At 38.8% G+C, this 57,384-nt stretch carries 64 protein-coding genes, 2 pseudogenes and 1 riboswitch (2 of these 67 cut by a window edge); of the genes and pseudogenes, 10 read left to right on the forward strand and 56 right to left on the reverse strand.

The features are described 5' to 3' along the window. The 6 genes from LJC66_RS22530 to LJC66_RS22555 all read right to left on the reverse strand — a co-directional run. Window positions 1-628, reverse strand: partial view of a thiamine pyrophosphate-dependent dehydrogenase E1 component subunit alpha gene (locus tag LJC66_RS22530; RefSeq protein WP_230933570.1) — the 5' portion only. Its footprint begins 365 nt before the window's first position; the window shows 628 of its 993 coding nt (coding positions 1-628); its start codon is at window positions 626-628; its stop codon lies beyond the left edge, outside the window. A 20-nt stretch (window positions 629-648) separates the two neighbouring features. Beyond that, entirely contained in the window at window positions 649-2,070 is a 1,422-nt protein-coding gene (lpdA, locus tag LJC66_RS22535) for a dihydrolipoyl dehydrogenase (protein ID WP_028410669.1), read from the reverse strand. 28 nt (window positions 2,071-2,098) lie between these two features. Further along, window positions 2,099-3,178 carry a butyrate kinase gene (gene buk, locus LJC66_RS22540; RefSeq protein WP_374199261.1) on the reverse strand — a complete coding sequence of 360 codons (1,080 nt, stop codon included), beginning with the start codon at window positions 3,176-3,178 and terminating at the stop codon, window positions 2,099-2,101. Between the two features lie 96 nt (window positions 3,179-3,274). Then, window positions 3,275-4,378 carry a branched-chain amino acid dehydrogenase gene (gene bcd / locus LJC66_RS22545; protein WP_013059125.1) on the reverse strand — a complete coding sequence of 368 codons (1,104 nt, stop codon included), beginning with the start codon at window positions 4,376-4,378 and terminating at the stop codon, window positions 3,275-3,277. A 12-nt stretch (window positions 4,379-4,390) separates the two neighbouring features. After that, complete coding sequence (gene yqiS, locus LJC66_RS22550; protein WP_028410667.1) at window positions 4,391-5,302, reverse strand: phosphate butyryltransferase; 912 nt, start codon at window positions 5,300-5,302, stop codon at window positions 4,391-4,393. 237 nt (window positions 5,303-5,539) lie between these two features. Next, window positions 5,540-7,609 (reverse strand): sigma-54 interaction domain-containing protein, encoded by a 2,070-nt coding sequence (locus LJC66_RS22555; RefSeq protein ID WP_230933572.1) that lies wholly within the window; start codon window positions 7,607-7,609, stop codon window positions 5,540-5,542. Between the two features lie 175 nt (window positions 7,610-7,784). On the opposite strand from LJC66_RS22555, the gene LJC66_RS22560 reads away from it, so the two are divergent. After that, the gene (locus LJC66_RS22560; protein WP_230933573.1) at window positions 7,785-8,036 is read left to right on the forward strand and encodes a DUF2627 domain-containing protein; all 252 of its coding nucleotides are present in this window, start codon (window positions 7,785-7,787) and stop codon (window positions 8,034-8,036) included. A 12-nt stretch (window positions 8,037-8,048) separates the two neighbouring features. Here the strand turns inward: LJC66_RS22560 and LJC66_RS22565 are convergent, their stop codons facing one another. Further along, a complete protein-coding gene (locus LJC66_RS22565) occupies window positions 8,049-8,777 on the reverse strand; it encodes a glycerophosphodiester phosphodiesterase (protein ID WP_050688163.1) in 729 nt (242 codons plus the stop codon). Between the two features lie 124 nt (window positions 8,778-8,901). Here LJC66_RS22565 and LJC66_RS22570 point away from each other — a divergent pair, with 124 nt between their 5' ends. Beyond that, on the forward strand, window positions 8,902-9,054 hold the full coding sequence (locus LJC66_RS22570; protein WP_013059130.1) for a YycC family protein: 153 nt from the start codon (window positions 8,902-8,904) through the stop codon (window positions 9,052-9,054). A 312-nt stretch (window positions 9,055-9,366) separates the two neighbouring features. Further along, window positions 9,367-10,698 (forward strand): peptide MFS transporter, encoded by a 1,332-nt coding sequence (locus LJC66_RS22575; protein WP_013084983.1) that lies wholly within the window; start codon window positions 9,367-9,369, stop codon window positions 10,696-10,698. Window positions 10,699-10,735: 37 nt separating this feature from the next. Here the strand turns inward: LJC66_RS22575 and LJC66_RS22580 are convergent, their stop codons facing one another. The 29 genes from LJC66_RS22580 to LJC66_RS22720 all read right to left on the reverse strand — a co-directional run bounded on the left by LJC66_RS22580 (window position 10,736) and on the right by LJC66_RS22720 (window position 34,577). After that, a complete protein-coding gene (locus tag LJC66_RS22580; protein ID WP_230933574.1) occupies window positions 10,736-11,059 on the reverse strand; it encodes an Imm8 family immunity protein in 324 nt (107 codons plus the stop codon). Between the two features lie 44 nt (window positions 11,060-11,103). Further along, on the reverse strand, window positions 11,104-11,478 hold the full coding sequence (locus LJC66_RS22585; protein WP_230933575.1) for a hypothetical protein: 375 nt from the start codon (window positions 11,476-11,478) through the stop codon (window positions 11,104-11,106). A 24-nt stretch (window positions 11,479-11,502) separates the two neighbouring features. Continuing rightward, window positions 11,503-12,036 carry a DUF2247 family protein gene (locus tag LJC66_RS22590; protein WP_230933576.1) on the reverse strand — a complete coding sequence of 178 codons (534 nt, stop codon included), beginning with the start codon at window positions 12,034-12,036 and terminating at the stop codon, window positions 11,503-11,505. Window positions 12,037-12,403: 367 nt separating this feature from the next. Beyond that, complete coding sequence (spo0A, locus tag LJC66_RS22595) at window positions 12,404-13,192, reverse strand: sporulation transcription factor Spo0A (protein WP_013084985.1); 789 nt, start codon at window positions 13,190-13,192, stop codon at window positions 12,404-12,406. Between the two features lie 227 nt (window positions 13,193-13,419). Continuing rightward, a complete protein-coding gene (spoIVB, locus tag LJC66_RS22600) occupies window positions 13,420-14,700 on the reverse strand; it encodes a SpoIVB peptidase (RefSeq protein ID WP_230933577.1) in 1,281 nt (426 codons plus the stop codon). Window positions 14,701-14,882: 182 nt separating this feature from the next. Beyond that, window positions 14,883-16,610, reverse strand: coding sequence for a DNA repair protein RecN (gene recN, locus LJC66_RS22605; RefSeq protein ID WP_230933578.1), 1,728 nt, complete (start codon window positions 16,608-16,610; stop codon window positions 14,883-14,885). Between the two features lie 16 nt (window positions 16,611-16,626). Further along, window positions 16,627-17,076, reverse strand: a complete 450-nt coding sequence (gene ahrC / locus LJC66_RS22610) for a transcriptional regulator AhrC/ArgR (protein ID WP_013059136.1) — start codon at window positions 17,074-17,076, stop codon at window positions 16,627-16,629. A 161-nt stretch (window positions 17,077-17,237) separates the two neighbouring features. Next, window positions 17,238-18,065 carry a TlyA family RNA methyltransferase gene (locus LJC66_RS22615; RefSeq protein ID WP_014458249.1) on the reverse strand — a complete coding sequence of 276 codons (828 nt, stop codon included), beginning with the start codon at window positions 18,063-18,065 and terminating at the stop codon, window positions 17,238-17,240. Further along, window positions 18,062-19,963: a 1-deoxy-D-xylulose-5-phosphate synthase gene (gene dxs, locus LJC66_RS22620; RefSeq protein ID WP_028410662.1), complete on the reverse strand. Its 1,902-nt coding sequence runs from the start codon at window positions 19,961-19,963 to the stop codon at window positions 18,062-18,064. The genes LJC66_RS22615 and dxs overlap by 4 nt, the downstream gene beginning before the upstream one ends. Window positions 19,964-20,283: 320 nt before the next feature. Then, window positions 20,284-21,180 carry a polyprenyl synthetase family protein gene (locus tag LJC66_RS22625; RefSeq protein WP_230933579.1) on the reverse strand — a complete coding sequence of 299 codons (897 nt, stop codon included), beginning with the start codon at window positions 21,178-21,180 and terminating at the stop codon, window positions 20,284-20,286. Beyond that, window positions 21,180-21,413 (reverse strand): exodeoxyribonuclease VII small subunit, encoded by a 234-nt coding sequence (locus LJC66_RS22630; protein WP_013059140.1) that lies wholly within the window; start codon window positions 21,411-21,413, stop codon window positions 21,180-21,182. The genes LJC66_RS22625 and LJC66_RS22630 overlap by 1 nt, the downstream gene beginning before the upstream one ends. A gap of 3 nt (window positions 21,414-21,416) precedes the next feature. Further along, window positions 21,417-22,757, reverse strand: a complete 1,341-nt coding sequence (gene xseA / locus LJC66_RS22635) for an exodeoxyribonuclease VII large subunit (RefSeq protein WP_230933580.1) — start codon at window positions 22,755-22,757, stop codon at window positions 21,417-21,419. Window positions 22,758-22,841: 84 nt separating this feature from the next. Continuing rightward, a complete protein-coding gene (gene nusB, locus LJC66_RS22640) occupies window positions 22,842-23,234 on the reverse strand; it encodes a transcription antitermination factor NusB (RefSeq protein ID WP_013059142.1) in 393 nt (130 codons plus the stop codon). Window positions 23,235-23,455: 221 nt separating this feature from the next. Continuing rightward, entirely contained in the window at window positions 23,456-23,857 is a 402-nt protein-coding gene (locus LJC66_RS22645) for an Asp23/Gls24 family envelope stress response protein (protein ID WP_013059143.1), read from the reverse strand. A gap of 29 nt (window positions 23,858-23,886) precedes the next feature. Beyond that, window positions 23,887-25,239, reverse strand: a complete 1,353-nt coding sequence (gene accC, locus LJC66_RS22650) for an acetyl-CoA carboxylase biotin carboxylase subunit (RefSeq protein ID WP_013084993.1) — start codon at window positions 25,237-25,239, stop codon at window positions 23,887-23,889. A gap of 12 nt (window positions 25,240-25,251) precedes the next feature. Continuing rightward, on the reverse strand, window positions 25,252-25,758 hold the full coding sequence (gene accB / locus LJC66_RS22655; RefSeq protein WP_028410660.1) for an acetyl-CoA carboxylase biotin carboxyl carrier protein: 507 nt from the start codon (window positions 25,756-25,758) through the stop codon (window positions 25,252-25,254). Between the two features lie 352 nt (window positions 25,759-26,110). Beyond that, on the reverse strand, window positions 26,111-26,761 hold the full coding sequence (locus LJC66_RS22660; protein ID WP_285852898.1) for a SpoIIIAH-like family protein: 651 nt from the start codon (window positions 26,759-26,761) through the stop codon (window positions 26,111-26,113). Window positions 26,762-26,768: 7 nt separating this feature from the next. Further along, window positions 26,769-27,431: a stage III sporulation protein AG gene (gene spoIIIAG / locus LJC66_RS22665; protein WP_230933581.1), complete on the reverse strand. Its 663-nt coding sequence runs from the start codon at window positions 27,429-27,431 to the stop codon at window positions 26,769-26,771. Continuing rightward, the gene (spoIIIAF, locus tag LJC66_RS22670) at window positions 27,428-28,048 is read right to left on the reverse strand and encodes a stage III sporulation protein AF (RefSeq protein ID WP_230933582.1); all 621 of its coding nucleotides are present in this window, start codon (window positions 28,046-28,048) and stop codon (window positions 27,428-27,430) included. The genes spoIIIAG and spoIIIAF overlap by 4 nt, the downstream gene beginning before the upstream one ends. Before the next feature lie 5 nt (window positions 28,049-28,053). After that, complete coding sequence (gene spoIIIAE, locus LJC66_RS22675; protein ID WP_230933583.1) at window positions 28,054-29,238, reverse strand: stage III sporulation protein AE; 1,185 nt, start codon at window positions 29,236-29,238, stop codon at window positions 28,054-28,056. Between the two features lie 24 nt (window positions 29,239-29,262). Beyond that, on the reverse strand, window positions 29,263-29,646 hold the full coding sequence (gene spoIIIAD, locus LJC66_RS22680) for a stage III sporulation protein AD (RefSeq protein WP_013059150.1): 384 nt from the start codon (window positions 29,644-29,646) through the stop codon (window positions 29,263-29,265). A 20-nt stretch (window positions 29,647-29,666) separates the two neighbouring features. Further along, window positions 29,667-29,873 (reverse strand): stage III sporulation protein AC, encoded by a 207-nt coding sequence (gene spoIIIAC / locus LJC66_RS22685; protein WP_013059151.1) that lies wholly within the window; start codon window positions 29,871-29,873, stop codon window positions 29,667-29,669. 19 nt (window positions 29,874-29,892) lie between these two features. Continuing rightward, entirely contained in the window at window positions 29,893-30,405 is a 513-nt protein-coding gene (gene spoIIIAB / locus LJC66_RS22690; protein ID WP_230933584.1) for a stage III sporulation protein SpoIIIAB, read from the reverse strand. 6 nt (window positions 30,406-30,411) lie between these two features. Continuing rightward, window positions 30,412-31,359 carry a stage III sporulation protein AA gene (gene spoIIIAA, locus LJC66_RS22695; protein WP_230933585.1) on the reverse strand — a complete coding sequence of 316 codons (948 nt, stop codon included), beginning with the start codon at window positions 31,357-31,359 and terminating at the stop codon, window positions 30,412-30,414. Between the two features lie 65 nt (window positions 31,360-31,424). Then, window positions 31,425-31,706, reverse strand: a complete 282-nt coding sequence (locus LJC66_RS22700; RefSeq protein ID WP_013059154.1) for a YqhV family protein — start codon at window positions 31,704-31,706, stop codon at window positions 31,425-31,427. 138 nt (window positions 31,707-31,844) lie between these two features. Beyond that, a complete protein-coding gene (gene efp / locus LJC66_RS22705) occupies window positions 31,845-32,402 on the reverse strand; it encodes an elongation factor P (protein ID WP_013059155.1) in 558 nt (185 codons plus the stop codon). A 19-nt stretch (window positions 32,403-32,421) separates the two neighbouring features. Further along, entirely contained in the window at window positions 32,422-33,480 is a 1,059-nt protein-coding gene (locus LJC66_RS22710; protein WP_028410654.1) for a M24 family metallopeptidase, read from the reverse strand. Between the two features lies 1 nt (window position 33,481). After that, entirely contained in the window at window positions 33,482-33,919 is a 438-nt protein-coding gene (aroQ, locus tag LJC66_RS22715) for a type II 3-dehydroquinate dehydratase (RefSeq protein ID WP_013059157.1), read from the reverse strand. Window positions 33,920-34,040: 121 nt separating this feature from the next. Then, window positions 34,041-34,577 (reverse strand): YqhR family membrane protein, encoded by a 537-nt coding sequence (locus tag LJC66_RS22720; protein WP_230933586.1) that lies wholly within the window; start codon window positions 34,575-34,577, stop codon window positions 34,041-34,043. 298 nt (window positions 34,578-34,875) lie between these two features. On the opposite strand from LJC66_RS22720, the gene LJC66_RS22725 reads away from it, so the two are divergent. After that, window positions 34,876-35,832: a DUF1385 domain-containing protein gene (locus LJC66_RS22725; protein WP_230933587.1), complete on the forward strand. Its 957-nt coding sequence runs from the start codon at window positions 34,876-34,878 to the stop codon at window positions 35,830-35,832. A gap of 48 nt (window positions 35,833-35,880) precedes the next feature. Further along, window positions 35,881-36,279, forward strand: coding sequence for an SA1362 family protein (locus LJC66_RS22730; RefSeq protein WP_013059160.1), 399 nt, complete (start codon window positions 35,881-35,883; stop codon window positions 36,277-36,279). Between the two features lie 30 nt (window positions 36,280-36,309). Here the strand turns inward: LJC66_RS22730 and LJC66_RS22735 are convergent, their stop codons facing one another. The 6 genes and pseudogenes from LJC66_RS22735 to LJC66_RS22760 all read right to left on the reverse strand — a co-directional run bounded on the left by LJC66_RS22735 (window position 36,310) and on the right by LJC66_RS22760 (window position 42,881). Further along, window positions 36,310-37,191 carry a patatin-like phospholipase family protein gene (locus LJC66_RS22735; RefSeq protein ID WP_016765549.1) on the reverse strand — a complete coding sequence of 294 codons (882 nt, stop codon included), beginning with the start codon at window positions 37,189-37,191 and terminating at the stop codon, window positions 36,310-36,312. Window positions 37,192-37,293: 102 nt separating this feature from the next. Then, window positions 37,294-37,725, reverse strand: a complete 432-nt coding sequence (mntR, locus tag LJC66_RS22740) for a transcriptional regulator MntR (RefSeq protein WP_230933588.1) — start codon at window positions 37,723-37,725, stop codon at window positions 37,294-37,296. Between the two features lie 284 nt (window positions 37,726-38,009). Beyond that, window positions 38,010-39,788: pseudogene (locus LJC66_RS22745) on the reverse strand (vitamin B12-dependent ribonucleotide reductase); the annotation flags it as partial. Window positions 39,789-39,851: 63 nt separating this feature from the next. Continuing rightward, complete coding sequence (locus tag LJC66_RS22750; protein WP_230933589.1) at window positions 39,852-40,727, reverse strand: LAGLIDADG family homing endonuclease; 876 nt, start codon at window positions 40,725-40,727, stop codon at window positions 39,852-39,854. A gap of 218 nt (window positions 40,728-40,945) precedes the next feature. Then, window positions 40,946-41,734, reverse strand: a pseudogene (locus LJC66_RS22755) (ribonucleotide reductase N-terminal alpha domain-containing protein); the annotation flags it as partial. Window positions 41,735-42,047: 313 nt separating this feature from the next. Then, complete coding sequence (locus LJC66_RS22760) at window positions 42,048-42,881, reverse strand: lipoate--protein ligase family protein (RefSeq protein ID WP_013085005.1); 834 nt, start codon at window positions 42,879-42,881, stop codon at window positions 42,048-42,050. A gap of 230 nt (window positions 42,882-43,111) precedes the next feature. On the opposite strand from LJC66_RS22760, the gene LJC66_RS22765 reads away from it, so the two are divergent. Next, on the forward strand, window positions 43,112-43,495 hold the full coding sequence (locus tag LJC66_RS22765) for a rhodanese-like domain-containing protein (protein ID WP_013085006.1): 384 nt from the start codon (window positions 43,112-43,114) through the stop codon (window positions 43,493-43,495). A gap of 44 nt (window positions 43,496-43,539) precedes the next feature. Here the strand turns inward: LJC66_RS22765 and gcvPB are convergent, their stop codons facing one another. The 3 genes from gcvPB to gcvT are packed head-to-tail and all read right to left on the reverse strand — an operon-like array spanning window position 43,540 to window position 47,478. Continuing rightward, complete coding sequence (gcvPB, locus tag LJC66_RS22770) at window positions 43,540-45,018, reverse strand: aminomethyl-transferring glycine dehydrogenase subunit GcvPB (protein ID WP_230933590.1); 1,479 nt, start codon at window positions 45,016-45,018, stop codon at window positions 43,540-43,542. Beyond that, on the reverse strand, window positions 45,011-46,357 hold the full coding sequence (gene gcvPA / locus LJC66_RS22775) for an aminomethyl-transferring glycine dehydrogenase subunit GcvPA (protein WP_230933591.1): 1,347 nt from the start codon (window positions 46,355-46,357) through the stop codon (window positions 45,011-45,013). The genes gcvPB and gcvPA overlap by 8 nt, the downstream gene beginning before the upstream one ends. 20 nt (window positions 46,358-46,377) lie before the next feature. Next, window positions 46,378-47,478, reverse strand: coding sequence for a glycine cleavage system aminomethyltransferase GcvT (gene gcvT, locus LJC66_RS22780; RefSeq protein WP_050689210.1), 1,101 nt, complete (start codon window positions 47,476-47,478; stop codon window positions 46,378-46,380). 212 nt (window positions 47,479-47,690) lie between these two features. Beyond that, a riboswitch (glycine riboswitch) is annotated at window positions 47,691-47,783 on the reverse strand. A gap of 180 nt (window positions 47,784-47,963) precedes the next feature. On the opposite strand from gcvT, the gene LJC66_RS22785 reads away from it, so the two are divergent. Both LJC66_RS22785 and LJC66_RS22790 read left to right on the forward strand, forming a co-directional pair. Further along, window positions 47,964-49,637 carry a DEAD/DEAH box helicase gene (locus LJC66_RS22785; RefSeq protein ID WP_195695908.1) on the forward strand — a complete coding sequence of 558 codons (1,674 nt, stop codon included), beginning with the start codon at window positions 47,964-47,966 and terminating at the stop codon, window positions 49,635-49,637. Then, complete coding sequence (locus LJC66_RS22790; protein WP_195695907.1) at window positions 49,624-50,448, forward strand: YqhG family protein; 825 nt, start codon at window positions 49,624-49,626, stop codon at window positions 50,446-50,448. The genes LJC66_RS22785 and LJC66_RS22790 overlap by 14 nt, the downstream gene beginning before the upstream one ends. Window positions 50,449-50,472: 24 nt before the next feature. Here LJC66_RS22790 and LJC66_RS22795 read toward each other — a convergent pair whose 3' ends face one another. The 9 genes from LJC66_RS22795 to LJC66_RS22835 form a co-directional block, all read right to left on the reverse strand. Further along, window positions 50,473-50,658, reverse strand: a complete 186-nt coding sequence (locus LJC66_RS22795) for a YqzE family protein (RefSeq protein ID WP_013059170.1) — start codon at window positions 50,656-50,658, stop codon at window positions 50,473-50,475. A gap of 43 nt (window positions 50,659-50,701) precedes the next feature. Next, window positions 50,702-51,076: a competence type IV pilus minor pilin ComGG gene (gene comGG, locus LJC66_RS22800; RefSeq protein WP_195695906.1), complete on the reverse strand. Its 375-nt coding sequence runs from the start codon at window positions 51,074-51,076 to the stop codon at window positions 50,702-50,704. Beyond that, a complete protein-coding gene (comGF, locus tag LJC66_RS22805; protein WP_230933592.1) occupies window positions 51,066-51,503 on the reverse strand; it encodes a competence type IV pilus minor pilin ComGF in 438 nt (145 codons plus the stop codon). Before comGF ends, comGG begins: the two co-directional genes overlap by 11 nt. Then, window positions 51,500-51,838 (reverse strand): type II secretion system protein, encoded by a 339-nt coding sequence (locus LJC66_RS22810; RefSeq protein WP_116514861.1) that lies wholly within the window; start codon window positions 51,836-51,838, stop codon window positions 51,500-51,502. The genes comGF and LJC66_RS22810 overlap by 4 nt, the downstream gene beginning before the upstream one ends. Beyond that, window positions 51,822-52,304 (reverse strand): competence type IV pilus minor pilin ComGD, encoded by a 483-nt coding sequence (comGD, locus tag LJC66_RS22815; protein WP_230933593.1) that lies wholly within the window; start codon window positions 52,302-52,304, stop codon window positions 51,822-51,824. The genes LJC66_RS22810 and comGD overlap by 17 nt, the downstream gene beginning before the upstream one ends. Continuing rightward, window positions 52,246-52,557, reverse strand: coding sequence for a competence type IV pilus major pilin ComGC (gene comGC, locus LJC66_RS22820; RefSeq protein WP_013059175.1), 312 nt, complete (start codon window positions 52,555-52,557; stop codon window positions 52,246-52,248). The genes comGD and comGC overlap by 59 nt, the downstream gene beginning before the upstream one ends. Window positions 52,558-52,571: 14 nt before the next feature. Then, window positions 52,572-53,618, reverse strand: coding sequence for a competence type IV pilus assembly protein ComGB (comGB, locus tag LJC66_RS22825; RefSeq protein WP_269067683.1), 1,047 nt, complete (start codon window positions 53,616-53,618; stop codon window positions 52,572-52,574). Then, a complete protein-coding gene (gene comGA, locus LJC66_RS22830; RefSeq protein ID WP_230933595.1) occupies window positions 53,609-54,661 on the reverse strand; it encodes a competence type IV pilus ATPase ComGA in 1,053 nt (350 codons plus the stop codon). The genes comGB and comGA overlap by 10 nt, the downstream gene beginning before the upstream one ends. A 269-nt stretch (window positions 54,662-54,930) precedes the next feature. After that, window positions 54,931-55,314, reverse strand: a complete 384-nt coding sequence (locus LJC66_RS22835) for a Spx/MgsR family RNA polymerase-binding regulatory protein (protein WP_013059178.1) — start codon at window positions 55,312-55,314, stop codon at window positions 54,931-54,933. Between the two features lie 261 nt (window positions 55,315-55,575). Between LJC66_RS22835 and LJC66_RS22840 the strand changes: the two genes are divergently transcribed. Continuing rightward, window positions 55,576-55,812 (forward strand): DUF2626 domain-containing protein, encoded by a 237-nt coding sequence (locus LJC66_RS22840; RefSeq protein ID WP_013059179.1) that lies wholly within the window; start codon window positions 55,576-55,578, stop codon window positions 55,810-55,812. A gap of 37 nt (window positions 55,813-55,849) precedes the next feature. Here the strand turns inward: LJC66_RS22840 and LJC66_RS22845 are convergent, their stop codons facing one another. Next, the gene (locus LJC66_RS22845) at window positions 55,850-56,482 is read right to left on the reverse strand and encodes an MBL fold metallo-hydrolase (RefSeq protein ID WP_195695903.1); all 633 of its coding nucleotides are present in this window, start codon (window positions 56,480-56,482) and stop codon (window positions 55,850-55,852) included. 208 nt (window positions 56,483-56,690) lie between these two features. Between LJC66_RS22845 and LJC66_RS22850 the strand changes: the two genes are divergently transcribed. Continuing rightward, window positions 56,691-56,867, forward strand: a complete 177-nt coding sequence (locus LJC66_RS22850; protein WP_013059181.1) for a DUF2759 domain-containing protein — start codon at window positions 56,691-56,693, stop codon at window positions 56,865-56,867. 35 nt (window positions 56,868-56,902) lie between these two features. On the opposite strand, the gene LJC66_RS22855 is transcribed toward LJC66_RS22850, so the two are convergent. After that, a protein-coding gene (locus LJC66_RS22855; protein WP_230933596.1) for a M14 family metallopeptidase crosses the window boundary here: on the reverse strand, window positions 56,903-57,384 show its 3' portion. Its footprint extends 421 nt past the window's final position; the window shows 482 of its 903 coding nt (coding positions 422-903); its start codon lies beyond the right edge, outside the window — the gene reads right to left on this strand; its stop codon occupies window positions 56,903-56,905.

The raw sequence follows: 57,384 nt of genomic DNA on the forward strand, positions 1-57,384 counted from the left end.
GCATACCATATCCAATCGCACGATCAGATACTTTTGCGCATCCTAGCTGCTTTTCAACCGGAACAGAAATCGCATACTTGTTATTTTCACACATAAAGATAACAGGAAGCTTATGAACACCTGCAAAGTTCGCGCCTTCGTGGAAATCTCCTTGGTTAGAAGATCCTTCTCCAAACGTAACAAACGTTACTAAGTCTTTTTTCTCCAATCGTCCTGCTAAAGCGATTCCTACTGCATGAGGCACCTGTGTTGTAACTGGAGAAGATCCTGTTACAATTCGCTTTTCCTTATAGCCAAAGTGACCTGGCATTTGACGACCTCCTGAGTTTGGATCTTCTGCTTTAGCAAACCCAGAAAGCATTAAATCGCGCGCAGTCATTCCAAATGCCAGCACAACACCCAGATCGCGGTAATAAGGTAATATGTAATCATTCTCTCTGTTTAAGGCAAAAGCTGCCCCAACTTGAGCGGCTTCTTGACCTTGACATGAAATAACAAAAGGCACCTTCCCTGCACGGTTTAATAGCCACATACGCTCATCAATTTTTCGTGCAAGCAGCATAGTTCGGTACATTTCAAGTACTTGTTCATCAGTTAATCCTAATGATTCATGACGGTTTTTTGTCATGTTTAAACCTCCTTTAATCATCAAAAATGAATCGCTTTTCCATCTACAGCTAATGAAGCTTCTCCCATCGCTTCTGAAAGGCTAGGATGAGGATGAATGGTATGAGCAATTTCCCATGGTGTAGCATCTAATACCTTTGCAAGACCCGCTTCAGAAATCATATCCGTCACATGAGGTCCAATCATATGCACACCAAGAACATCATTTGTGTCGGCATCGGCAATAATTTTAACAAATCCCTCTGCCTCTCCATATACAAGAGCTTTTCCAACGGCCTTAAACGGAAACTTTCCAACCTTCAGCTGAAATCCTTGCTGTTTTGCTTCTTGTTCTGTTAATCCTACACTTGCTGCCTCAGGGCTGCTGTATACGCATTTAGAGATTGTTGTATAATCAATCTTCAAAGGCTTGTCACCATGTAAATGCTCCACAGCTACAATTCCTTCGTGAGAAGCTACATGTGCAAGCTGCAGTCCGCCAATCACATCTCCAATTGCGTAGATATGAGATTCTTTCGTTTGATAAAAATCATTCGTGGCAATCACACCGTTTTCTACTACAATATCAGTATTCTCGAGACCAATTCCTTCGACATTCGCTTGACGCCCTACAGATACAAGCAGCTTTTCTGCTTCATATTCTTGCATATCGTCTCCTACTTGAGCGGAAATTTTCACCTGACCATCAATAGACAGTGTATCAGCCATTACTTTAGCAGAAGTAATAATGGTAACTCCTTTTGCTTTTAAAAGCTTCGTCATTTCACGGGAGATATCTTGATCTTCTGTTGGTAAAATTCGATCGCTGTATTCCACAACCGTTACATCAACATCAAAATCTGTGAGCATTGACGCCCATTCAATTCCAATGACGCCGCCTCCCACAATAATAATAGAAGCAGGAAGTGTTTCCATCTTTAATGCTTCATCTGAAGTGATTACTTTCTCTCCGTCAATCGTTAAACCAGGTAATGTTCTAGGACGAGACCCGGTTGCGACAATTACATTCTTTGGAATAAGCATTTCGTTTTCTTCACCGCTTTTTAATTCGACGGAGATAGTTCCTGGCATAGGAGAAAAAATAGAAGGTCCTAAAATACGTCCAATTCCTTCATATACGTCAATTTTACCTTTTTTCATTAGCTGTTTAACACCATTATGTAACTGTGAAACAATTTCTGACTTTCGCTCTTGTACACGTGCATAGTTCAATAGTACATTGGACGTTTCTACGCCAAATTCACTGCTTTTCTTAGCCGTTTGGTAGACTTCTGCACTTCTTAGTAAAGCTTTGCTTGGGATACACCCTGCGTGCAGGCATGTGCCGCCTAACTTGTTTTTTTCCACAACCGCTACCGATAGACCTAACTGAGAGGCACGAATAGCTGCTACGTACCCTCCGGTTCCACCGCCGAGAATGACCAAATCATATTCTTTTGCCACACTGCTTCACACCTTTCTGCAAACGCTATTAAGCGCCTTTATATTCCTTTACTTCTTCTTCACCTGTAAGCACTCGGAGAGCCCCTTCAGCTAGCGCTTGAAGCTCATTTTCTCCAGGATAAACAATGACATCTGCAATCCACTTTACATGATTAATAATCAGCTCAACAAACGTTTTTGAATAAGCAATGCCTCCCGTTAAAATAATGGCATCTACTTTTCCATGCAATACCGTACTGGCAGCTCCAATTTCCTTCGAAATTTGATAAGCCATTGCTTCGTAGATAAGCTTAGCTTTTTCGTTTCCATTTTTCACTAGCGCTTCGACTTTCTGCACGTCAGATGTGCCCAAATAACCGACAAGCCCGCCTTTTCCTACAAGCATTTTCATAATCTCATCGCGGTAATACTGACCTGAAAAGCAAAGACGAACTAATTCACCAACCGGTACACCGCCAGCGCGCTCTGGACTAAAAGGACCGTCACCGTGCAGGCCATTGTTCACATCAATTACTTTTCCGCGTTGATGAACTCCGACTGTAATGCCTCCACCCATATGGGTAACAATAACGTTCATTTGTTCATATGTGCTATTCATTTCTTTAGCCACTTTTCGAGCAACCGATTTTTGATTCAACGCGTGAAAGATGCTTTTCCTTTCCATAAAAGGAGTTCCTGAGATACGAGCGATGTCACTTAGCTCATCTACCACCACTGGATCAACAATGTATGCTGGAATATTTAATCCAGATGCAATCTCAAACGCTAAAATCCCGCCTAAATTTGAAGCATGATGGCCGGCATAACCGTCTTTTAAATCTTTGAGCATGGCTTGATTTACTTCGTATGTGCCGCCTTCAATCGGGCGTAAAAGCCCTCCTCTTCCACATACTGCACTTAATTTAGATAAATTAATCCCTTCTTCATCAAGTGCCTCTAAAATCGAGTTTTTACGGAACTCATACTGTGCATATATCGTCTCAAACTGATTCATTTGCTGTGAATCGTAGCGGATTGTTCGATCAAAAATTGGTTTATCGTTGTGAAATACGCCAATTTTCGTGGACGTTGAACCCGGATTTATTATCAGCATTCGATATTCGTGCATATCCAACAAATGTCCTCCTACCTTATCATTCTCATAAACGAAGGCTAGGTCGAAAGGATTTCATTTATTCCTTTTGCCTAGCCTTCAGCTCAAACATTAGCGCGTATGACGTCTACTTAAAATATGCTGTCCATTTTGTAAAAATTGACTGCGTGAACGACGCAGCTTTTCAATTCTTTCTTCAGCTAAGCGATCTGCTGCTAGATAGGTTGGAATGCCATCTCGTTTTGAGATTTCAACTACCTTTTCAATATTATCATAAATACCTTCAACTTTTTTCAGCGCACGCTCACGGTTATATCCAACTAGCTCATCAGCTACGTTAATAACGCCTCCTGCATTAATAACATAGTCCGGTGCATATACAATGCCTAATTCATGGATTAAATCACCATGACGCGTTTCTTTTAATTGATTATTAGCTGCCCCTGCAATAACTTTTGCTTTTATTTGAGGGATCGTTTCGTCGTTAATCGTTGCTCCGAGTGCACAAGGAGCATAGATATCACATTCTACACCATAAATATCATTCGGGTCTACTGCTTGCGCACCAAATTCTTCTACCGCACGCTGAACAGCTTCTTTATTAATATCCGTCACAATAAGTTTCGCTCCTTCTTCGTGAAGGTGGCGGCATAAATTATATGCTACGTTTCCTACGCCTTGGACAGCTACTACTTTTCCTTCAAGCATATCTGTTCCAAATGCTTCTTTTGCTGCTGCTTTAATTCCTCGGTATACACCGTAGGCTGTGACCGGTGATGGATTGCCTGATGAACCAAAAGCAGGAGATACACCCGTTACATAATCCGTTTCCTCATATACAATATCCATATCCTCTACCGTTGTGCCCACATCTTCTGCTGTAATATATCGACCATTTAATCCTTGAATAAAGCGACCAAATGCACGGAACATCGCTTCATTTTTGTCTTTGCGAGGATCTCCGATAATAACCGTTTTCCCTCCGCCTAAATTCAAGCCTGCTGCTGCATTTTTATAAGTCATTCCGCGTGATAGACGAAGCGCATCTTCAATTGCAGCCTCTTCTGATTCATATGTCCACATTCTCGTACCGCCTAGGGCTGGTCCAATTGTTGTATCGTGAATCGCAATAATGGCTTTTAAGCCTGAATCTTTATCTTGGCAAAATAATAACTGCTCATAATCGTATGTTTCCATATAGTCAAAAATTTTCATTGTTAGTGCCTCCTAAGAATTCTGTTGAGCGACGCTGATAGCAAGCGCCAGTGAGTATAATTTACTTTCTGATGAATCTGCTCTGGATGTTAAGACGACCGGAGCTTTTGCTCCCGCTAGAATAGCTCCAACTTTTGCTTTAGCAAAATAAATGAGGGATTTATATAAGACGTTCCCTGTTTCAATTGCTGGAACGAGTAATATATCTGCTTGACCGGCAACTTCACTTTGAATGCCTTTTTGCTTGGCTGCTTCTATATTAATGGCATTGTCGAGTGCTAAAGGTCCATCAATAACGCAGCCTTTAATTTGTCCTCTGCGGTTCATCTGTGTAAGAAGTGCAGCCTCTACTGTTGCAGGCATCAAAGGGTTCACAACTTCAACCGCTGCAATAGGAGCTACCTTTGGCATCTCGATCCCAATCGAGTGGGCAACGTTCACCGCATTTTGAATGATTTGAACTTTCTCTTCCAGAGACGGCGTAATATTCATAGCTGCATCTGTTACAAGAATCGGACGGTCATAGTGAGGAACGTCAAACACAGCTACATGTGATAAAACATTTCCCGTACGCAAACCATGCTCTTTATTTAACACAGCTTTTAAAATAAGCGATGTGGATAAATTCCCTTTCATTACGATATGAGCTTGACCTTGCTGAACTGAACGCACAGCCAATTGAGCCGCTTCTAAAACGGACTCCGTATGTACGACCGTCACAGCCTTATGAGTGAGTAAGGATGGGCGGTACTGCCTGAATAATTCATTAATTGTCGTTTCGTTGCCAAACAAAATAAATTCAGAAACTTCCCTTGACACAGCTTCATACACTGCCTCAATTGTTTCTAAGTCTTCAGCTGCAGCAACAGCAACAGTCAAAGAAGACTGCTTAGCAACCCGAGATAAGATGGTAGCAAGAGTCATGGAATGTTCGACCTCTCCTTTTTCATTCTTTCTTTTGCTCCGTTTTAAAGAGCATACTGCGCGTTTATGCAGTCACCTAAAATACATGCAAGATTTGTGCCATCCACTGCATATATTACATAATATAGCTGCTTATATCCGTTCTTACGCACAAAAAATTTTTTTATTGATTCTAACACCAAATAGAAAAAAAGAATACCTCTCTATTTATATGCAATAAATTGCACACCATGCATTTTATTGCATGCTGTTATTTGCAAGATTGTATTTTTCCAACTTATAATACAAAGAACGCAGGGAAATATTGAGCTGTTTTGCTGTTTTCGTTCGGTTATATTCGTTTGCAAGCAGCACTTTTTGAATAAGTTCCGCTTCGTAATTTTCCATCATGTGCGCTAAAGTCTTCCCTTCGAATACTACCTCTTCCTTCACCTGATTTTTTTCTTTTTTGCCCTTGCCTTCAAGTGAAGGGAGATGAACAGAATCAATCATTGTTTCTGTATAGTGCATATAAATAATCGCTCTGCCTAATATGTTTTCAAGCTCTCTGACGTTTCCTGGCCAGTCGTATGATCTTAATGACTGTAAAGCCCGCTCTGTTACTCCTTCAACATGCCGGCCGTAATCTTGATTAATTTTTGTAATTAAGTGTGTAACAAGCGCACCAATATCCTCTTTTCTCTTCCGAAGAGGAGGTATGTGAATCGGAATTTTGTTTAGCCGATAATACAAGTCCTGTCTGATGCTTCCATCAGCCATTCCTTTTTCTAAATTCACATTCGTAGCTGCAATAACGCGAACATTCACCGGAATAGGAGTCGTTCCTCCAACGCGAATAAGCTCTTTTTCTTGAAGCACCCGAAGCAGCTTAGCCTGCATATGAGCTGAGAGCTCCCCGATTTCATCTAAAAAGATGCTACCGTTATTGGCTTCTTCAAAAACGCCGCGTTTCCCGCCTCTTTTTGCCCCGGAAAAAGCTCCTTCTTCGTACCCAAAAAGTTCGCTTTCAAGCAAAGACTCGGAAAGCGCAGCACAGTTAATCCGGACGAATTTATTAAACTTTCGGCTGCTCGCATTATGAATCGCATGTGCAAACAACTCTTTACCCGTCCCAGATTCACCTCTCAGCAAAACAGTAGCTGGTGTTTTAGCAGCAAGTCTAGCCTGCTCAATTGCTAACTGAAACTCTTCAGATTGACCAATGATATCAGCAAATGAATATTTCGCTTCCAGCGTTCGGATAATTTGACGCGCTCTCTTGAGTTCATTTGTAAGCTCTTGAATTTCAGACATATCATGAATAACGCCAACGCTTCCTTTTAATTTCCCGTCGACAATAACGGGTGCAACATTGACAACCACGTCTCTTTTACTCGGACCGAGCCTCATTCTTACACCTCGAACAGGACGCCTTGTTTGCAGCACCTTCATGTGCATACTGTCTCCTTCAGAGATATCGGCAGTCGCGGGCTGACCAATAATATCCGTCTTTTTTAAACCCGTAATTCTCGTATAAGCAGGATTAATTAAAATCCCTCTTCCTTCTTCATCGACAACTGAAATAGCTTCTTCAGAAGATTGAATAATTGCTTGAAGCATAGTTTGTACTTCTTTTAAGTTCGTAACTTCTTCTGCCAATCCGACAACGTCCGTAATATCTTTAAAAATCGAAAAGGCCCCAAACAGCTCTCCATTCTCGTCGAGTATTGGTATTCTAGTCGTAATTACCTTCCGTCCGCTATCTAACACAAATTCACTATTTTGATCAATCGTTTTTGTATGAAGAACATCAACAAGTTTACTATTTGGAATAACTTCATGAAGATGCTTACCAATTACATCTCTGTGTGAAAAGTTCGTCAAGCGCTCGGCACTTTGATTAAATAGCGTAATATATCCATTCCTATCAATCACGACCATCGCATCATGAGCTGCGTTAAAAATAAGATCATATTTATACGATTCTTGCTTTAACCGTTGAATTAACTCTTCTTTTTCCTCCATCAGATTGGCCATAATTTCAGCAACCAATCCCGGCACTACCAGTGCATCAGCGGGTTTGCTTCTTTGTAATTGTTGAAAGACGCCTTGTTTACCTGTTGTTTCAACAATGACATCGAGCTGCTTTGTCATATAAGGCTCCCAATTCATTCCGGTTGAAATATCTTGTTCTTGCGCATGCAAAACAGCCGGCGCGTTAGCTCGTACGTCTACTACACCAATCACTTTCATAAATTCTGTTTCCAACAAGATTTTCAGAATAGCTAATCCGCCTTTTCCTCCTCCAACGATCAACACATTTTGCATATTTTTTCACCTTTTCTACTTAATATGTACATATCCCGTGCAAAATATTGCATATACCTATCATATAAAAAAAGAAACGCTCTTGACAATTTATTTAGTTCTTTTATGATTCAAGTATAACGGTTTCATAATGTAAACGCATTCATTTTAAAAAAGAGAAGCGAAAGGAGCAATTATGGTTCGAATTATCGCACTGCTAATCTTACTTATTCCCGGTATACTCGCTGGCTATGGCATTAAACTTATGAGAGATATGATTTTTGGCATCCTGCAATCCCCGTTCCCTTCTTTATTTTCGCAATTTTCAGTCGGGCTTCTATTATTTTTAATCGGCCTTGGATTTGTTGCTGGCTTTATTCTGCACAGAGACCGCAAGCGAAACAAAGTTCAAAACCGATTTCAAAAAGATAAAAAAACATCGCATTAATGCGATGTTTTTTTACGAAAAGCGCCCTCCAAATTGCTTCACCATTTTTTCTGGATAATCAGTAATAACGGATTCACATCCATATTTCCGAAGCTGCTCAGCTACTTTTACATCATTTACTGTGTAAGGTCGCACTGGAATTTGACAATCTTTTGAAGCGGCTACATTTACTTCATTAACGGTACGCTGATTAGGGTGAAGAGCTTTTGCGCCAAGATGCTGCGCATATACCCAAGGCTCATACATCGGATAAGAGTATAAAATAGCTGTTTCAATCGTAGAATCCAGGGAACTAATTCGGGCTAAGCTGTTATGATTAAAAGACGAAATCATCGTTCGATCCTTCATCTTGTATAAATAAATTAAATCCAAGACTTTCATTTCCAAGTATGGATAGTCAAATATATTGTTTTTCAACTCGATGTTTACGCTAATTCCTTCACTTGAAGCCCACTCCATTACTTCATTTAACGTGGGGATTTTACATACTCCATACTTTTTTTTGAACTTATAGCTCGCATCTAATTTTTGTAAATCTTGATACGTAAAATCTTTTACATACCCTTTTCCATTCGTCGTTCGATCTACTTTTTCATCATGAATTACAGCAAGTTCTCCATCCTTTGTCATATGCACATCAAGTTCAATTCCGTGTGCTCCGACTCTCGCTGCTTCTTTGAAGGAAATCATCGTATTTTCAGGAAACGTTCCAGCTGCGCCGCGATGACCTATTACAAACATACTTGCTCAACTCCTCTATTATCACTTATTATTAACTTTAGCATTACTTAATAGTGAAAGCACGAATTTACTGTTTATACTTTTTCACTTTCATTACTTTATATGCAAAAGGAGGTCGTTGTGTATGAGACCACTGCAAATTTCACCGGATACAGCCGTAAAATTAGCGGAACAATTGAATATCCCCCTCGAGCAATTAATGCATATGCCTCAGCATATTTTGCTGCAGAAACTTGCTGAATTAAATGCGAGCGAAGATAAAAAAGGATCTGAATAACAGATCCTTTTTTCTTTTGAATTTTCATTTCAAAAAATAGTATTACCTTCTCATTTCATTCCCTATAACATATATTAGAATATTTAATAATATAAATGTATTTTTAAAAATGCTTTTAAATAAGTAATTTAATACTTTTTTGTGTATATTTAATTATTTTTTGATTTTTCCATATAACTTCATTGACGAAATTATTATTTTTCTACTAAAATAAAAAGACATTATATTTATTCCAGTACTTATATTCTGATTTTTTGATCAATTCAAACAAAAGGATTAAATAGTATGAGAAAAATTTAGGGGGACTTCATTATGCAAGCAGCTGTACAACACGAAAATCAGCAGCCAAATGGGTCTAGGAAAAAACACCCTCCTGGACTGTACTTATTATTCGCTACTGAGGCATGGGAAAGATTTAGTTATTATGGAATGAGAGCCATTCTGGTTCTTTATTTAACTGCTACCGCTGCTCAAGGTGGACTCGGGGTAGATAAAGCAACAGCACTGAGCTTATATGGAACATTCACTAGTGCTGTTTACATTACGCCGATGATTGGCGGATATTTAACAGACCGCTTCCTCGGAAGAAGGCTAGCCATCACTATCGGTGGTGTGATTATGGCACTCGGGAATTTTTCCATCTTCATTCATCAAAGTGTAGCCGCTTTGTATATCGGACTTGCTTTATTAATTATCGGAAACGGATTTTTCAAACCAAATATCTCCACATTGGTCGGAGATCTTTATGAAGAAAATGATCCTCGCCGTGACGGTGCTTTTACCATTTTTTATATGGGTATTAACTTTGGTGCATTCTTCGCACCGTTAGTTGTTGGATTAATGAGTTACAAATACGGATTTTTAACAGCAGCTATCGGAATGGTTGTTGGACAAATTTTATTTAACCTACTGGCTAATCGCTACTTAGGTGATATCGGGAAAGAGCCTACAGGAAAAGTTCACGCAGCGGCATCTCAAACATCAACTGCTCCGCTGTCAGCACGAGAAAAGAAAAGAACGGTTGCTATCGTTATTCTAGCCTTCGTTGTTATTGCTTTCTGGACAGCTTTTGAACAGGCCGGAAGTTCTTTAACGCTATATGCTCAAGATCAAATTAATCGTCAAATAGGTAGTTTCACGGTTCCAACAGAGTGGTTCCAATCATTGAATCCGCTGTTTATCATGATTTTAGCACCAATTATGTCACTAGTTTGGTACAAGCTCGGAAATTCAAAACGCGGTGATTTCAAAACACCAACAAAAATGGGTATGGGACTTGTAACAGTGGGATTAGGATTCTTAATTTTAATTCCAGCCGTTATGTATACTGGTAATGATCCAGCTTTAAAAGTAAATATCCTGTTCATGATTTTCACTTACTTCCTGCACACGCTAGCTGAGCTTATGATTTCACCAGTAGGGCTGTCTATGGTAAGTAGACTGGCTCCATTAAAGCTTGCTTCTCTTTTAATGGGGGTATGGATGGCAAGCTCTGCTGTTGCTAATAAGCTAGCGGGTGTTCTTGCATCTTATACACAGTCTTTAGGTTATTTCGATATCTTCAGCTTAATCGGAGCTGTAACAATTGTACTAGGAATTATTGTTCTGTTCCTTTCAAAACCGATTGCTAAATTAATGGATTAAAAAAAGCAGCCTTTTCTGAAGGCTGCTTTTTTATAATTCACTTATCCATATCCCATCTAAAATATGTAGATAAATTTTTTAATGCATCTTTAAAATCTTCCTCTCTGTTCATTTCTACAAGTCTTTTCACCCTTTGTTCTACTTTATTTTGGTCATAGTCTTTCATGATCAGATATCCACGACCAATTTCAATATCTTCAATTGTACTGTAAAGCCTTGTAGGACTTATAACTTCAAATGAAAACATATCTGAAGCGCCTTCAACACCTTTTAAGCCAACATCTAATTGATAATAAATACAAAAATCTTCGAAGGTTTCTCCCCAATCTTCATGAATGATAGTAAGGGCTTTGACAATCATTATGTTATTCAACTCCTAAGTCGCACATAATACACGGCTGTTCGTTATAAAAACTCCACGCTAAGTCGATCTACTATAATTTCTGCATATTTACCCATGACCTCTGGATAATCATCTAAATAACCGTCTTCATCTATCACATGTAAACCCGCATCAATAAAACCGTCCCAAACAATTCCTCGAACCACATACGCATATGCTTCCCCAATTCTCTCTAGCTCTTTGAGTCTTTTTTCAATCAAGCAGACAAGTAAATCATTGATCATTGTAAAACTTATACGCACTGGATAACGCTGCCCTTCCTTAATTTCATACGAACAAATATCAATAAACGCTGTAAATACTATACCATTTATATCTAACGTAACTTCTCTTTCCAACTTTTTATTTAGGTTCGTTACTTTAGCAAAATAGTTCATTTAATCACCTCATGAGCTCAAAACTTAAGAGTTTTTAAAATACTCCTTTTCATTATCCAAAAAGTGTTTTAAATCAGATACTAATCTGTTACTATTTTCTTCTGCAGAGTGCTCTTCTGGACGATATTTATCATCACTTGAAGGAAGATAGTAGATAAAACTTTCCAGCTCACGAGGGTATTGAAAATCAGCATATACTTCAGCAACAGCTTCAAGGAATGCCGACCCATCATCTCTATAGGCTTTTTTCAATGACTCTAATATCCCATATCTCCATTTTCTTGTTTCGTATTCAAATTTGTCTCCTTCTTCTAAAAGCTCTTCCATATTAAATTCTTCTAGTATTTCGATTAATACTCTTTTATAATTTATTTCTTCAGATCCCCATGCAAGCTCAAGAATGTTAGCATCTTCTACATCGGGAAACATCTCTAAGTATTCAATTGCATAATGAGTTAGATGGCTATGATCTATTACCCCTAGTTCCAAACCTACATACAAAGTACCCCAACTATAAGCTATGTTTTGTTGTTTTAATACATCAATATTATATTTCATGTAATCACCTTCAGGAGCTTTATCAGTTAATTGATTTGGTTAATGTGTATGAAACGCTATAAATTTTTATCTTATTGCAAACCTTAGACCATCATACCATTTATATAAATTATTTTAACGTCCTACAGTCCTACAGTGAATATGAAGGGAAACAAGAAGGAGGATCCACTCCCCTCAATATTTCCCCCTCTTAAAACAAAATAAAAGGACCAATGAATTCTTAAAATCCATCGGCCCTGCCGTAAAAAGTTTATTGGTTTTCAGTTTACTATCTAGTGTAAATTCCAAAAGTTTATCGGCATGTACTCTGTATTACAAAAGGTATAAACTCACTCAAAACCCCGTAATTCCAGCAGTCCTATCCCTTTCAACTCGCTTTATGCTCAAGGCGTAATTTATCCGCAACCATTGCAATAAACTCCGAATTCGTCGGCTTCGCTTTTGACATGCTGACAGTATATCCGAATAATGAAGAAATGGAATCAATGTTTCCTCGGCTCCATGCTACTTCAATGGCATGACGAATGGCGCGCTCAACGCGGCTTGCCGTTGTATTATATTTTTTTGCAATATCAGGATACAGTACTTTTGTAATTGACCCAAGCAGCTCAATATCCTTGTATACCATTGAAATGGCTTCTCTCAAATATAAATAGCCTTTGATGTGAGCAGGTACACCAATTTCGTGAATGATGCTCGTAATGCTTGCATCTAAATTTGCTGGTTTGCTGTCGCGATGTGAACGCATGGAAGAAGATGAACGTTGCATAAATGAAGATGTTTGTCCGCTAACTTGACGAATATGATTCACTAAGTTTTCCATATCAAACGGCTTTAGAATAAAATAAGCAGCTCCTAAATCGACCGCTTTTTTCGTTACGTCTTCTTGACCAAATGCCGTTAGCATAATGACATTTGGATAATTTTCTTTTTTCATTTCTTTTAACTGACCTAAAACTGCTAATCCATCTAGATGCGGCATAATAATGTCTAATACAAGAACATCCGGATCTTTATCTTTTAAAATGGATAAACACTCTTGTCCATTGTAAGCTACTCCGATTACTTCCATGTCTTCTTGCTCTGAAATATAATCTTCAAGCAAACCAATTAGTTCCCGATTATCATCAACCAAGCATACTTTAATTTTTTTCAATGCAGCTTCCTCCTCAGTCCTTTATGTTATACGTCGTTTCCTACGTGTCTCTATTCTTTATTCTAAAGGACAAATTCGACAATGCAACATTATTTCCTTTATTTTTTTAGAAAAAAGTCTTTTAAATGGAATTTATTCGATTTTCTCTTATTTTCTTTGTTTTTCGACGTTTTTCTCGTACATTTACGACAATAATTTTTATCAAAAAAAGCGAACTAATGACAACATTAGCTCGCTTTTTTTCGATTATTTTTATAAATATCAATTCCTGCTTCGTTAAGCATCCATTCAATATGGACACCATAACCCGAGGTAGGATCATTTACAAAAACATGGGTAACCGCTCCAACGACTTTACCGTTTTGAATAATCGGGCTCCCGCTCATTCCTTGAACAATTCCACCTGTTTTCTTTAACAATTTAGGATCTGTAATTTTAATAACCATTCCTTTAGTAGCCGGAAACTTTTGAGGTATAGTACTCATAATTTCAATATCAAATTCTTCCACTTGATCATCATCTACTACCGTTAGAATTTTAGCCGGTCCTTCTTTTACTTGATGAGATAGGGCAATTGGCATTGCTTTATCCATTATTCCGTTTTCCATCGTTGAAGACAATTTTCCAAAAATACCAAAAGGACTATTTCGTGTAATATTTCCAATGATTTGTCTATCTTCAGAAAACCTTGCTAGCTTTTCACCGGGAACGCCGTTAGAACCTTTCTCAATTGATGTAACGGTCGAACGGACAATTTGTCCATCTTCTACTACGATTGGCTTTTTTGTATCCATATCCGAAATAACGTGGCCTAAAGCGCCGTATTTTTTAGATTTTGGATCATAAAAAGTCATTGTGCCAATTCCTGCAGCTGAATCACGGATGTATAAACCAATTCTGTACGCATAATCTTGCTTATCTTTTAACGGATACAGCTTAGTATCAAACTGCTTTTTTTCTCTTAAAATATGCAGATTTAATGGTTCACCCGTTTTTCCTGCCTGCTGAATAAACGGTGTAATATCACTCATTTTTTCAATGGTTTTACCATTAATCTTCGTAATCATATCTCCAACTTGAATACCCGCAATTTCGCCAGGAGATTTTTTACCTTTTGCTGTATCTACCTGATGATAGCCTACAACAAGAACACCTTTTGAATTTAATTTCACACCGATTGACTGTCCACCTGGAATGACTTTAAAATCAGATAATACCTGCACGTCTACACGCTTTACAGGAATACCGGCCAAATGAAGCATCAACTCTTCTTTGCCTACCTGTTTGCCTGCTATGGTCAGCTTCGCCTTGTTACTTGTTACATCGTAAACAGGTGATGAAGCTTCTACGCTAAGCGGTAATGTCGTATTAATTTTTTCTTTTTGCTGTTCAAATAAGACGATTTGTTTTGGAATGTGTATATATTGTTGCACAACTGGAATAAATCCTACAAAAATGAACGAAACAAGGAGAATCGCACCAATTATATGTCTGTATCGATTTTGCATGTTTTCACTCTCCTCGCTTCCTCGCCTAAATGGCTACACATTTAATTTAGCCTTCTTAGAGCGCATTTATAACAGAAGTTCAGAGAAAAATGAAAAGAAGTGCAAGGAAACATTTTCAGTTCCTCCATTTTGTATAAAAAAACACCTTTAACACATACTGTTACGTGTTAAAAGGTGTTTTATTAAATGGTGTGCTTCATCTTATCCGCTAAATCTAAAAGCTCTTTGGCATGCTCCTTTGTTAAGCTTGTAATTTCAGCTCCTGCAATCATTCGACCAATTTCTTTTACTTTTTCATCAAGAGTTAATGGAAGAACAGACGTCGTTGTACGATCACCTTTTATCTCTTTAGCAATAAAGAGATGAGTATCTGCCATTGCTGCTACCTGAGGCAGATGAGATATACAGAGAACTTGTGAATCAACAGAAATAGCATGTATTTTTTCACCGATCGATTGAGCTACTCTTCCACTTACGCCTGTATCAACTTCATCAAAGATAATGGACGTCACGCCTTGATGCTTAGAGAAGATGCTTTTTAACGCCAGCATAATTCTTGACAGTTCTCCTCCTGATGCTACTTTTGCAAGAGGTTTTAACGGTTCACCAGGGTTGGTAGAAATATAAAACTCTACGTTGTCAATGCCGTCTTTGGTGAATTTTATTCTTTCTCCATTTACTTCAACGTCATTTTTACCTGCATTTACAACAGAGAATTTAATTTGAAATACAGTCTTAGCCATATACAGTTCTTGAAGCTCATGATGGATGCTGTCCGTTAACTCTTGAGCAAGTTTTTTTCGAATAGCTGAAACATTATTAGCTTCTACTAATAAATCCTGCGCTACGCTGTTTAACTGTTCTTTGATCTTGCTCACATGCGTATCTCGATTTTCAATACGATCAATTTCATCTTCAATTTGTGCAGCATATTCTAGAATTTCATCTACACTTTGACCGTATTTACGCTTTAAGTGATTAATTTCATTTAAACGCGCTTCAATAAAATCTAAGCGTTTGGGATCAAATTCTAATAAATCAAGCTGCTGACGAATTTTATAAGATGCGTCTTCTAGCTGATAGAAGCTCGATGAAATGATCTCAGAAATTTCGGCATAGTTTTTTTCCAGTGACGAAATATCCTCCGTATGATTCATGGCTACGCCTACCCAATCTAAACCTTGGTGTTCACCGTGCAGCGCATTGTACGCATCGTTTAGCGACGTATAGATCTTTTCAAAGTTAGAAATCTTCAAACGCTCTTCATTTAGTTCCTCGTCTTCGTTCAGCTGCAAATTTGCCGCTTTGATTTCATCTAATTGAAATTGAATAAGATCGAGGCGATGTGCCATCTGCTGTTCATTTTCAGTTAATTGATCGAGCTGCTTTTTTAGCGATGTATACCTAGAAAATACCTCACGATACTCCGTCAAAGCCTCTTCTACTTTTTCTCCTCCATATTGATCAAGAAGAGTTAAGTGACGATCTTGGTTCATTAAATCTTGGTGCTCGTGCTGTCCATGTATATCAATTAAAGTCTGTCCAACTTCACGTAGGATAGCTAACGTTACGAGCTTACCGTTGATCCGGCAAATACTTTTCCCATTTGTAGTGATATCTCGGCGAAGCACAATCATTCCATCTTCCACTTCTAAACCGACTTGTTTAGCTTTTTCATGACTTGGATGCTGTTCTTCATCAAATAAGAAAAGTCCTTCAATTTCGGCCCTGTCTGTTCCGTGGCGGACAAACTCCGAAGAGCCTCTTCCACCTACTAACAATGAAATGGCATCAATAATAATCGATTTCCCCGCTCCTGTTTCGCCTGTTAATACCGTTAAGCCTTTTTCAAATGAAACAGAAAGTTCATCAATAATCGCAAAGTTTTTAATGGATAATTCAGCTAACAACCTGCTTCACTCACCTTTATAACATTTCTAAGAATCGGTCTGATATAATTTGCGTATCTTCAGGAGTACGGCAAATAATCAAACATGTATCGTCTCCACAAATTGTTCCTAATATTTCATCCCAGTCCAAATGATCAATTAATGCGCCAATCGCATTTGCGTTTCCCGGTAATGTTTTCATCACCAACATATGCCCAGCTGAATCAATTTTTACAAATGCGTCCATAAGAGAGCGCTTTAACTTTTGTAAGGGATTAAAACGCTGATCTGCAGGCAAGCTGTATTTGTATCGACCGTCCATCAAAGGCACTTTGACTAAGTGCAATTCTTTAATATCACGAGAGATTGTTGCCTGTGTTACATTAAAACCTTGGTTTTTTAAAATATCTACCAATTCATCCTGTGTTTCAATATCATTATTCGTGATAATATCACGAATTTTAATATGTCTTTGCCCTTTATTCATGTTGGCACCTCACATTAATATGTAATCTTCTTTTTGTTTTGTTGTTTATAAGTCTTTCACTAATTAAGTAGCATAATGTGTTCAACTTGATTATGCACCTTTTGTATAAAGAGTCATAATCAAATCGCCAATGCTAAGTCTTTGCTTAACATTGGCCATTATTACTTTTTCTCTTTTAACGTCTTATGTGCTTCTTCGACTACTTCATGCACAGTAAGCGGAGCTTGATTTTCACCAAGTTCACGCTCGCCTTTCCAGCGCAGGTGGAGAAGAAATTCGATATTTCCATCTCCTCCCGTTATCGGTGAATACGACATGTTATATACATCGTATCCTTGACGAAGCGAGAAATCCACCATGCCTTGAAGGACTTCTTCATGCACTTTTGAATCACGCACGATTCCTTTTTTCCCAACTTGCTCTCTTCCAGCCTCAAACTGTGGCTTAACGAGCGCAACAACATCGCTGTGTGGAACAAGAAGTGTTTTTAACACAGGAAGAATGAGTCTTAAGGAAATAAATGATACATCAATAGAAGCGAATTCAGGCAAGCCTCTTGATAAATCAGCTGGCGTCACGTAACGGAAATTTGTTCGTTCCATTACTTCTACTCGCTCATCTTGACGAAGCTTCCAAGCTAGCTGATTATAGCCTACGTCTAGCGCATAGGACATCTTCGCTCCATTTTGAAGCGCACAATCGGTAAAGCCTCCAGTAGAAGAACCAATATCAATCATGATTTTATCCGCTACATGGACATTAAATTCTTTAATTGCTTTTTCAAGCTTAAAGCCGCCTCTGCTGACGTAAGGCATTACTGCACCTTTAATTGTCAGCGGCGTATCGCGTTCAATTTTCTCTCCCGGCTTATCCAAACGGACTTCATTCGCATAAACAAGTCCTGCCATCACTGTACGCTTTGCTTTTTCTCTTGTTTCAATCAAACCTCGTTCTACTAATAATACATCTACTCGTTCTTTTTTTGTCACTTAACTTCAAGCCTCTTTTGTGTTGGTGTTACGAGTTTTTTAACTCGATTTATAATCTCTTCTTTGGTTAAGCCAATTTCTTCTAAAAGTTTTGTTACGCTGCCGTGCTCGATAAAGCGATCTGGAATCCCCATACGTTCAACGCGCGTATCATAATAGCCGTGCTCTGATGCAAACTCTAACACCGCACTTCCAAAACCGCCTTGAAGTACCGCTTCTTCTACCGTAATCACAGGCTTATTCGTTTGGAAAATCTCATGAAGCATTTTTTCATCCAGCGGTTTAATAAAACGAGCATTGACCACTTTGACGCTGATTCCTTGCTTCTCAAGTTCTGCTGCTGCATCCATCGCCATTGAAATCGTTGTACCAAACGTTAAAATGGTTGTATCTGAACCTTCTTTTAATACGTCCCATGTACCGATCGGAATGTTTTTCAGTTCTGAATCTAGTTCAACACCTAATCCGTTTCCTCTAGCGTAGCGCATAGCAATCGGACCTTCTTCATAAGTCAAAGCAGTATGAACCATGTGCTGGCCTTCATTCTCGTCTTTTGGCATCATAATAACAAGGTTAGGCAAATGACGTAAGAATGCAATATCAAACACGCCTTGATGCGTTTCACCATCAGCACCTACTAGCCCAGCGCGATCAATTCCAATAAATACATTTAGCTTCTGGCGGCAAATATCATGAACCACCTGATCGTATGCACGCTGTAAAAACGTAGAATAAATAGCTAAAAAGGGCTTCATATTTTGAGTTGCAAGACCAGCGGCCATTGTTGTTGCATGCTGCTCTGCAATCCCAACATCAAACATACGATGTGGAAACTCTTTTTGAAATGCTTCGAGTTTTGAGCCTACAGGCATTGCTGGCGTTACGGCTACAATGCGATCATCTTCTCTAGCCATCTTCAATACCGTATCACTTACTAATTTACTCCAAGCAATCGGAACATTTTTGTCTTTAATAAAGTCACCAGACTCAATTTTGTAAGGGCCTGTACCATGCCATGCTCCGCTTTTATCGCTTTCCGCTGGCAAGTACCCTTTCCCTTTTTTCGTAATAACGTGAATCAGTACCGGTCCTTTTGTTTTCTTTGCATATTGTAACGTTTCCAATAAATCGTCATAGCTATGGCCATCAACCGGGCCTAAATACGTAAAGCCAAGATCTTCAAAGAACATGCCTGACACGACCATGTACTTTAGGCCATCTTTTACACGTTCTGCCGTTGCTGCAAGCTTCCCGCCTACTGCAGGCACTTTTTTCAGCAAGACTTCAAGCTCATCTTTTACCCAGTTATATTTGCCCGCCGTGCGCAAACGTCCTAGAATACTGTGTACAGCACCCACGTTAGGAGCGATAGACATTTCATTGTCATTTAAAATAACGGTCATATCCGTTTGCTCGTGCCCGATGTGGTTAAGCGCTTCAAGAGCCATACCACCTGTTAAAGCTCCATCCCCAATGATAGGAACAATATGAGCTTTTGTTTTTTGCAAATCTCTTGCAGCAGCCATTCCCATTGCGGCTGAAAGAGATGTAGAACTATGTCCCGTTTCCCATACATCATGCTCACTTTCGTCACGCTTTGGAAAACCGCATAATCCTTTATATTGACGGATTGTATCAAACTCTCCCGCTCGTCCTGTTAAAATTTTATGGACATACGACTGATGCCCCACGTCCCATAAAAATTTATCTTTTGGGCTGTCAAATACTTTATGGAGTGCAAGCGTTAACTCAACAACCCCCAAGTTTGGCCCTATATGACCACCAGTTGCAGAAAGCTTTGTAATTAAAAAACGACGAATCTCTTCACTTAGTTCTTCTAATTGTGTTACTGACATTTTCTTTAAAAACTCAGGATTTTTTATCGTTGTAAGATCCAAGGTGGATCACTCACTTTCGTACTTGTTATAAAGTTACCTTAATACATTGTCTATTGTTTTATACGTATAGTCAATTTTTAGTATTTCCTTATTACTTACAATACCTTTGATATTCTATCAGTAAACCAGTGATATTCAAAGGAAAACAGTGAAAAAATAGCCGCTAACACAAATGTGATAACGGCCACCAAGATATTGTATATGTCTTTCAAACCTATGCACTACGCTTTTATACAGTAGTAAAATCATTATAGCATAGCCCCTATTGGGACTCAATCTTATTTTACTGTATCACTCAAAAAACCTGACAGAACTCGTCATTAGCTATCACGTTTTGCTATATATAAACAAATTTCTTCTAGTAATCCGTGCTTAATTTGAGCTTGACGTAACGAAAGAAGTGCTTGTTCAACATGATACTGTAACTTTTCTTTGGCCGCTTCCATACCTAACAAAGAAGGATATGTCGTTTTTTCATTTTCTGTATCACTGCCAATTGGCTTTCCTAATTTTTCTTCAGACCCTTCCACATCCAAGATATCATCTTGAATTTGAAACGCTAACCCTACATGCTTACTGAATTCTTCTAATAATTCTTGCTGTAGAGGCGTAGCTTTTCCAAGAATAGCTCCTGCTTTTACACAAAAACCTAGCAGCTTCCCCGTTTTGTGAAGGTGAATATATTCAAGCTCATCTAGCGTGAGCTGCTTTTTTTCGCCTTCCATATCCGCAACCTGTCCGCTGATCATACCTTCTGTTCCGCTTGCTTTTACCAGTTCTGTAATGAGCTGAAGCTTCATATGTGATGTCATCTCAGGATGTGCCGCTTCAGAAATGAGCTGAAAGCTATTTGTTAAAAGAGCATCTCCAGCTAATATAGCCGTTGCTTCGCCGTACACCTTGTGATTCGTCGGTTTACCTCTTCTTAAGTCGTCATCATCCATGCTAGGTAAATCATCGTGAATGAGAGAATATGTATGAATCATTTCCACTGCACATGCTGTTTCTAATCCCATGCTCTCGTCTTTTCCAAACGCATGTAGCGTGGCGAATAACAGCACTGGGCGAAGTCGCTTTCCTCCTGCCGTAAGAGAGTAAAGCATGGATTCCTTTAAGTTAACCGGAGCATGTAATGCTTTTACCACTTCAGGCAAGCGTGTTTCTACTCGATCTTTTGTAAAAGAAATATACTCTTTTAAATTCATTTCATTCACCATCACTCTTCCTCCTGCACCGAGAATGGCTCAAGCGTTCCGTCTTCACGTAAAATAGTTTCCATTTGCTTTTCAATATGCTGAAGACGATCGTGACAGAATTTTGAAAGAGTCATTCCTTCTTGGAATTGTTGAATTGCTTCTTCTAAAGGCACGTCGCCTTCTTCTAGCTTGTTTACGATGGTTTCTAACTGCTCCATCGCCTCTTCAAACGTATACTCTTTGTTTGTCGCCATTTTTCATCGCTCCTCTATTTTCGAAACTTCACACTGCAACTGTCCATCGGTCAAACGAACGTTTACCACATCGCCTTTGGATACTTGTTTGGTTGATTTAATTAGCTCTTTTTCTTTATCGTATACTAAGCTGTAGCCTCTTTCCATTGTTTTTAATGGACTAAGCGTATGTAATTTTGACGTTGCCGTTGCAAATAAAAGCTGTTTTTGCTTTAGCAGCTGCTGCATCTCTTTTGTCAGCATTTTCGTCAGCTGCTGTTGACGCTCCGCTGCTTTCGTTAACTGATGCTCAGGGTGATTGCGCAACAAAGCGGCTGTTAGCTGCTCGTAGTTCGTCCGTTTATGTTCAATGTACCTTCTACCTTCACGATAAAAACGCTCCATCAACTGATCTAACTGCTGCTCTTTTTGCTGGACCAACTTTTGAGGATAACGAAAAGCATATGATTTCTGGGATCGTTCAAGCCTGCGGCTACTAGACTGAAGCATTTCTTTCATCGAACGAAGAAGACGGATATTTCGCTGAGTCAATCTTTCTGTAATTTCACTGATATGAGGTACAGCCAATTCCGCGGCACCCGTTGGAGTAGGAGCGCGAAGATCTGCTACAAAATCTGCAATTGTAAAATCGGTTTCATGTCCCACCGCTGAAATAACAGGAATAGTAGAAGTGAAAATTGCACGAGCAACGCTTTCTTCGTTAAAAGCCCAAAGCTCCTCAATTGACCCACCACCGCGCCCAACAATTAATACGTCTGCTTCTTTACGACGGTTTGCTTCTTCAATTGCCTTAATGATAGACGGTGCCGCATTCACTCCTTGAACAAGAGCGGGCATAACAATAATGTTCGCGTTATATCTGCGCTTTAATGTCGTAATAATATCACGTACGGCTGCTCCAGTCGGAGACGTAATCACACCTATTGTTGTTGGATACTTCGGCAGCTTTCGTTTCCTAGCAGGATTAAATAAGCCTTCTTTTTCCAGCTTTTTTTTCAGCTGTTCGTAGGCCAAGTATAGGTTTCCCACGCCGTCAGGCTGCATTTCTTTTACGTACATTTGATAATTTCCGCTTGGTTCATAAACCGAAATTTCAGCTCGAATGAGTACATTCATTCCTTCTTCAGGCTGAAAATTAAGCTGCCGGTTATGCCCAGCAAACATAACGGCTGCGATACGAGCATTTTGATCTTTCAAGGTGAAATACATATGTCCCCGACTATGACGTTTAAAGTTAGAAATTTCTCCTTTAATCCATACATCTTGCATGTGAGGGTCTACATCAAACTTGCGCTTAATGTATCGTGTAAGAGCCGTAACGGTTAGATAACGCACTTCACTCATCGTTTTGCCTCCTTTGCAGTCACCCTCTCCCCTTTATATAAAGGAGAGAAGCATTTTGGTCACTTGATTTGGCAAGATGAACCTTTATTTAGATAAAGTTGTTAACACTTTAGACAATACGCCATTGATAAACTTGCTTGATTGATCATCGCCAAACGTTTTCGCTAATTCAATCGCTTCATTTAACGTAACGCTCGTAGGAATTTCTTCTTCATACTTCATTTCGTATACGGCAATACGCAGGATAACGCGGTCTACAGTAGCTACACGATCTAACGTCCATTTTTCTAAATGATTGCGTAAAAGTTCATCAATTTCTTGCTGATGTTCAACCACACCTAGCACGAGACTTTCTAAAAATTGATCAGACTTTTCATTTTGTACAACATTTCCGATTGCCTCCATTGGCTCGGTCTGCCCTAAATCATGCTGAAATAGTGCTTGTAATGCTTTTTGGCGTGCTGTATGTCTTTTCATTATTTTTGCTCCTTTATTTATCTTCTTCAACTAGTATACCTAGATAATAGCATAGTTTATGAAACGATACTTCATTGTTCTTATACGAAGTTTGTAGAACACGAAAAAGACCGTCTTTATGACGAGACAGTCTTTTTCACTTTACCATAGCTTGTGTTGAAAAGGAACAAGTAATCATACGTTATTCCATTTTAGCAACAGCCGTTAGGTAAACGTTTGTTTTATTCAACTTCTTCAATATCAGTTTTTTGCGTATCAAACTGAATCCCTACGATATGAATGTTTACTTCATCGAGATCAATAGCTGTCATATTTTTAAGGGCTTGACGAATGTTATCTTGTACTTGTTGCGCTACGTTTGGAATAGACACTCCAAACTTCATCATACAAAATACGTCTACTTTTATCCCGTTTTCTGTTAAGTCCACTTTTACACCTTTACCGTGGTTTTTCTTTCCTAGTTTCTCCACAACGCCAGCTGCAAAATTTCCTCTCATTGCAGAAACGCCTTCTACTTCAGAAGCAGCAATACCCGCAATGACTTCAATAACCTCAGGAGCAATTTCTACTTTGCCAAGAGAATTTGGGTGTTCTTCCATTTCTAATACATGATTTTCATTCATGTACAGCACCTCCTATAGTTTATATTATACTAAGAATTCATTACGTCATATAGCTCAAGAAACTTCGTGTTGAATTCACCGCTAACAAATTTTTCATGATTTAATAGTTTTTGGTGAAAAGGAATAGTGGTTGCAACGCCGTCGATAACAAATTCATCTAACGCGCGCTTCATTCGTTCAATAGCTTCCTCACGAGTTGGAGCATGAACAATCAATTTAGCCACCATTGAATCATAGTAAGGCGGGATTGCATAGCCCGGGTATGCAGCAGAGTCTACGCGCACTCCGTAGCCACCTGGCGGCAAGTACATTTGAATCGTACCTGGTGAAGGCATAAAGTTCTTCTCTGGGTTTTCCGCGTTAATTCGGCACTCAATTGCCCATCCATTAAATGTCACTTCTTCTTGCGTAAACGGTAAAGTTTCACCATTTGCCACTTTGATTTGTTCTTTAATTAAGTCAACTCCTGTCACCATCTCTGTAACAGGGTGTTCTACTTGGATACGCGTATTCATTTCCATGAAGTAAAATTTGTTTTCACGGTAATCATAAATGAATTCCACTGTTCCGGCTCCTGTGTAATTAACGGCTTGAGCAGCTTTAACAGCAGCGTCACCCATTAATTCACGCGTTTTTTCGTCTAACGCTGGAGAAGGCGTTTCTTCAATTAATTTTTGAAGACGGCGTTGAATCGAGCAATCACGCTCTCCTAAATGTACAGTATTCCCATGAGAATCAGCCAACACTTGGATCTCAACGTGACGGAAATCCTCAATGAACTTTTCAATGTACACACCAGGGTTACCGAAAGCTGTAGCAGCTTCTTGCTGTGTAATTGTAATACCTTTGATAAGCTCTTGTTCATTTTTGGCAACGCGGATTCCTTTTCCTCCGCCTCCTGCCGTTGCTTTAATAATAACAGGATAGCCAATATCATTAGCGATTGACATACCGTCTTCCACTGACTCTACAATTCCAGTTGAACCAGGAACAATTGGGACACCCGCTTCACGCATCGTTTCTCTCGCTACGTCTTTTGTTCCCATTTTGTTAATGGCTTCAGGACTTGGTCCTACAAATGTAACGTTACACTCTCTGCATAGTTCTGCAAAATCAGCGTTTTCAGCTAAAAAGCCGTATCCAGGGTGAATGGCGTCACAGCCCGTTAGCATCGCAACGCTCATAATGTTTGTAAAGTTTAAATAGCTGTCTTTAGATGACGTTGGTCCAATACAATACGCTTCGTCTGCTAATTGTACATGCAAAGAGTCACGATCAGCTTGAGAATGAACAGCTACTGATTCTACACCTAATTCTTTACACGCTCGAATAATTCGAACCGCAATTTCTCCTCGATTCGCAATTAATAGCTTTTTAATCATATTTACCGCTCCTTATTCAGGCTTTACTAAGAAAAGAGGTTGACCGTATTCTACAAGTTGTCCATTTTCAACTAATACGTCAACGATTTCACCTTTAACTTCTGCTTCGATTTCATTGAATAATTTCATTGCTTCTACGATACATACAACCGAATCTTTTTGTACTTTATCTCCAGGAGTTACGTATACATCTGATTCTGGCGATGATGACGCATAGAATGTCCCTACCATCGGAGATGTAATTTTATGTAAACTCTCATCAACCGCTGGGGCCGCTTGTTCTTCTTTTGGTTGAGCAGACTGTGCTGCTGGGGCTGGCGCTGGAGCCGCTGCTGCCTGCGGTGCAGGTGCTGCCACTTGTTCAGGTGCCGAAACCACTACTTGCTGCGCTTGTTTGGAAACAATTGCGTCTTTTTTCTTCATCTTGATTTTGGAGCCTTCGTGCTCATAGGTGAACTCCTCGATTGATGATTGATCAACTAGTTTAATGATCTCACGGATCTCTTGAATTTTTAACATATTGAACACTCCTACCTCATGAAAATAGAATTCTCTACAATGTTAATAATACGATAGATGGCTACAGCCATTCAATTCGTTTGGCAAACATTAAAAAGAAGTTCCACTTACTCTATAATAACTTTTTAGCGTTATCGTTTTATAAATGGAAACATAGCTTTACAGATGACAATACGTATGAAAACATTTGTCACCTAGTACTAATATAAGATTATGAAACCTATTATAACCGAAGTAAAAAAAGAAAGCCATGTTAAAATTTTTACCGTCTTGCTTAGATTTTAGTCATTTCATAAAAAAAGAAGTGTAAACAACCCCAATTTAAGGCTGTTTCACACTTCTTTTATTCCCTTTATTTAGTTGGCTGAAACTCTACCGCTACTTCTTTTGGACCCATTTCTTTTTTGACTAGCTGAATGATTTGATTTGCTTTTGTTTTTGAGTGTTTTTCTGTCTTAACGGTAATTTGCACTTGTTTTCCATCTGCTCTTACTAGCGCGTCACTGTATCCTTTTGCTTTAATTAATGTTTCCAGCGTGGCTTCTTTTTCCCCTAGCTTTGATAATTCATCAATTTTATCCATCGCCTTGCTTACTTCCGCAGGCGTCACATTTTTTGATGCCGCTACTTCTTGATACTCTTCTTTTAATTGACTTCTTTCATCGTTTAATTCCAAACGAAGCGCCGTAAATAGCTCATCGCTGTCCGTGCTTGATACAACCGCTGATTCTTTTGCATTTTTAGCCGTTTCCTTCTTTACATCTTCTGCTGAGCCTTCAGTTTTTGAATCTTCTTTTGTTCCTGATTCCTCATCTGTCTGTTGTTTTGTATCTTCTGCAGGAGCCTTGTCATCAGCTTGCTTTTCGCTTTGCTTTTCATTGTCTACTAACGCAACATTACTCTGAGGATTTTCTGGCGTTGTCATATAATACACCGATAACACAACCACTAAACTTAGCATTGTTAATAACCAAACCGTTTGCTTTTTTAATAACATATTCATTTCCCCCTCATCCTTTTTTCGCTAATACTGCTACTCTATGACTTGGTATATCGAGCGCTCTTGTCACGGCTTCAATAATAGATTTCTTTACCTCGATATTATCAGCTCCTTTAGCGACAACTAACACGCCTCTTACTTTTGGTTTTTCGGTTTTAACTACAACAGGCTTTTCTTGTTCTCCGCTTCTTACAATGACCAGCTGTTCGTCTGTTGAGGAATCTTCAACTTTACGAGTCCCTCCTTCACGGTCCGTTTCGTCGGTCGTTTGCGATTTTGTGACGCTGTTTTTTTCATATATTTTGGATTCTGTTGCATCTAGGTTCACAATTACTTTTACCTTACTTACGCCTCTAACTTGATCCAAAATATCTTTCAATTCTTCCTCATACCGCTCTTCATAACCTGTCATCGTTGTTGTCTTTTTAGAGCTAAAAGCGGGAACATCCTGTGATACCGGTGGTGCGCTGGTTTCGTTGCTTGCACTCTTTAGTAATCCGCCTGAATTCATAGATGTTGTGAGTGAGTTGCTAAATACCATAAAGATAACGCCTGCAGCTAGTAAAATGCCTATATACATTAACTTTGAAGGTTTCTTCGTAGTTGATGACTGTTTAAGTGAAAAGAACCGCTGAAAAAATGATGGGTCACCTTTTTCTGGCTTTTGACTCATTTCGTGTCTCCCTCCTCCATATTCACAACAACTTGGCCTTGTTTTACATCCCATTTTGCTGCTAAATAGTTGGATAATTTCTTGGATTCTGTTGGTTTGTTTGTTTCGATCGGTGTGGAGGTATCAATAGAAATAACTTTCACAGCTGAAACAACCTCGGAATCATCCGATGCTTTTTTACTTACGGCAACTGAAATGGATTTAATATTATCAGCGGTAGGTTCGTCGTTCGGCTTTTTTGTTTCAATGTGAATTCGATCAATTGCTACACCATACTGATCCATCAACTCCTCTTTTACATCTGTCTCCATTTGGACAGCCATTTGTTCTAAAATATATGCACGTTGTGAAGCTTGTATTTCTTTTTTCTGATTTTCTATTGAATTTTCTACCTGCTGATCGGATCGAATAGATGATAAGCTAAGTGATTTCAACATTTGATTAACATCCACTTTAAAAATTTGAAAAACGGGTGTAATAATAATCAGCATTAAAAGAAGTCCAACCACCAGCTTTGTATATTTTTGAAAACTAGAATTGGGCAACAGTAAATTAATAATGGTAGCTAATAAGATAAAAAGAATGATATTAGTAATCCACGTCGTTAAGGCCTGCAATTTCTTCACCTCACCATCATTGTGACGTTGCTCGCTGTAATGATGACCGTTAAACATAAGAAAAACATAAGCGAGACAACCGCAAGCGCCGCGAAAATATAGATGACGCTTTTGCTGATAATGCTCAAGCAGGAAATAACCGGTCCTCCTCCAATAGGTTGAAGAAGAGCTGCTGCCAGCTTATAGATAAAAGCGAGCGTTAACACTTTAATAGCCGGAAACGCGACGATTAACAGTAAGACTGCTACTCCAGCAATCCCTACTGAATTCTTTAATAGAAGCGAGGCACTGATGACTGTGTCAGCCGCATCTGTGAATACACGTCCTACAACAGGTATAAAGTTCCCTGTGACAAACTTTGCCGTTCGAATTGTAATACCGTCGGCAACAGCTGAGGTGGCCCCTTGAACGGACAGCACCCCTAAAAAAACAGTTAGGAATATTCCAAGCACGCCAATGCTTATATTTCTCAACAGCTGAGCAAGCTGTGTAACCTTATGTTCATCTGAAATCGTACTCACAATGCTAAGCAGTGCTGAAAGAAAAAGCAGCGGCATCACTACGTATTGAATAAGCAAACCGCTTGTGTTCATTAAAAACAAAATCATCGGATGAAAAAAGGCTGCCGATACAACTCCTCCTGATGATGCCATTAGGGCAAGCAGCAGCGGCACCAGAGCTAAAATGAATTTGGTCATGGTCTCAATCGCTCCCGTTGCATAAGAGATAGCAATTTGAAAACTATTAAGAGCAATGATGATCAAAACCATATATACAAGCGCATACGCTACTTTACTTACGGTTTGCTGATTAAACGCACTTTGAAGCGTTTGTAAAAACACGCTAAAAACCGTTAGCATAATGAGCGTACCGAGGAGCTTTCCATTCGCTAATACTTCATGAAATAAAAACTTTACAAGACCTCCTAGCCATTCTTTAAGAGAGAACTCTTTTTCTCCTTTTAAAAAATCGACTAAACTTCCCTTCTGACTCTCGGGTAAAAAGCCGCCGTATTGGGTAATAATATCGTCCCAAAACTGTTTGACTTCATCGATACCGAGCTTATCAATTTGTTCATTGACAAGTTCTTGCTGCTTCGGGGGTTCGGAAGCTTGTACATTTTCTGGAAAGAAAAAAAAGAGGAACAAAAGAAGAGCGAGTATATTCAATTTAAACGTCCACCGCTTCATTTCGTCACCTCATATTAAGTAAAATTAATTGGGCAGCATTGAAATAATCGTTTCAATAATGACCGTTAAAATAGGAATTGCCATGGAGAGAATCAGCACTTTTCCACCTAATTCAATTTTAGAAGCAATGGCACCCTGCCCTGCATCTTTCGTAATTTGAGCACCAAATTCGGCGATATAGGCGATACCAATAATTTTCAAGATGGTTTCCACATAAATCATGTTAACGTGGGCATTAATTGACAGCCGCTCGACCATCTTAATAATTTCGTAGATTTGATCAATTAAAAAAAGAAAGATCACGGATCCCACGAATACAACAAGTAAAAAAGCAATAGGTGATTTATGTTCTTTTAAAATAAGAGCCAAAAACGTAGCTACTAACCCTAAGCCCACAATTTGAAGCATTTCAATGGCAACTCACCCCTCTACCCTTGAAATAAAAAAACCGATTTGATTTTTTGAAATAAGTCCTCTACAATCGAAGCAACCATAAATAAAATATAAATAAAGCCGATAAGGGTAACCCAGTTCGCGTAATCTTTTTTTCCCATCTGTTCGAGTACGGTGACTAAAAAAGCTACGACGATACCAATCCCAGCAATCTGAAAAATGGTGTTCATATCAATTCCCACATTTAATCCTCCTCTATCGCTACATCAATAGAATGACCAGTAGCAACCCAGATAGAAAGCCTAAACTTTTAACCATTTTTTCATAGCGATTCTGCTTATCAACTGCATCTTGTTCTTCGCGTTCAAGATGGTTCAGCGTCAGTAAGATATGCTTTTGCTGCGAATAACGATCATGCTGACCAAGCGTTTCACCAAATTGTTTTAAGATTTCTAGTTCTCCCGTTTTAAGGGCGGTTTGTTTCCAAAATTGGTCCAAGGTCTTTTCCCAAGCTTCCTTGACACTTTCAGTACCTTCTTGTAATTTTATTGAAAACTCATTAAACAAAGAAGCCAAAGGATTAGGAAGCTGTAGAGATAACAAATGAGCAACTTCTTGAAGAGGCCGATTGCTGTACATAATTTCTGCTTCTAACGACCTCAGAGCCGTTTTTAATTGCCTGAGCTGCCTAGGTCTTGCACTAAGCTGCTTTGCAAACTCAAATCCTGTGTAAGTGGAAGCAAATAAGATAAAGATGGCACCAAACAGTTTCATACACCATCACCCTTTACTATTTTCAATAAGCGACTTTTCAGCGGACGTTTTCATGGAATTATAGTGCTCATCGTAGATAGCCTGAAGTGTTCCAGGACCTCGGCTGTTCGATAGCACAACATACCTTTTGAATACGTGAAGTTTCATTAAAGCTTGCAAAGTGGGACGCTTCATTAAATCTTCAATGTCATAGCCATGAACAGTCATAATGACACGAACGCCAGCATTAACCGCTTCAAGTACGGCCTTACAATCTTCTTCACTTCCCACTTCATCCACGATCAGCACATCGGGGCTCATGGAGCGAATCATCATCATCATGCCTTCAGCTTTTGGACAGCTGTCTAATAAATCCATTCTAGATCCGAATGTATGCTGAGGAACCCCTTTAACAGCCCCAGCAATTTCTGATCGTTCATCTACAATTCCCACTTTAAACGGAGGAATCTTAGAGGGCTCTATGCCAGTACTTATTACTCTGGCTAAATCGCGAATCATGGTTGTTTTTCCTGTTTGAGGAGGTCCTATGATGACCGTACTTTGCCAATAGCCAGTGTATAAAAAAGGAATAAGCTGATTCGAAATACCAATCTTTTGTTTAGCAATCCGGATATTAAAGGATGATACATCTCGAATCACACGAACCTGTCCATTTTCCGTTACAACTTTTCCCGCTAGTCCAACCCGGTGCCCGCCTTCAATGGTGACATATCCTTTTTTCAATTCTTCTTCAATCATATAAATCGAAAACTGGCTTAATTTATTTAAGATAAATAAAGCATCTTCTGCACTTGGAAGATACGATTCGAAATATGGCTGATTGTTGATTGTAAATTCGACAGGTCTTCCTACGCGCACTCGAATTTCTTCTAGTACATGAGAATGGTTTGTAACATAAAATTCAACAGTCTTTTTTAAATTAGGCGGAAAGATTGCAAGTATTTCGTTTAACATATTCATCCCCTCATATTTGAACTCACTTCAATGTATTATAAGCTTGACCATTTTATGCCTACCTTTTATTTAAAAACACCGATTAAAATGAAGAGCACTCCTACTACAATCATGATTAATTTCCCAAAAGATAATTGATCGGCTACGGACACTAAACCTATGGTAAAAGAACTCACCATTACAATCGGACCAACAAGCGCTAACATTCCATTAATCATTAACGCTTTTTTCACATCATTGTTTGTGACAATTAAAATAGCGGCAATAAACTCAATAAATGAAGAAATAAATCGAAGGCACGCCATCGTTAATACCGTACCGTTTAAATGATCCAACCACTGCTTCATAAGCCCCTCCTATATCTCTGCGTTGTTTAGTACAACCTATGCAAAATAAGGAAGAGTTAGCACAAAAAAACATACAAAAAAGGCAGAGAATGATTCTCTGCCTTTTTTGTATGTTTGCATCTTGCTTACACGATCCAATTACGCGCGTGATACGTAGCTGCTGTCTGTTGTGTTGATAATTAATACGTCGCCTTCGTTTACGAAGAACGGAACGTTTACTGTTAAGCCAGTTTCCACAGTTGCCGGTTTTGTACCGCCAGAAGCTGTGTCACCTTTAATACCAGGTTCAGTTTCTGTTACTTTAAGCTCAACTGTGTTTGGAAGTTCAACACCTAATGTCTCACCTTGGTACATCATAATTGCTACTTCCATATTCTCTTTTAAGAATTTTAGCTCATATTCAATTGCACTTGCTGGAAGCTCTAATTGCTCATAAGACTGGTTGTCCATGAATACGTGCTGATCGCCGCTTGCATATAGATATTGCATTTTACGGTTATCAATTTGGGCTTTCCCTACTTTTTCACCTGCACGGAACGTTTTTTCTTGCACAGCTCCTGTACGAAGGTTACGTAGTTTTGAGCGAACGAATGCAGCGCCTTTACCAGGCTTTACGTGTTGGAAATCCATTACACGCCAAATACCTCCGTCTACTTCTACTGTCAAACCTGTACGAAAATCATTTACTGAAATCATGAAGAAATCCTCCTACATTTTATAAAATAATGAACTCTTTTGATGAGTGCGATAATGCCTCATTACCTTCTGCTGTGACGATCGTATCATCTTCAATACGAACGCCCCCTAAGTCTGGTATGTAAATACCTGGTTCAACGGTTACAATCATACCTGGCTGCAGTACATCTGTAGATTTCACAGAAAGTGAGGGGCCTTCGTGTACTTCTAACCCTACGCCGTGACCGGTCGAATGTCCAAAATACTGGCCGTATCCGTGTTCTGTAATATAATCACGCGTTAACGCATCTGCTTCTTTACCCGTCATACCTGCTTTAATGCCGCTCATTCCATTAAGCTGCGCTTGCAGTACGACATTATAAATTTCTTTTAGCTTATCACTTACTTCACCGACGGCAAATGTTCGTGTGATATCTGAACAGTAACCATTATAGTATGCGCCAAAATCAAGCGTTACAAGTTCCCCTTTTTCAATTACTTTTTCAGAAGCAACACCATGCGGTAAAGCCCCGCGATGCCCTGAAGCAACAATTGTATCAAAGGATGAAGATGTTGCGCCTTGTTTTCTCATAAAGAACTCCAGCTCATTAGATACTTGAAGCTCTGTTAAACCAGGACGAACAAAGGTTAAAATATGTTCATATGCTGCATCTGCTATTTTTGCAGCTTCCTTTAATATCTTAATCTCTGAGTCACTCTTTATCAAGCGTAAGTTTTCGATTGCGTGCGAGATTGGAACAAGTTCCGCGCCGATATGCTTATCAAATAATTGATGCTGTCCATATGTAACATAATTCTGTTCAAAACCAAGCTTTTTAATTCCAAATTGTTTCACTACATTCGCTACTTCTTCTACAATAGGACCCTTGTGCTGAACGATATCAAAACCTTCTGTTTGACTAGTTGCTTGTTCAACATAACGAAAATCTGTTACAAATGCCGCTTTGTCTTCAGAAATGATAACGACACCAGCAGATCCTGTGAAATTGGTCATATAGCGTCTGTTATATTCACTTGTAATTACAACACCGTCCACATTCAACTTTGAAAACTGTTCGCGTAGTTTTTCGATTTTCATTTTATTTCCCCCTTAATTGTAAAAGTGCCTGCAGGGCAAGCTCGTATCCGTATAAACCTAACCCGACAATTTGACCATGTGTAACAGGTGCCGTCACTGAATGGTGGCGAAACTCTTCACGCTTATGTACGTTTGAAATATGCACTTCAATAACAGGAACAGATATACTGGCAATCGCATCTCGAATGGCATAACTGTAGTGAGTAAAAGCACCAGGATTGATCATAATTCCATCAAATTTCTCATCCGCTTCATGAATCCAGTCGATAATTACACCTTCGTGATTAGACTGTACGCACTCAACTTCTACCCCATGGTCTCTGCCTGCTCGCTGAAGCTTCTCTTCAAGATTTTGAAGATTATCTGTCCCATATACCGCTGGTTCGCGTACGCCTAAACGATTTAAATTAGGACCGTTTATTACTAAAATCTTATTCATCTTAATTCAACACTCTCCCCTACTACGAACCCTTTATGCAGCTCACTTATGTGAATTTGCACTTTATTTTTCTTTTTAAATCATTATATAGAATATATTAGCATACGTTGGAACATTCACACTACTTATTCGCCGTTTGAAAATCTGTAGATTCATCTTTTGTTTGAAGCTCTGCAGCTTCAAAAGAAATGGAATATCCGATGAATACACCATATAAAATATAAATACAGAGGGATGAAATAATCGTGTTAGCTGGAAGCTCTCCAATTGTTTTTAAATTGGGAAAGAGCGGATTCAAAACAACGAATACAATTGCCCACCATAATAAGCCGTAAGCAAAACCTATCCAAATTGTTTTAAACTTCTTTAATAGGACGTAGTATAACAACCCGACAAAAATAGATAATACCCCTATAAGAAAAATACTGACGATAACACCTATTCCTTTATCCTTCCAATCACCTAATGCCCATGGATCTAAAAGCATATTTGGATTGATAACACTAAAGCTGAACAGATAATTTAAATAGCCAATAAAGCTCCAGAAAATCCCTCCAAAAAAGGAAATAAAGACGGCTTTAAATAAAAAAGACATTTCCTGTTTATGCGTAGGGTGGTTATCCTGTTTTTTTTCATGCTGTTCTTTAGGTTCTGACATATTAATCACCTCTTGATGTAGTATGAACTTTTTTCTCATTTCTAAGTTTTTACGTTTATTACTCTTCCTATACGCAAGAAGGGAGCCTGATATCAAAGAGACATTTTAAAACTACTTCGCACAGAGTTTCATAAACAAATTTTATAAGTGAAAGGAAAAAAATTCATAACAAGGGTGTGGAGATGAAAAATATTGGCTAAACTAGATAACATGCATCCGCCTAGAGGTTTATTTGATTTTGCTGTAGAATATAAAATACTAAGAAGTCTAGTCTAGTTAAGTTAGGTTGGTGCCTGAAATGTCTAAATTACAAAAACCTGCGTATGGTGGTCAAGCCGTTATAGAAGGCGTCATGTTCGGTGGCAAACGTATGATGGTGACGGCTATTCGCCGCAAAGATCAATCTATTGATTATTTTCATTCAAAAAGAAAATCAAATTCCGTACTCACTGCTTTTAAAAAAATTCCTTTTTTACGAGGAATTGCTGCTATTGTTGAAGCCAGTGCAAACGGTACGCAGCACTTGAACTTTTCCTCTGAACGCTATGACGTGAATCCAGAAGATGATGCTCAAGTAGCAGAAGAACAACAAAAAGAGAAAAAAGAATCAAAACTATCTTTAATATTTGGCGTTGCAACTATTGGTGTAATATCCTTTCTTTTCGGGAAAGTACTATTTACATTGATTCCTGTGTTTTTAGCACAATTGACACGTCCTGTTTTCACTTCAAGTGTAGCTCAGGTTTTTATTGAAGGAGTATTTAAACTATTATTGCTCCTTGGCTATATTTATGTGATTTCACAAACGCCACTTATTAAACGGGTGTTTCAATATCATGGAGCAGAACACAAGGTCATTAATGCATATGAAAACAATGCTGAACTTACGGTAGAAGCCGTGCAAGCACAATCTCGACTTCATTATCGCTGCGGAAGTAGCTTTATCCTCTTTACCGTAGTTGTAGGAATGTTTGTCTACCTACTCGTTCCAACGGATCCTCTTTGGTTACGAATTGTGGATCGCCTTGCATTAATCCCAGTTGTCCTTGGTTTATCATTTGAAGTGTTACAGTTAACCAATAAAGTTCGTCATGTCCCTCTTCTTCGCTTTTTAGGTTATCCCGGTTTATGGCTTCAACTTTTAACAACCAAAGAACCAAAAGATGATCAAGTTGAAGTTGCGATTGCTTCATTTAAAGAACTTTTACGCGTTGAAAATGAACTTTCTTCTACCACTGACGAACAAGTTGTCTAATCCACACCGTTTTGCTTTCTTTTTTTACTATTTTAGGAGGTGAACAAAATGAGACGTCCATTCGTGAAACCACTTGTATATGGTCTAATCGGGTTAGGAGTCATTGGCTTTGCATTTACGTTGATTACAGATCCAGCTGTTTTATTACGTCAAGCAGGTTATATTTTTCTGTTTATCATTTTGTTTTACTTAGTTTATCGGTTTATTCTCCGCCCTTCTCAGACAAAAGGTCAAGATAGAGGGTATGTGCGCGCAGTAAAACAATCAAAACTGCGTCAAAAAGAAAAAGAGCGAGGAAGCAACAAAGTTGATATGCATACGTACCGAAGCTCAAATAAGCGCCCGGTATCCAAGTCAACGAAACCGCTAAAGAAAAAGAAAAACAACTCACACTTGACCGTCATCGAAGGTAAAAAAGGAAAAAAGAAAAATAGAGCATTCTTTTAAAAAAACAAGGAGAAAAACCTCCTTGTTTTTTTAATAGCACCACTTTTTCAAAAATGCCCTTGTACGCTTTTTGCCAAACGCAATCAGCTCTTCCTTCCGTTCTTCTGTGAGGGTAAATTCTGTCGCAAAAACTTGATTAACAGGTAAAAAGATAATATTTTTTTCGTGACGTTTTGAAATATGTCTTGCATCGTGCGCATCTTTCATCGTCTCAAAAAGCGCACTGAATAAACCAACGGCATTCTTAATTTTATTCCGTTCTCTTTCTTCGTCCTTCGGGCTCAGCTTCACACCAATTACCGGTCGTTTCTTAAGACTTTTATCATCATCAAATAGAAAAATTGGAAAGTTGCTTAACACGCCCCCGTCGACTATTAAACTGCTTGGGGTAGATTTTAATTTAACCGGCTCAAAAAAATATGGAATGCTGCAGCTCATTCGAACGGCTCTTGCTACAGAAAAGCGATTCGGGTCGATTTGATATTTAGGCAAATCATCTGGAAGAACAAGCATCGTACTGTTGGTCAAATCTGACGCAATAATACGCAGCGACTGATCAGGCAAATCAGCAAATGTACGAATTCCTCTGCTCCGCAATTTCTCAGCAATCCACTTTTCAAGCCTTTCTCCTTTATATAATCCCATTTTCCAATATAAAAACAGCCACTTTGTCAAGCTTGATGGTAAAAAAGACATTCTTTGATCTAAAAAAGACGATAACTCAATTTCATTCATCATTTCAACAATTTCTTCACTTGTATAACCGGCTGCTACAAATGCACAAATAATGGAACCCGCACTCGTTCCGGCTAACCGCCGAAAGATCAAGCCTTTTTCTTCTAGAGCTTGTAACGCACCAATCAGTGCAAGCCCTTTAATACCGCCACCTGAAAACACTCCGTCGACGTACACAGCCTCTCCTCCAAACTACCCACTCTACATTTGTAGTCAACTCAGCAACAAGTTATGATAAAAAGAAAAAAAGCAGTGACGCTATTGGCCGCTGCTTTTTTCTTATAATTTTTGCTCTTCTTCATTTCGTTTTTGTACATTGCGAAGATCTTGAATACGGTTATGATTTTCTTCAAAGTATTGAACTAAATCTCCAATACGATCAATGGAATTCCAGCTTAAATGATGTTCAATTCCTTCTACGTCATCATAAATATTTTTCTCATCTACGCCAATGATGCGCAGCAGCTGCTCTAAAAGCTCGTGGCGATAAACAAGACGTTTTCCAATCTTTTGCCCCTTAGATGTTAAAACAAGGCCTCGGTATTTTTCATAAATTAAGTACTCATCTTTGTCTAGCTTTTGAACCATCTTCGTTACAGATGAGGGGTGAACCGCCAATGCATCAGCAATATCAGACACTCGAGCGTATCCTTTATCTTCAATTAGCATATATATTTGTTCAATATAATCTTCCATACTCGGTGTAGGCATGAAATCTCCCCCAATTAATATTATGTATTGCTAATAATAAGTCATAAATGTCTGTTTCTTATAGTGATATCGTGTTCATGTTTGATAATCTATGTGAAAAAAACGTGTAAATAAAGCGATGTCATAAGATAAAACGGGATAAAAGACATTCAATTAAAATCATACTACAATGCTTATTCAAATACAAGAACCGTTCGATCCCGCTTCTTATTTATGCCCCATTTTTATACATAATAAAAGCTGACTCGTTTGAGTCAGCTTTTACTAGTCAATCGTGTTCAAAATTAAAGGCCGCATTTCAGCTGTGCACCACAGTTTGTACATGTGTTGCATCCGCCCATTTCTTCTACCGTTCCTTGACGACAAACCGGACAAGTATTACCTACTTCAGAACCGATTGTTACATCAGTTGAACGAATTTCATTAATTGTATCAACTAACACAACGTGCGGTTTCGTTTCTTCTTTTGGCGCTTCAATTTCTTCATCAAACGTATTTTCTTCTGCTTTTAGCGTTAAGACTTGTGCATCACGGCTGCCGTCTACGTACACCGTACCGCCTTTTGCTCCGCCTTTATACAGACGCTCGTACACTTTTTGAACTTGCTCTACTGTGTAACCACGAGGAGCGTTTACTGTTTTACTAATTGAACTGTCAATCCAGCGCTGAATCACACATTGCACGTCCGCGTGAGCTTGTGGTGCAAGTTCCATAGCTGAAATGAACCATTCAGGAAGGTTGTTTGGATCTGCATCTGGATGCTGATCTAAATACTCTTGAACGATATCAGCTTTTACTTCAATAAATTTACCTAAACGGCCGCTTCGGAAGTATGAGAATGAGAAATAAGGTTCAAGACCCGTTGATACTCCAACCATTGTTCCAGTACTGCCTGTTGGCGCTACTGTTAATAAATGAGAGTTTCGGATACCGTTCTCTTTAATGTTTTCACGAATATCTTCAGGCATTTTTTTCATGAAGCCTGTATTTGTAAATGCTTCACGTAAAGAAGCCGTTTCAGCATCTGTTTCCCCCACTAAGAACGGGAAGCTTCCTTTTTCTTTTCCAAGCTCTACAGACGCGCGGTAAGCTGTCGTTGCAATTGTTTCAAACACTTTATCTACTAACTCATTGCCTTTGTCAGAGCCGTACTCTGTCTCACAATAAATAAGAAGATCGTGAAGACCCATTACACCAAGGCCAACGCGGCGTTCGCCAAGCGCTTGTTTTTGGTTTTCTTCTAAGAAATAAGGAGTTGCATCAATAACGTTATCTTGCATTCTAACGCCTGTTTCAACCGTTTGACGTAACTTTTCAAAGTTAACAGTTTTCGTTTCTTTATCTGCCATTTGCGCTAAGTTAACAGCAGCTAAGTTGCAGACAGAGAATGGTGCAAGTGGTTGTTCACCACATGGATTTGTTGCAACAACGTGCTGACCATATGCTTGAGCATTTGTCATGTCATTAGCATTGTCGAAGAAGAAAATGCCTGGTTCAGCTGAGTACGTTGCACAAATATTAATTAAGTTCCATAGCTCTTTTGCACGGATAGTACGATACGTACGAACTTTGTTTCCTTGTTTTGCCCATTCGCGCACATCGCCTACTTCGTGCCAGTTCTCATTGTAATTAGCCATTTCTTCTTTTGAATAGCTTTCTACGTCTGGGAAGCGAAGTTCGTATTCTCCGTCGTTTTCAACAGCATCCATGAAATCTTTTGTTAAGCATACAGAGATGTTTGCTCCTGTTAAAAACTCTGAGTTATGAACGCTGTACGTTCCGCCTGTTTGCAGCTTTTCTTCTGCATCTTTAATGATTTTTTCACTGAACCCACCAAGACCAGGAATTTGTTTATAGTTAATGATTCCTTGGTACATCGCTTCTTCAGACTCTGTTAGCGGCGTGAACTTCAATTTATCTTGTGCATGCTTTTTAATCATTTCGTCATTTGTGTTTTCAATTAAGAAACGTAAAATGCGAGGGTTTTGCATTTTAGAAATAATAAACTCTACAATGTCAGGATGCCAGTCGGCAAGCATGATCATTTGGGCCCCCAATTTGTTACTCTTCGTTAAGAAGGGTACGGTCATTTCTGCCGTACTCTTACACTTTCATGTAAGATCAGACTATATCATCAAAGAAGAAAATTTCTCATATTTTCGATTCAGTTTAATGGTTCCATGTTTGTATAGTTCTTTTCCAAGTAGTTTAATTTCTTTGATACTGCTAAGGTATAAGTCACAACAGCCCTGTTTTTGTGTAATACAGTTAACATTTACTGCAAATCCCTTTGACTTAAGAAATACTAGGATTTCTTTTAACATCTTAGAGTTTCCTGTGAAGCCTATTCTCGCTTTTTGATAGCCATTTCTTTCATAAACTCTGATATGACCATCTGCATCAAAGAATCCTCTTAAGTATGCCCATTGTAATTCCTCATTTTCAAAATCGATCCACTTTTCAAAGCCTGTTTTTCGAGGGCCGACTCCTAGCATTATTAAGTCATTACACATTTTAGTTGAATTGATGGTTAATGAATATTTATTCTGTTCGTTGCTAGCATTTCTTTTTCTGAATTTGATAGCATCCTCTATATTCAATTCTTCACTGATATCCTGTAGTAATTGTTTATCTTGCTCCGCTAGAACTAGGACCAACCTTTTCGACCTCTTTCTGTCGAAAACTGTTCCATCTCCAGTGATGTAACCTACTACATAAGCTTGATTAGGCGTGAGTATACTTTCAAAATAATCTTCATTATATCTATAGATTTTATTTTTTAATTTCCCTGCTTCGCCTGGTGTTCTAGCTTCAAAAAAGTGAAGTTCATCATTCCATCTTTTAATTGTATTTCGTGCTATACCTAACATTTTTGATATATCTACTTGGCTATAACCTTGATCATGTAACTTGATAACTGATTTTATGATTTCTTCTTTGTCTCGTGCCCCATAGCGACGTTGCCGTTTGCTATGGTTTACTCCTTCCTTTGCTTCCATCATAACACCTACTTTATTCACTAAAGTTTTATTACATTAGAACTTTTAGGAAGTTTCAATAGTCGTTGAACCTTTATCTTCGTTTCCAAAGACACTTGGCTGCTGATTGCCCAATCTTTCCTCTTTTCTAACCATCACGCTCATCGTTGCCGATCACGTTGTGGTGAAGAAAGCTCTAAGGGTGTTCCAGCAATTCACGAGATTACGTCGCCGGTTTGTTAACGACGCGACCCACCTTGCTCAACAAGATGCGTCAGTTTAGCAATATCATCTAACCATGAAACCGAACCAGATGATTTGCCGTTTACACCGCGAGCCAGCGTGTTGCGCGGGCGAAGAGTTGAACCATTCGTTCCAACACCGCCTCCACGGCTCATGATTTCCATTACTTGTTTGCGGTGTTCTGAAATACCTTCACGTGAATCTTTTACATAAGGCATTACATAACAGTTGAAGTACGTTACGTCCGTATCAGCACCTGCACCGTAAAGAACGCGGCCAGCTGGTACAAAGTTTAGCTGAACAAGCTCTTGATAGAACTTTTCAAACCACTCTTTGCGCTTTTCTTCTGTTTTTTCCACGGAAGCTAAGCCTGTTGCATTACGTTTTGCAATTTGCTCATAGAAGACTTCTAGAGGTTTTTCAATGACATCTAAAGAACGAGTAATTAATCCGTTTTCTGCTTCTTCAGGCGATAAAGCTCCTCTAAACTCATCTTCTACCTTGACAACAGCGGTTTTTTGCTCAAAATTAATGCTTTCCACATAGCCAAGTCCTCGTGCTGGAAATTTTGGATCTTCCTTTACGGTTAGAACAACAAAATCTCCTTCTGATAACGTTAATTTTTCCGTATCTTTAAACGCATAGCGGTCTAACATTACCAATCTTGAAACACCTTTATGAGTCAACTTCATATCCGGTGTAATCGGATGTACTTGCGGAAAGCGTTCAATATCTGAATTAAGCTTTTCAACATTCATATTCACTTTTTGATTTAACAAAACAGTCATTCTCACAACTCCTTACCTATCGAACATCTATTAAATTTATTAACTCTATTTCCTTTTAAAGGAAATAGAGTTTTTCAATCAACTATCAATAACTTACCACACGGCTTGGACGAATTCAATATATAGTATTTGACACTTATCCAAACATCTACATATAGAAGGGTGTCAAGTGAAATATTTTTTTTTTCGTAAAAAAAGTGTTTGACTTTTCTTCTCTATGCATTCTGTTAGCCAAGCATTGTTTCTAAAAATCCCAATAAAAAGTGCAACTTATAAGAAGTTGCACTTTTATCTATTTCCCATCGGCATCCGTTTAGCGCTTAAAGTTCCATTCATCCGATCCGTACTTTGTGCGCGCTAGTTCTTCTACATATGCTTCCTCTTCTTCAGACAGTGTATACGGTTCTAAATCAATATCAAGAGCAGAAGCAAATCCTTTATAAAACGCTTCTTTTGCTTCTTCAATAGAGATTTTGCGGCCCGCAATTGCATTGATGGCTACCGCTTTAGAACGAAATGCGCGCTGCATTCTTTCTTTCACGCGATCATTTGGATAATTAAACACGCTGAATAATTTATCTTCATCAATCTCTAACAGAATAGAGCCGTGCTGTAGAATAACTCCTTTTTGTCTAGTTTGGGCACTTCCAGCAATCTTGCGGCCCTCTACAACTAGTTCATACCAAGAAGGAGCATCAAAGCACACGGACGAACGAGGGTTTTTTAAGCTATTTTTTTCTTCTTCTGAACGAGGAATAGCAAAATAAGCCTCGAGTCCTAACGAACGAAATCCTTCCAGTAAACCTTCAGAGATTACGCGATATGCCTCTGTAACTGTCTTAGGCATGTTAGGATACTCTTCAGATACAATGACGCTGTAAGTAAGCTCTTCATCGTGAAGCACGCCCCTGCCGCCCGTTGGACGTCTTACAAAGCCTAGTCCTAATTCTTTTACTTTATCAAAGTTAATTTCTTTTTCAGCTTTTTGAAAATAACCGATTGACAGCGTTGGAGGGTTCCATCCATAAAAACGAATCGTAGGTGGAATTTCTCCTTTACTATGCCATTCTAATAACGCTTCATCTAACGCCATATTGTAATAAGGCGAACGGTTGTTGGAATCAATAAATCTCCACTTTGCTTTCATCTACCTCATCCTCAGCTATATGTAATATAAAAAATAAATCCGTTTTTTAGTCTACCAAAAGATTGAGCTAAGGAAAAGCAAAGAGCAACATAAAACTGCGAATTCAAATGTGGTAGTTTTTTCATTTTCGGGAAGAAATCCGCTAGATTCAAGGCGAAATCGCTTTACTTCTAATTTCATTCACTTATATAATAAGAGTATGGATTTTGTCGAAGAAAGGAAGAATCAGCATGTCAGCAATTACAGCAGTACTCATTTTACTTGGAGTAATCATCATATACTCTGTCGTTATGTTCTTTGTCCAACGTCGCATTATGAAAACGTTAACTGAAGAAGAATTCCGCAGCGGCTACCGCAAGGCACAGCTAGTTGATATTCGTGAACCGAATGAATTCGAAAACGGACATATTTTAGGCGCACGAAATATTCCTCTTTCACAGTTCCGTATGCGCATTAAAGAATTTCGTCCAGATCAGCCTGTATACATCTATTGTCAAAGCGGAATGCGCACAGGACGCGCAGCACAAATGCTTCGTCGCCACGGTGTTCAAGAAATCTATGATTTAAAAGGCGGCTTCAAAATGTGGAACGGTAAAGTGAAAAAGAAAAAATAATGGTATGTATATAGAAAAACCTCGCCTTTGGGCGAGGTTTTTTGTTAGACGTTTTGAACAGCCTGTTCTTTCTGATAGCGAAGAACTGGCTTTCTCGCTGCGAGCGTTTCGTCAAGGCGCTTCACAACCGTTGTATGGGGAGCTTCCTGTACAACTTCAGGCGTTTCTTCTGCTTCTTTTGCAATTTGAATCATCGCATCGATAAACGCATCTAGCGTTTCTTTCGACTCCGTTTCCGTTGGTTCGATCATCATGCACTCTTCTACGATAAGCGGGAAGTAGATAGTCGGCGGATGATAGCCAAAATCAAGCAGTCGTTTCGCGATATCCAATGTGCGTACGCCAAGCTTTTTCTGACGTTTTCCTGATAAAACAAATTCGTGCTTACAGTGACGGTCAAACGGCAGCTCATAGTGCTCTGCTAAACGACGCATCATATAGTTGGCATTTAACACGGCATTTTCCGTTACGGCTTTTAAGCCGTCTGGACCCATTGAACGAATGTACGTATAAGCGCGAACGTTGATGCCGAAGTTTCCGTAAAACGGCTTTACGCGTCCAATTGACTGAGGACGGTTATAGTCAAAGTGATAGCCTTGTTCTGTTTTCACAAGCACTGGTTTAGGCAAATAAGGAATTAAATCTGCTTTTACCCCTACCGGACCAGAACCAGGACCGCCTCCTCCATGAGGGCCTGTAAACGTTTTATGAAGGTTTAAATGAACCACGTCAAACCCCATATCTCCAGGACGGGCTTTACTTAATACTGCGTTTAAATTTGCACCGTCATAATAAAGCTTTCCACCTGCTGCGTGAACAATTTCAGCCATTTCTAAAATATCTTCTTCAAATAACCCCAGCGTATTTGGATTTGTTAACATTAAAGCGGCTGTATCTTCTCCTACTACGCGGCGTAAATCCTCTAAGTCCACTAAACCATGTTCGTTTGATTTTACCGTTACCGTTTCAAATCCCGCAACTGTTGCCGAAGCCGGGTTCGTTCCGTGAGCTGAGTCTGGAACAATGACTTTTGTTCGCTGCGCCTCACCATTTGCTTCGTGATAGGCACGAATCATCATAAGCCCGGTCCACTCGCCGTGAGCACCTGCTGCTGGCTGAAGCGTTACTTCATCCATTCCTGTGATTTCCGTTAAATGCTCTTGTAAATCATATAAAAGTTCGAGAGCACCTTGAACCGTTTGCTCATCTTGAAGCGGATGGATGTGCGCAAAACCAGCAATGCGTGCTGCTTGTTCGTTCACTTTTGGATTATATTTCATCGTACATGAACCAAGCGGATAAAATCCTGAATCCACTCCGTGATTTCGTTTTGAAAGCGCGGTGTAATGACGCATAATATCGAGTTCTGATACTTCAGGAAGCTCAGGCGCTTCGGTACGCACATACGCTTTTCCAAGCAGTTCTTCAGCATTAACTTTTGGCACGTCTAACTCAGGCAATGAATAGCCGATTCGTCCTTCTTTACTGCTTTCAAAAATAAGTGATTGATTTTGATTAAGCATGAAGATCCCCCAATTCATTTACAAGTTGGTCAATTTCCTCTTTTGTACGGAGCTCTGTAAAAGCAAGCAGCATGTGATTTTCAAGCTCTTGGTTATCACGGCTAAGATCATAACCGCCAATTATTTTTGAAGCTAATAACTGACTGTTTGCTTCTGTTACCGAAACAGGAAGCTTCACGACTAATTCATTAAAAAACGGTCCTTCAAATGCCACATTTACCCCTTTTGCCTTTAACGCTTCATATGCATAATGCGCTTTTGATAAATTTTGCAGTGCCATTTCTTTTACACCTTGCTTGCCTAAAGCTGTCATGGCAACTGATGCCGCTAAAGCATTTAACGCTTGATTTGAACAAATGTTAGAAGTCGCTTTATCGCGGCGTATATGCTGTTCACGTGCTTGAAGGGTTAAAACAAACCCTCGCTTACCGTTTTCATCTACCGTTTGCCCTACTAATCGTCCTGGGATTTTTCGCATAAGCTTAGACGTAGTTGCAAAGTATCCGCAGTGCGGGCCTCCAAATTGACTTGGAATACCAAATGGCTGTGCATCTCCAATGACAATATCAGCTCCGAATTCTCCAGGAGGCGTAAGTAAACCTAATGATAAAGGATTGCTTGAAACCACAAACATGCATTTTTCTTGATGAGTAATTTCTTCAATTTCTTTTAACGGCTCGATTTGTCCGTAGAAATTTGGATACTGGACAATAACAGCTGCCACGTCACTCCCCATCTCTTTTTCTAATGCAATCATATCTGTTACTCCGTCTGCTGCAGGGATTTCTACCACTTCAATGTACTGACCCTTCGCATACGTTTTTAAAACATCTTTTGACTCAGGGTGAACAGCCGCAGAGACAAGTACTTTTTTCTTTTTTGTTTGACCGGCACTGAGCATAGCGGCTTCTGCTAAAGCAGTTCCTCCGTCATACATAGAAGAATTAGCCACGTCCATCCCCGTTAACTCACAAATCATTGTTTGAAATTCAAAGATGGCCTGAAGTTCTCCTTGAGAAATTTCTGGTTGATACGGAGTATAGGCCGTATAAAATTCCGAACGAGAAATAACATGATCAACAATAACCGGCATGTAATGATCGTAAACTCCTGCTCCTAGAAAAGAAGCATAGTCTTTTAAATGAGCATTTTTAGCAGTCATACTATTTAATTCTTTTAACAGCTGAGGCTCTGAGGCCGCTTTTTTAATATTGTATTCTCCTTGAAAACGAACGCGCTGCGGAATATCTGAAAATAGATCATCAACAGATGAAACGCCAATTGCTGCTAACATTTGCTGCTGATCTTGTTCTGTCATTGGTAAATAGCGATGTAACATGTTAAATTCCTCCCCAAAGCTTACTTTGAACGTTTATAAAAAGGTGTTGAAACCACTTTTGCTTTTAAGCGTTTCTTCCGAACCTGCACTTCCACTTCTTGACCAAGCTCTGTATACTCTGCTGACAATAGTGCTAGACCGATGTTTTTCTTTAATGTCGGTGACTGTGTACCTGTTGTCACAAATCCAATTTGTTCTTCATCTGCAAATACTTCGTAACCGTGTCGTGGTATACCTTTATCAATCATTTCAATTCCTACCAGCTTACGAGGTGCCCCGCTTTCACGCTGTTCTTTTAACACTTCTTTTCCAATAAAGCTGTCTTTGTTCGTTTTTACTGCAAATCCAATTCGAGCTTCAATCGGCGTAATATCTTTTGAAAGCTCTTGGCCATATAAAGCCAAAGTAGCTTCAAAACGAAGCGTATCGCGAGCTCCTAATCCGCAAGGCAACACACCTTCATCACTGCCTGCTTCTAAAATAGCCGTCCACAAGTGAGCGGCGTCAGTTGAAGAACAATAAATTTCAAAGCCATCTTCCCCGGTGTACCCAGTACGTGAAACGAGAGCTTTTACATTCGCTACTTCTACATCATCAGCAAATGTAAATGGCTTTAACAAAGCTAAATTTTCGTTCGTTAACGTTTGTAAAACTTTTTCTGCTAAAGGACCTTGTAAAGCTAGCTGCGCAGTTTCATCAGATTGATTAACGAGCGTTACATCTCCTTGTTTGTGAGACACCAGCCACTCATAGTCTTTTTGAATATTAGCAGCGTTTACGACTAGCAAATACTCTTGATCTGCTTTTTTATAAATCAGCAAATCATCTACCGTGCCTCCGTCTTCATAACACATAGCCGTATACTGCGCTTTTCCATCGACGAGGGTAGAAACGTCATTTGTCATCGTGTGCTGAAGAAAAGCTAAGCTATCAGCTCCTGTTACAAGAATTTCTCCCATATGAGAGACATCAAAAAGACCTGCCTTTGTACGTACAGCTTCATGCTCTTCTTTAATAGAAGAAAATTGAACGGGAAGAGCCCATCCGCCAAAATCAATTGTTTTGGCACCATATTTTTGATAGGTATCATAAAGCGGCGTTTTGTGTAATTCTGTTGTCATATTTATGTCCTCCTCTTTTTCACGTGAAACTTTTCATAACGGGGAGTTTTCAAATAGTGTGGGGATCACTATGTATCCAAACAAAAAAGGACAGAAACCCCCCTACTGTATTTAGTAGGAAGTCTCTGTCCTTTTCACCTGAAAGTTTACCTATAAACGAATAGGTTTGCCTCGTGGGTGGTCTATAAACGCATAGACACTCTCCAGAGCTGCGTCAAACAAGAGTCTTTTTGCCTGAGAGATTCACAATCTTATTGCTTGCTCCTTCGGCGCTACATTCAAGTAGTCTCTCCCCGTGTCGTCATTCGCTTCTATAAAGTTGGTAAAGTTGGGCATACTACTGAAAGATGTATCTATCTTTATTCACACAATCATTTGTAAAGTGCTAATCTATTTTCTTTTTCAAATTTTCTAAATATATTTTTATCCTACCTGATTCTTATCATTTGTTCAATAAAAATTTTTTACAAAGGAGCATTTTTATCATGAAAGTGAAATTAAACATCGATGAAACATGGGAAGCAGCCTTCTCAACTAAATTGGAGCAAGACGGCCCTTGGTCTGTATGGGATTTGTATAAACTTGCCTATGAAATAGAAGACCAAACGCTTATCTCAGAATTTGAAGGACTGCAAAGCCCAAAACATCTAGCTGATTTAACGCCGCTTCCTCATCAGCTCGAAGTAGCCAAACAAGTAGTTGAAACAATGAATGGGAAAGCCATTTTAGCAGATGAAGTAGGACTGGGAAAAACGATTGAAGCAGGGTTAATTTTGAAGGAATATATGATTCGCGGACTTGTTAAAAAAGTTCTCATTTTAGTTCCAGCTTCGCTTGTTTCACAGTGGGCTATGGAATTGAATCAAAAATTTTATATTCCCGCAGTTCCTCAAAGAAAATCATATGTGTGGGATCAGTGCGACATCGTTGTATCTTCAATTGATACAGCAAAACGTTCTCCTCATCGAGAAATTGTGCTTGAACAAGACTACGATCTCATCATCATTGATGAAGCTCATAAACTTAAAAACAACAAAACAAAAAACTATGAATTTGTGCAAAGTCTAAAAAAGAAATTTTGTCTGTTGCTAACCGCAACACCGATTCAAAATCGAATTGAAGAAATTTTTAACTTAGTCTCTCTTTTAAAGCCTGGCCATCTCGGCAATAAAGACTATTTCGAAGAATTATTTTCCGCTAAAAAACGCTCTTTGCAAAACGATGAACACTTAAAAGAGCTTGTTAACAAAGTTATGATTCGAAATCGCCGCCACGATACGGGTATCGAATGGACGAAGCGAATTGTTCAAACCATTCCTGTTGAATTCTCGCCAAAAGAACGGGAGCTGTACGATGCGATTACATCTTTTAAAGGAAACGGATTCCACCCTTCAAGCGCTTTTTCAATTTTAACTCTGCAGCGAGAGGCCTGCAGCAGCCGTGAAGCAGTGTATATGACATTAAAAAACATGCTGGAACGTCAGGAAGATCAAAACAGCGCATTAACGGAACATATGATTACGCCGTTAATGGAACTACTTCAGCAAGTGCCTCAAAATGCAAAAGCAGAAAAAGTGCTAGAGCTAGTTCAGAAAATTGATGATAAAGTCATTATTTTTACTGAGTACAGAGCAACTCAACTGTATTTACAGTGGTATTTAAAACAGCATGGAATTACCTCTGTACCTTTTAGAGGCGGATTTAAGCGAGGTAAAAAAGACTGGATGAAGCAGCTTTTTGAAAGCCACGCGCAAGTATTTATTGCCACTGAAGCAGGCGGAGAAGGAATCAACCTTCAGTTTTGTCATCATATCATTAACTATGATCTACCGTGGAATCCAATGCGTCTAGAACAGCGAATTGGAAGGGTCCATCGTTTAGGTCAAAAACATGATGTTCACATTTACAATTTAGCCATTCAACATACGGTCGAAGAACATATTTTAAAATTACTGTACGAAAAAATAAACCTTTTTGAACGAGTTGTTGGAGAGCTAGATGATATTTTAACAAAGCTTGATTTAAAAAATATCGAAGAGCATATTCAGGATATCTTATTTCATTCACGGAGTGAAGGAGAAATAAAAATCAAGATGGAGAACTTGACGTCTATTATTCAATACGAAGACAGCGAGGAGGATCAGCATGCAGCAAACTGATATTCATCAATTTTTAAAGCGTTATTTTCTAGCTAATAATTGTTCTATTGTCACAGAAACACCGTCTTACCTGACGGTTCAATTAACGATTGAACTCGATAAAGAATTGATGAATCGTCCATTTTATTGGCACTATATCGAAAAGACGGGAGGAGAAGCAACTCCTGCTTCGCTCACTTTCATTACAGACCCAGCATTTGAAGACGATTCCGTTCAAGGAGAACGAATTCATTTTGGTTCACCTAGACTGCACCAAATTTTCGCTTCTACTCAAAAACTAGGCGGGTTTATTCACTTGTATGAACAAGTTGCATCAGCTCAGCCAACAAATCAGCCTTTACACCCTTGGCTTGCATTAAATATTAAAGTCTCGTACAAATGTGATCGTAAAAAAGATGAGCTCTTGTCGCTTGGCATTAATTTAATAAATGGACAAATTATTGAATCATTTCATGAATTAATCGTTAATCAAAATCTGTCATCTAAAATCTCAGACTATTGCTTTACTCTCTCACCTTTTATTAAACCTAAAAGTGCCATCGCACGACTCACATCATATGTGACTGACTATGTTAAAACTCAGCCAACTGAATGGGCTGAAAAAGCGCAAGAAAGATGGTATGAAGACTTAGCGCTTCTTGATCATTTTTACGAAACAGCAGAAGAGCTGCCAGAAATATATATGACCGAAAAAACAGCGCTTCAAGAACTGTACGAGCCGACTATCTTGTTTAAGTTTATAAACGGTGGCTTATTTTACATATCGCCTGAAACGATGTCTCGTCAATTTAATAAAACACAAGCCGGTTAAAAAAAAGATGAGCATATGATATGCTCATCTTTCTTTTTTCTTTCGATACCACAGCATAAACGACAGCGGAATCATTCCAAACCATCTGTTTGCAAAAGGTGCTCGCTCTTCTTTTTTTTGAATCTTTTTCGTTTTCCTCTCTTCTTTTGGCTGATCCATATATTGTACAAATTGCTGAGTCATATATTTCACATAATCATTCGTTTTCATATAATCATCTCCTCAGCACTATTATATCCGGAGAGAAAGAGACTTAATCCGTCCATTTCACAATGTGCTGATCCTTTTTTTGAATATATGCCGTTTCCGTCAATGCTCTTCCTTGCAATGTTTGACACTTTATTTTCAGAATAATCATCTGTTCATCTTCACTTACTACTTCGTATGAAACCATACCAGTTTCTAATACTAAAGATGCAGATGGAGATTTATTATGTTCTCTTATTTCCTTTTTCACATGTACAACTGCGTTTTCTAAAAGATGCTGCAGACGATTTTTCTGCTCTACTTCTTGATAAAATGAACTTTTCGTCACAAAATAAGTGGTTTGCTGAGCTACTAACAGAAGAAAAAGAGCACAAAATGCCAAAACAACCGGAAGAATAAATCCTTGCTCATTATGTTTCATGAGCAAGCATCAAAAACGTCGTAATGGTTTCTTCTCTAACTTTGTTAACACCGTCTGTTGAACGAATCAACAGCCTTTCTTTTTGCTGTTCATACATAATATTCTTAATGTGCTGCAGCACAACTTCATGACCGCTTTCATCCACTCGTCTTCTTATCTTGTCTTCGTAGCGTTCATAAGTGATGACCTGATTATTTTCCATTTTCAACGTAAGCGTAGTCTCATGAATTCCCACTTCTTTTGCTTCTCGATATTCCATAGCAAGTTGATTCACAAAAATTTCCCACTCCATTTCATTCATACTAAAATCCGGATTATATGTTTGCTTCGCTAGCGGAATGATAATGGGGAAAAATGAAACAATGATCAAAAAAAGAGTAAAACTGACTAACATCTCTACAAGCGTAAAGCCTTTTTCCCTTTTCACTTCAACATCACATCACACTTCTTTTTCATTTTCTCAGCAGAATCTTTCCATTCTACACAAAGCTTTTGAGCACTTTCTCCGTTCCACTTCAGATAAAACGCAACGTTTTCTTTTACGATTTTTTCTCGCCGTTTATATCCTGCTTCATATTTATATTTCAATAGCTCTTCGTGCAAGATAGCGTCAGCTTGATACGAAACATATTGCTTCTTTTCCGCTTCCTTCATCTGAACATACAAAGGAATAATTGTACCGGTTAGGAGTAAAAGCATGCTAAATGAAACAAGCATTTCTAACAAGGTGTAGCCCTGCTGACCCTTACATCTTGTCCACATAAAAACGCCCTCTGCCTATTTGAAAAGTAACTTTATATTTAAATTTTTGATTGCTGATAAAAATGGTCTTCGCTTGAGAAATATTGCCGTTTTTGTTGTATTGTATCGTGGAATTGCCGCTTCCAAACGTGATTTGAATGGTGGAGTCATAGGCGCGCTTATAAAGAACGGCACGAGAATCAGAAACAATATATTCTGTTCCCTTCGGTGCGAAGTTAATTTTAATTGGGGATTCTCGGTTCATGGCTGTCTGCTGCACATAAAACGTGTCGCTTTGCAGCTGTCGCAAAAATAATGTGATTTTGTAATATTCCACAAGCGGCCGAATGGCTACAATAATGGAAAACATCATCACTTGCACAATAAATAAAACCATCAGCATCTCAATGAGGGTAAATCCTTTTTGCTTAAGAAGAACCACTAGCTGTAACCTTTCCGGTACCGTCAATTTGAATAGCTTGACCATTTGGACACACGGTGCCTTCTTTTAAGTAGCCTCCTGCTTCAAGCTCTTCTAGACTTGGTTTTTCGCCATTTTCAAGTTCGTATACTTGTACCTCAGCCTCTACGGTTTTGACAAGAGCTGAGCAGCCTTTGTTGTTAATAACCGTATTATGCTTTAATACATTTGGAATCATAATGAGCAAAAGCACGGTAATAACGAGCATAACAATGAGCATTTCAATAAGGGTAAATCCTTTATCACCTTTTAGAATCATATTCTTTCACCTTTCTACAAGCTCGACATCACTTCTAACATCGGAAGCATAACGGACATATACATAAGCAGAATGACGATTCCGATGAATAAGAATGTAAGCGGCTGTACATATTTTAAAATACGAAAAATAAATTGTTCCATTCTTTCCATCATAAATAGACTGTAATCATACAGTTCTTGAGAAAGCTCACCGTTCTGCTGGCCATGCACAATAACGTGAGCCAAGTCTTTTTCATAATGAGATTTACCTGAAATGATCTGATCTAATCGCATTCCTGAGGAAAGTTGATCTGTAAAAGCAAAAGCTTCCACTTGAAAAAACGGATGATGCTCTTGCTTTTGAAAAAGAGCAAAGCATTCATAAATAGATAAACCACCATTTAGTAAATTGCTCATATGAACAGAAAAAAAGTACGAGTTAAATAGCCGTGTGAACGTTCGGATAACGGGAACTCTCATAAAGAGCTGCATTTGAACTACTGGAGGCAATTTTTTAATGTAAATCACATAAAACAAATACAGGATAATTGGCATACTGATGACTGCAGGTAACACAAAAGGAAAGAATGACATCGCCTGCATAAATAAGAGGATAAACGAAGACTGCTTGTTTCCAAAGGATAAGTACAGAGCTTCAAACTGTGGAAGTAAAACCGTACTTAAAACAAATAAAATGGAAAGAATAAACAGCAGTAGCAATACGGGATATTGAACAAGCTTTTGAAATTTTTTACGATGCCTTACTTTTTCTTCAATCATTGAGCTGCTTTCTTTTAAAGCAAACTGAAGATTTCCATGCTGTTCCGCAAAATATAAATAGCTTAAAATATCACGGTGAAACTGAAGTTTAACAAAAGCATCGTGCAAAGATTCTCCACGTTTTAACTGCTCAAGACATTTTTCAATATCCGTTTTTTCTTTGTTAGATACTTGAAACGTCAAAAACGAAAGAGCTTGAGAAAGAGTATATCCTTTTTCCAAGAGCTTAGAGACCTGCTTAAGAATTTTCGCTTGCTGAGCAAGAGACCACCTTTTTTGTCTATTTGTCTTTATCCCCATCCGTCTAGCGAATGCGGATATAAATAGCCTAGCGCGATTCCTTTTAGAATAACATCTCGGAGCGTCTTATAATCATAATCCGCATTTTCTCCTTTCACTTCTCTCATCACTGCGCTAAGCTCCTTGCCATAAAGCAATTCGTATATGCTGGACTGACGATGCTTTCTCATTTTTTTACAAGCGGGATGGCATTTTCCGGAACACAGCGGACAGCGAATTTCTACAAGGCGCTGTGCAGCTACTGCTACAAGAGTCTGTTCCATTTCTTGAAAGCTAACGCCAAATTCAAGCAGCCTGTACAAAGATCCTTTTGTATCTTTAGTATGCATCGTTGTCAAAACCAAGTGTCCGGTAAGCGCTGCTCTCACAGCAATTTTGGCAGTCTCACTATCTCTTATTTCTCCCACCATGATAATGTCTGGGTCATGGCGCAATATAGCTTTTAAACCAGTCGTGTACGTAATCCCCGCCCGTTCATTTACCTGTACTTGAAGCACGGTTTCACTCGGTTTTTCAATAGGGTCTTCTAGTGTAATAACATTTCGATTAAAAAGATGCTTTACTTCGTGTAAAAGAGTATATAGAGTAGTGGTTTTACCTGATCCTGTAGGACCGGTAAAAATAATTAATCCATGAGAGAATTTCAAGAGAGAAATAAGCTTTTTAGTATGTTCAGGAAAAAGAGATAAATGTTTGAGAGATGTAGATTGTTGATGAGGCAAAAGCCGAATAACAAGACTTTCATCATGAGAAGTAGGAAGAGTTGATAAACGTAAATTTACTTGATAGTGATCAAGGGAAGTGGTCAATGCACCATTTTGAGGTTTTCTTCGTTCGCCAATATCCATTCCCCCTAAAAATTTAAAATGCGAAATGAGCCGTTCAGACATTTCCTTTGAAATAACCCTCTTTAAAATAAGCTCTTGGTCAATTCGCAGCTGAATCACAGCATCTTTCTTTCGGGGCACAATATGCACATCAGAACTTCGGCACTCACATGCATCTCGTATAATGTAAGTCGCAAACTGTTCAATTTCGGTCAAACGATCATCGCTCCTTTATTTGTAATAAAGATGATTGTCAAAACATCTAGAAACAGTAATTTCGACCTTTTTCGAGATTTTCCTTCTTCTTTTTTCATTTTTTATAATTTTTTTAGTATACGTTTCTTTTCTTCGCTTCAGTCCTTGTACACGATGTACAACTTCTGTACACCTCTAAACGACTACATAAAAAAAGACAACGTGATGTAAAACTCTACGCTGTCGTTTTATGCGTTATTTACTGAATTGAGCTTCTTCATCATGTACGCTTAGACAACTAGAGAAGCAAGACTTGTTTTTTTCTTGACTAAATTTTTAAGAGCAGATTCGTTATAGCCTACTACAAGCTTTTTGCCATCTGTTAAAATGGGTCGGCGAAGCAAACGAGGATGTTCAATTAATAGATTGACCACTTCTGATAGTGTCATGCTATCCACATCAACATTTAACTTTTTATATTCTTGACTTCTTTTAGCCAGAAGTTCATCCATCCCTTCTGTGGTCATAGAAAGAAGTTCAAGCATTTCTTTATGAGTAGGTGTTTCTCTGAATAAATGACGCTCTTTAAAATTTACATCTTCCTTCACTAGCCACTTTTTCGTTTTACGACAAGATGTACAGCTCGGGTACGTATAAAATTTAATTTCTTCCATATGAAACCCTCCCGTTTTTTAGTTATAGGTTGTTTATATACATTGTACACGTTTTGTATAACTTTTGTATAGTATTTTGCACATGTTTTGTATAACTTTTTTTCTTCTGTCGTATTTCAAGGAAAAGATAGCGTTTTCAGGAAAGAAAGGATGTATTATAATGGAAAAGTATCGATATAGTTTCATAAGTGTTTTCTAGTGCTTACACAGCGATGACATTCATCATGACACTAACTAAGTTTGATAAAGGAGGAAATGGACGTGGAACGAATGTACCGTGTAATGGGGTTCTGGACAGCAATTTTCACTGTAATGTTTTACCTCGGTCACATGCATAAGACTTCTTTACTCTTTTTAGCTCAAACAGGCTTTTTTGTAATTCTTAGTTATTTAAAGCTGTCTGAAAGAATGTACATTTACGTTTTCGGAGCATATTTGACCGTCTTTTTTGTGGGGTTCACGTACTGGTCAACTTTTATGATGACACCAGGACAGTAAAGAGAAAAGCGATGGGCTTCCATCGCTTTTTGTATTCTTAAAAACCATTCAGGAAAGGATTTTGATCCATTTCGTGTCCCACAGTTGTTTCAGGTCCGTGACCGCTTAGTACAAGCGTATCTTCTGGAAGGGACAGCAATTTCGATTCGATGCTTTCTAACAGCTGAGCTTGATTGCCTCCAGGTAAATCTGTGCGTCCAATGCCGCCTGCAAAAAGCGCGTCACCAGATACTACAAAGTTACCCGGTTTGAAATAATATGAAACGCTGCCAGGAGAATGGCCAGGCGTTTCGCACACCTCAAATTGGAATGAACCAATTGTTAAATTGCCTTCGACTGAAATAATATCGGTTGCATCTGGAGCCGTAATTTCTCCTAAATCAAAAAATTTCGACCCGTTTAAATCACTATTATGAAGCCATTCTTTTTCATTTTTATGTACATAAAGCGGGATAGAGTAGTGATTCATCACTTCATCCACTCCTCCAATGTGATCAAAATGAGCGTGTGTCAGCAAAATAGCTAACGGTTTATACGTTTGTTTTTCTAGAAATTCAACGAGCTGTTTTCCCTGAGCTCCCGGGTCAAAAACTAAACATTCTTTTTTTTCGTTAGCAACGACATAACAATTCGTTTGAATCGGTCCTAGCGGTATACGATGATAGTTCATAATGTATCCTCCTTGTAAAATTTATTTCCGTTATATGCATTATCATACACACATCATCTTATAAATGAAAGTAAGGACCTTTCTAAGCTAATAAGGCGAAAGAAAGATTGGTTTTCATCTCGACAAACGGTTAGAAAAGTTTTACAATTAAAGGGATAAGCTAATGATAGCGCTTTAATTTTAAGTTGCCTAAAGGAGGTTTCTTCGAGTGGGTCTTATGATTATTTTTGCACTAACAACATTGCTAGGCGTATTTGCAGCTATTTCATCTTTTAGAAATAAAAACATATTAGGCATTGGTTTTTCGGTACTAACATTCGGTGTGTTCGGATGGTTTACCGTGATGACCATTATACATCACGGTTATCCGGCGGTACATCATTAAAAAAGCCACGCAAAGCATATGCTTTGCGTGGCTTTTCAAATAGATAGATATTCCATTGCCGCAACTAAAATAGCCTTGGTCGGATTATATACGCGCGATATTTGAGATAAAGGCAGCGGATTAATTCCTTTCCCCAGTTCTAAAGTGAACCCTAGCTTTTTCTTTTCTAAAATAAACCAATCCTTAAATCCAGCGTGACTATCAATCGTTTTGACTGCTTTATAACCGCTTACCCTTTCAAAATAACTGGCTATTTCCTCCGCTTCCTTCGGCTCTTCATTCATATACCCCCAGTAAAATTCTTCTCCTTGGGTATGTAAAGCTATCACACAATCAAAATCATGACGCTCAACGAGTTTTACCATTGCCTGCGCTTCAGGTTCAGACAGAGATTCATAGCCTGGAAAGTCCCGATAATGCGGAGCTTTAGGTTCTTTGCGCTTTTTTTCAATTTCCCAATAAGCCGGAAACTGATTGTTTAAGTCTACCCCTCGGATATTTGCTTTCCAGCTTTGAA

It is taken from the genome of Priestia sp. TSO9, assembly GCF_021029645.1.
In the GTDB taxonomy this organism is placed as follows: domain Bacteria; phylum Bacillota; class Bacilli; order Bacillales; family Bacillaceae_H; genus Priestia; species Priestia megaterium_E.

Bases quoted from the DNA above. Each gene is read 5' to 3' on its own strand.
- spoIIIAG (WP_230933581.1), bottom strand. From the start codon at position 27,431: ATGAGTCAAAAGCCAGAAAAAGGTGACCCATCATTTTTTCAGCGGTTC.
- LJC66_RS22570 (WP_013059130.1), top strand. From the start codon at position 8,902: ATGAGACCACTGCAAATTTCACCGGATACAGCCGTAAAATTAGCGGAA.
- LJC66_RS22660 (WP_285852898.1), bottom strand. From the start codon at position 26,761: ATGAATATGTTATTAAAAAAGCAAACGGTTTGGTTATTAACAATGCTA.
- spoIIIAB (WP_230933584.1), bottom strand. From the start codon at position 30,405: ATGAAACTGTTTGGTGCCATCTTTATCTTATTTGCTTCCACTTACACA.
- LJC66_RS22710 (WP_028410654.1), bottom strand. From the start codon at position 33,480: ATGAAAATCGAAAAACTACGCGAACAGTTTTCAAAGTTGAATGTGGAC.
- LJC66_RS22580 (WP_230933574.1), bottom strand. From the start codon at position 11,059: ATGATTGTCAAAGCCCTTACTATCATTCATGAAGATTGGGGAGAAACC.
- LJC66_RS22565 (WP_050688163.1), bottom strand. From the start codon at position 8,777: ATGTTTGTAATAGGTCATCGCGGCGCAGCTGGAACGTTTCCTGAAAAT.
- mntR (WP_230933588.1), bottom strand. From the start codon at position 37,725: ATGCCTACACCGAGTATGGAAGATTATATTGAACAAATATATATGCTA.
- LJC66_RS22730 (WP_013059160.1), top strand. From the start codon at position 35,881: ATGAGACGTCCATTCGTGAAACCACTTGTATATGGTCTAATCGGGTTA.
- LJC66_RS22810 (WP_116514861.1), bottom strand. From the start codon at position 51,838: ATGTGGACAAGATGTAAGGGTCAGCAGGGCTACACCTTGTTAGAAATG.
- LJC66_RS22560 (WP_230933573.1), top strand. From the start codon at position 7,785: ATGGTTCGAATTATCGCACTGCTAATCTTACTTATTCCCGGTATACTC.
- LJC66_RS22795 (WP_013059170.1), bottom strand. From the start codon at position 50,658: ATGAAAACGAATGATTATGTGAAATATATGACTCAGCAATTTGTACAA.
- comGD (WP_230933593.1), bottom strand. From the start codon at position 52,304: ATGGTCAAGCTATTCAAATTGACGGTACCGGAAAGGTTACAGCTAGTG.
- gcvT (WP_050689210.1), bottom strand. From the start codon at position 47,478: ATGACAACAGAATTACACAAAACGCCGCTTTATGATACCTATCAAAAA.
- LJC66_RS22835 (WP_013059178.1), bottom strand. From the start codon at position 55,314: ATGGAAGAAATTAAATTTTATACGTACCCGAGCTGTACATCTTGTCGT.
- LJC66_RS22590 (WP_230933576.1), bottom strand. From the start codon at position 12,036: ATGAAATATAATATTGATGTATTAAAACAACAAAACATAGCTTATAGT.
- xseA (WP_230933580.1), bottom strand. From the start codon at position 22,757: ATGAGTGAAGTGCGTTATCTAACCGTTACGGCTCTTACACGATACATT.
- gcvPB (WP_230933590.1), bottom strand. From the start codon at position 45,018: ATGCTTAATCAAAATCAATCACTTATTTTTGAAAGCAGTAAAGAAGGA.
- LJC66_RS22700 (WP_013059154.1), bottom strand. From the start codon at position 31,706: ATGAAGCAGTGGTTGGATCATTTAAACGGTACGGTATTAACGATGGCG.
- LJC66_RS22575 (WP_013084983.1), top strand. From the start codon at position 9,367: ATGCAAGCAGCTGTACAACACGAAAATCAGCAGCCAAATGGGTCTAGG.
- efp (WP_013059155.1), bottom strand. From the start codon at position 32,402: ATGATTTCAGTAAATGATTTTCGTACAGGTTTGACAGTAGAAGTAGAC.
- spoIVB (WP_230933577.1), bottom strand. From the start codon at position 14,700: ATGCAAAATCGATACAGACATATAATTGGTGCGATTCTCCTTGTTTCG.
- bcd (WP_013059125.1), bottom strand. From the start codon at position 4,378: ATGAAAATTTTTGACTATATGGAAACATACGATTATGAGCAGTTATTA.
- LJC66_RS22845 (WP_195695903.1), bottom strand. From the start codon at position 56,482: ATGAACTATCATCGTATACCGCTAGGACCGATTCAAACGAATTGTTAT.
- LJC66_RS22645 (WP_013059143.1), bottom strand. From the start codon at position 23,857: ATGAATGAAAATCATGTATTAGAAATGGAAGAACACCCAAATTCTCTT.
- spoIIIAE (WP_230933583.1), bottom strand. From the start codon at position 29,238: ATGAAGCGGTGGACGTTTAAATTGAATATACTCGCTCTTCTTTTGTTC.
- LJC66_RS22625 (WP_230933579.1), bottom strand. From the start codon at position 21,180: ATGGTGAATGAAATGAATTTAAAAGAGTATATTTCTTTTACAAAAGAT.
- spoIIIAD (WP_013059150.1), bottom strand. From the start codon at position 29,646: ATGCTTCAAATTGTGGGCTTAGGGTTAGTAGCTACGTTTTTGGCTCTT.
- ahrC (WP_013059136.1), bottom strand. From the start codon at position 17,076: ATGAATAAAGGGCAAAGACATATTAAAATTCGTGATATTATCACGAAT.
- LJC66_RS22555 (WP_230933572.1), bottom strand. From the start codon at position 7,609: ATGCAAAATGTGTTGATCGTTGGAGGAGGAAAAGGCGGATTAGCTATT.
- LJC66_RS22765 (WP_013085006.1), top strand. From the start codon at position 43,112: ATGTCAGCAATTACAGCAGTACTCATTTTACTTGGAGTAATCATCATA.
- accC (WP_013084993.1), bottom strand. From the start codon at position 25,239: ATGATTAAAAAGCTATTAATTGCGAATCGAGGAGAAATTGCGGTTCGA.
- comGC (WP_013059175.1), bottom strand. From the start codon at position 52,557: ATGATTCTAAAAGGTGATAAAGGATTTACCCTTATTGAAATGCTCATT.
- spoIIIAA (WP_230933585.1), bottom strand. From the start codon at position 31,359: ATGTTAAACGAAATACTTGCAATCTTTCCGCCTAATTTAAAAAAGACT.
- LJC66_RS22725 (WP_230933587.1), top strand. From the start codon at position 34,876: ATGTCTAAATTACAAAAACCTGCGTATGGTGGTCAAGCCGTTATAGAA.
- gcvPA (WP_230933591.1), bottom strand. From the start codon at position 46,357: ATGTTACATCGCTATTTACCAATGACAGAACAAGATCAGCAGCAAATG.
- nusB (WP_013059142.1), bottom strand. From the start codon at position 23,234: ATGAAAAGACATACAGCACGCCAAAAAGCATTACAAGCACTATTTCAG.
- LJC66_RS22585 (WP_230933575.1), bottom strand. From the start codon at position 11,478: ATGAACTATTTTGCTAAAGTAACGAACCTAAATAAAAAGTTGGAAAGA.
- comGB (WP_269067683.1), bottom strand. From the start codon at position 53,618: ATGGGGATAAAGACAAATAGACAAAAAAGGTGGTCTCTTGCTCAGCAA.
- LJC66_RS22720 (WP_230933586.1), bottom strand. From the start codon at position 34,577: ATGTCAGAACCTAAAGAACAGCATGAAAAAAAACAGGATAACCACCCT.
- aroQ (WP_013059157.1), bottom strand. From the start codon at position 33,919: ATGAATAAGATTTTAGTAATAAACGGTCCTAATTTAAATCGTTTAGGC.
- LJC66_RS22760 (WP_013085005.1), bottom strand. From the start codon at position 42,881: ATGAAAGCAAAGTGGAGATTTATTGATTCCAACAACCGTTCGCCTTAT.
- accB (WP_028410660.1), bottom strand. From the start codon at position 25,758: ATGTTAAAAATTCAAGAGATCCGTGAGATCATTAAACTAGTTGATCAA.
- comGG (WP_195695906.1), bottom strand. From the start codon at position 51,076: ATGAAACATAATGAGCAAGGATTTATTCTTCCGGTTGTTTTGGCATTT.
- LJC66_RS22785 (WP_195695908.1), top strand. From the start codon at position 47,964: ATGAAAGTGAAATTAAACATCGATGAAACATGGGAAGCAGCCTTCTCA.
- yqiS (WP_028410667.1), bottom strand. From the start codon at position 5,302: ATGACTCTTGCTACCATCTTATCTCGGGTTGCTAAGCAGTCTTCTTTG.
- LJC66_RS22750 (WP_230933589.1), bottom strand. From the start codon at position 40,727: ATGATGGAAGCAAAGGAAGGAGTAAACCATAGCAAACGGCAACGTCGC.
- buk (WP_374199261.1), bottom strand. From the start codon at position 3,178: ATGCACGAATATCGAATGCTGATAATAAATCCGGGTTCAACGTCCACG.
- LJC66_RS22790 (WP_195695907.1), top strand. From the start codon at position 49,624: ATGCAGCAAACTGATATTCATCAATTTTTAAAGCGTTATTTTCTAGCT.
- LJC66_RS22630 (WP_013059140.1), bottom strand. From the start codon at position 21,413: ATGGCGACAAACAAAGAGTATACGTTTGAAGAGGCGATGGAGCAGTTA.